The sequence below is a fragment of the Kitasatospora humi genome (genome assembly GCF_020907985.1).
In the GTDB taxonomy this organism is placed as follows: domain Bacteria; phylum Actinomycetota; class Actinomycetes; order Streptomycetales; family Streptomycetaceae; genus Kitasatospora; species Kitasatospora humi.
Genome location: NZ_JAJJPA010000020.1, coordinates 1 through 56,638, shown reverse-complemented (window position 1 = coordinate 56,638; position 56,638 = coordinate 1). Strand labels below are relative to the sequence as shown.

The 56,638-nt window shown below is 69.1% G+C and carries 52 protein-coding genes, 3 tRNA genes and 2 pseudogenes; 26 read left to right on the top strand and 31 right to left on the bottom strand.

Annotated features, from left to right (window positions below; all coding sequences use genetic code 11):
* Positions 1–312 precede the first annotated feature (312 nt).
* The gene (locus LN042_RS19890; protein ID WP_230052625.1) at positions 313–882 is read left to right on the top strand and encodes a hypothetical protein; all 570 of its coding nucleotides are present in this window, start codon (positions 313–315) and stop codon (positions 880–882) included.
* Between the two features lie 238 nt (positions 883–1,120).
* Here the strand turns inward: LN042_RS19890 and LN042_RS37750 are convergent, their stop codons facing one another.
* Positions 1,121–1,249, bottom strand: a complete 129-nt coding sequence (locus tag LN042_RS37750) for a hypothetical protein (RefSeq protein WP_308191832.1) — start codon at positions 1,247–1,249, stop codon at positions 1,121–1,123.
* Positions 1,250–1,720: 471 nt separating this feature from the next.
* Between LN042_RS37750 and LN042_RS19880 the strand changes: the two genes are divergently transcribed.
* Both LN042_RS19880 and LN042_RS19875 read left to right on the top strand, forming a co-directional pair.
* On the top strand, positions 1,721–1,924 hold the full coding sequence (locus tag LN042_RS19880) for a cold-shock protein (RefSeq protein ID WP_230052623.1): 204 nt from the start codon (positions 1,721–1,723) through the stop codon (positions 1,922–1,924).
* A 348-nt stretch (positions 1,925–2,272) separates the two neighbouring features.
* Positions 2,273–2,587: pseudogene (locus tag LN042_RS19875) on the top strand (helix-turn-helix domain-containing protein); the annotation flags it as partial.
* A gap of 260 nt (positions 2,588–2,847) precedes the next feature.
* Here LN042_RS19875 and LN042_RS19870 read toward each other — a convergent pair.
* Positions 2,848–3,330: a DUF4265 domain-containing protein gene (locus tag LN042_RS19870; RefSeq protein WP_230052621.1), complete on the bottom strand. Its 483-nt coding sequence runs from the start codon at positions 3,328–3,330 to the stop codon at positions 2,848–2,850.
* Positions 3,331–3,440: 110 nt separating this feature from the next.
* Here LN042_RS19870 and LN042_RS19865 point away from each other — a divergent pair, with 110 nt between their 5' ends.
* From LN042_RS19865 to LN042_RS19850, 4 genes are all read left to right on the top strand, one after another.
* Positions 3,441–4,976, top strand: a complete 1,536-nt coding sequence (locus LN042_RS19865) for a hypothetical protein (RefSeq protein ID WP_230052620.1) — start codon at positions 3,441–3,443, stop codon at positions 4,974–4,976.
* Between the two features lie 154 nt (positions 4,977–5,130).
* Positions 5,131–7,191: a GNAT family N-acetyltransferase gene (locus LN042_RS19860; protein ID WP_230052619.1), complete on the top strand. Its 2,061-nt coding sequence runs from the start codon at positions 5,131–5,133 to the stop codon at positions 7,189–7,191.
* Positions 7,188–7,664, top strand: coding sequence for an ASCH domain-containing protein (locus LN042_RS19855; protein WP_230052618.1), 477 nt, complete (start codon positions 7,188–7,190; stop codon positions 7,662–7,664). Before LN042_RS19860 ends, LN042_RS19855 begins: the two co-directional genes overlap by 4 nt.
* Before the next feature lie 56 nt (positions 7,665–7,720).
* On the top strand, positions 7,721–8,353 hold the full coding sequence (locus LN042_RS19850; RefSeq protein ID WP_230052617.1) for a hypothetical protein: 633 nt from the start codon (positions 7,721–7,723) through the stop codon (positions 8,351–8,353).
* Positions 8,354–8,426: 73 nt separating this feature from the next.
* Here the strand turns inward: LN042_RS19850 and LN042_RS19845 are convergent, their stop codons facing one another.
* From LN042_RS19845 to LN042_RS19835, 3 genes and pseudogenes are all read right to left on the bottom strand, one after another.
* Positions 8,427–8,630 (bottom strand): hypothetical protein, encoded by a 204-nt coding sequence (locus tag LN042_RS19845; RefSeq protein WP_230052616.1) that lies wholly within the window; start codon positions 8,628–8,630, stop codon positions 8,427–8,429.
* A gap of 218 nt (positions 8,631–8,848) precedes the next feature.
* Positions 8,849–9,265 carry a RelB antitoxin-like protein gene (locus LN042_RS19840; RefSeq protein ID WP_230052615.1) on the bottom strand — a complete coding sequence of 139 codons (417 nt, stop codon included), beginning with the start codon at positions 9,263–9,265 and terminating at the stop codon, positions 8,849–8,851.
* A gap of 334 nt (positions 9,266–9,599) precedes the next feature.
* Positions 9,600–10,453, bottom strand: a pseudogene (locus LN042_RS19835) (plasmid pRiA4b ORF-3 family protein).
* Positions 10,454–10,912: 459 nt separating this feature from the next.
* Here LN042_RS19835 and LN042_RS19830 point away from each other — a divergent pair.
* Positions 10,913–12,046 carry a hypothetical protein gene (locus LN042_RS19830; RefSeq protein ID WP_230052614.1) on the top strand — a complete coding sequence of 378 codons (1,134 nt, stop codon included), beginning with the start codon at positions 10,913–10,915 and terminating at the stop codon, positions 12,044–12,046.
* Between the two features lie 306 nt (positions 12,047–12,352).
* On the opposite strand, the gene LN042_RS19825 is transcribed toward LN042_RS19830, so the two are convergent.
* From LN042_RS19825 to LN042_RS19800, 6 genes are all read right to left on the bottom strand, one after another.
* Complete coding sequence (locus LN042_RS19825) at positions 12,353–12,745, bottom strand: type II toxin-antitoxin system VapC family toxin (RefSeq protein ID WP_230052613.1); 393 nt, start codon at positions 12,743–12,745, stop codon at positions 12,353–12,355.
* Positions 12,742–12,969: a FitA-like ribbon-helix-helix domain-containing protein gene (locus tag LN042_RS19820; RefSeq protein WP_230052612.1), complete on the bottom strand. Its 228-nt coding sequence runs from the start codon at positions 12,967–12,969 to the stop codon at positions 12,742–12,744. Before LN042_RS19820 ends, LN042_RS19825 begins: the two co-directional genes overlap by 4 nt.
* Positions 12,970–13,111: 142 nt before the next feature.
* A tRNA-Phe gene (locus LN042_RS19815) sits at positions 13,112–13,185 on the bottom strand.
* A 19-nt stretch (positions 13,186–13,204) separates the two neighbouring features.
* Positions 13,205–13,278 (bottom strand) — tRNA-Asp (locus LN042_RS19810).
* Between the two features lie 52 nt (positions 13,279–13,330).
* Positions 13,331–13,403 (bottom strand) — tRNA-Glu (locus tag LN042_RS19805).
* A 147-nt stretch (positions 13,404–13,550) separates the two neighbouring features.
* A complete protein-coding gene (locus LN042_RS19800; RefSeq protein WP_230052686.1) occupies positions 13,551–13,892 on the bottom strand; it encodes a metallopeptidase family protein in 342 nt (113 codons plus the stop codon).
* 347 nt (positions 13,893–14,239) lie between these two features.
* Between LN042_RS19800 and LN042_RS19795 the strand changes: the two genes are divergently transcribed.
* The 3 genes from LN042_RS19795 (at position 14,240) to LN042_RS19785 (ending at position 18,410) form a co-directional block, all read left to right on the top strand.
* Positions 14,240–15,061: a hypothetical protein gene (locus LN042_RS19795; protein WP_230052611.1), complete on the top strand. Its 822-nt coding sequence runs from the start codon at positions 14,240–14,242 to the stop codon at positions 15,059–15,061.
* Between the two features lie 196 nt (positions 15,062–15,257).
* On the top strand, positions 15,258–17,375 hold the full coding sequence (locus LN042_RS19790; RefSeq protein WP_230052610.1) for a DEAD/DEAH box helicase: 2,118 nt from the start codon (positions 15,258–15,260) through the stop codon (positions 17,373–17,375).
* 120 nt (positions 17,376–17,495) lie between these two features.
* Positions 17,496–18,410 carry a TIGR02452 family protein gene (locus tag LN042_RS19785; protein ID WP_230052609.1) on the top strand — a complete coding sequence of 305 codons (915 nt, stop codon included), beginning with the start codon at positions 17,496–17,498 and terminating at the stop codon, positions 18,408–18,410.
* 78 nt (positions 18,411–18,488) lie between these two features.
* On the opposite strand, the gene LN042_RS19780 is transcribed toward LN042_RS19785, so the two are convergent.
* The gene (locus LN042_RS19780) at positions 18,489–19,358 is read right to left on the bottom strand and encodes a DUF3592 domain-containing protein (RefSeq protein ID WP_230052608.1); all 870 of its coding nucleotides are present in this window, start codon (positions 19,356–19,358) and stop codon (positions 18,489–18,491) included.
* A gap of 132 nt (positions 19,359–19,490) precedes the next feature.
* On the bottom strand, positions 19,491–19,796 hold the full coding sequence (locus tag LN042_RS19775) for a hypothetical protein (protein WP_230052607.1): 306 nt from the start codon (positions 19,794–19,796) through the stop codon (positions 19,491–19,493).
* Positions 19,797–20,672: 876 nt separating this feature from the next.
* On the opposite strand from LN042_RS19775, the gene LN042_RS19770 reads away from it, so the two are divergent.
* The gene (locus LN042_RS19770) at positions 20,673–23,018 is read left to right on the top strand and encodes an nSTAND3 domain-containing NTPase (RefSeq protein WP_230052606.1); all 2,346 of its coding nucleotides are present in this window, start codon (positions 20,673–20,675) and stop codon (positions 23,016–23,018) included.
* A gap of 161 nt (positions 23,019–23,179) precedes the next feature.
* Here the strand turns inward: LN042_RS19770 and LN042_RS19765 are convergent, their stop codons facing one another.
* On the bottom strand, positions 23,180–25,093 hold the full coding sequence (locus tag LN042_RS19765) for a site-specific integrase (protein ID WP_230052605.1): 1,914 nt from the start codon (positions 25,091–25,093) through the stop codon (positions 23,180–23,182).
* A gap of 545 nt (positions 25,094–25,638) precedes the next feature.
* On the opposite strand from LN042_RS19765, the gene LN042_RS19760 reads away from it, so the two are divergent.
* The 3 genes from LN042_RS19760 (at position 25,639) to LN042_RS19750 (ending at position 28,606) form a co-directional block, all read left to right on the top strand.
* Complete coding sequence (locus LN042_RS19760; protein WP_230052604.1) at positions 25,639–25,869, top strand: helix-turn-helix domain-containing protein; 231 nt, start codon at positions 25,639–25,641, stop codon at positions 25,867–25,869.
* A gap of 71 nt (positions 25,870–25,940) precedes the next feature.
* Positions 25,941–27,053: a hypothetical protein gene (locus tag LN042_RS19755; protein WP_230052603.1), complete on the top strand. Its 1,113-nt coding sequence runs from the start codon at positions 25,941–25,943 to the stop codon at positions 27,051–27,053.
* 383 nt (positions 27,054–27,436) lie between these two features.
* Complete coding sequence (locus LN042_RS19750; protein ID WP_230052602.1) at positions 27,437–28,606, top strand: AAA family ATPase; 1,170 nt, start codon at positions 27,437–27,439, stop codon at positions 28,604–28,606.
* Positions 28,607–28,649: 43 nt separating this feature from the next.
* On the opposite strand, the gene LN042_RS19745 is transcribed toward LN042_RS19750, so the two are convergent.
* Positions 28,650–29,135, bottom strand: coding sequence for a hypothetical protein (locus LN042_RS19745; protein WP_230052601.1), 486 nt, complete (start codon positions 29,133–29,135; stop codon positions 28,650–28,652).
* Positions 29,136–29,311: 176 nt separating this feature from the next.
* On the opposite strand from LN042_RS19745, the gene LN042_RS19740 reads away from it, so the two are divergent.
* Positions 29,312–31,015 (top strand): hypothetical protein, encoded by a 1,704-nt coding sequence (locus LN042_RS19740; RefSeq protein ID WP_230052600.1) that lies wholly within the window; start codon positions 29,312–29,314, stop codon positions 31,013–31,015.
* Between the two features lie 18 nt (positions 31,016–31,033).
* Here the strand turns inward: LN042_RS19740 and LN042_RS19735 are convergent, their stop codons facing one another.
* The 4 genes from LN042_RS19735 to LN042_RS19720 are packed head-to-tail and all read right to left on the bottom strand — an operon-like array spanning position 31,034 to position 33,888.
* Entirely contained in the window at positions 31,034–31,600 is a 567-nt protein-coding gene (locus LN042_RS19735) for a hypothetical protein (RefSeq protein WP_230052599.1), read from the bottom strand.
* Between the two features lie 9 nt (positions 31,601–31,609).
* Positions 31,610–32,821: an MAB_1171c family putative transporter gene (locus LN042_RS19730; protein ID WP_230052598.1), complete on the bottom strand. Its 1,212-nt coding sequence runs from the start codon at positions 32,819–32,821 to the stop codon at positions 31,610–31,612.
* Between the two features lie 2 nt (positions 32,822–32,823).
* Positions 32,824–33,387: a toxin gene (locus LN042_RS19725; protein ID WP_230052597.1), complete on the bottom strand. Its 564-nt coding sequence runs from the start codon at positions 33,385–33,387 to the stop codon at positions 32,824–32,826.
* Between the two features lie 57 nt (positions 33,388–33,444).
* The gene (locus LN042_RS19720) at positions 33,445–33,888 is read right to left on the bottom strand and encodes an XRE family transcriptional regulator (protein WP_230052596.1); all 444 of its coding nucleotides are present in this window, start codon (positions 33,886–33,888) and stop codon (positions 33,445–33,447) included.
* Positions 33,889–34,218: 330 nt separating this feature from the next.
* On the opposite strand from LN042_RS19720, the gene LN042_RS19715 reads away from it, so the two are divergent.
* Genes LN042_RS19715 through LN042_RS19705 form a run of 3 tightly spaced genes read left to right on the top strand, consistent with a single transcriptional unit; the run spans position 34,219 to position 36,913 of the window.
* Positions 34,219–34,587, top strand: coding sequence for a hypothetical protein (locus LN042_RS19715; RefSeq protein WP_230052595.1), 369 nt, complete (start codon positions 34,219–34,221; stop codon positions 34,585–34,587).
* Between the two features lie 26 nt (positions 34,588–34,613).
* On the top strand, positions 34,614–34,835 hold the full coding sequence (locus LN042_RS19710) for a hypothetical protein (RefSeq protein WP_230052594.1): 222 nt from the start codon (positions 34,614–34,616) through the stop codon (positions 34,833–34,835).
* A gap of 11 nt (positions 34,836–34,846) precedes the next feature.
* Complete coding sequence (locus LN042_RS19705) at positions 34,847–36,913, top strand: phage portal protein (RefSeq protein WP_230052593.1); 2,067 nt, start codon at positions 34,847–34,849, stop codon at positions 36,911–36,913.
* Positions 36,914–36,983: 70 nt separating this feature from the next.
* Here the strand turns inward: LN042_RS19705 and LN042_RS19700 are convergent, their stop codons facing one another.
* On the bottom strand, positions 36,984–37,571 hold the full coding sequence (locus LN042_RS19700; RefSeq protein WP_230052592.1) for a hypothetical protein: 588 nt from the start codon (positions 37,569–37,571) through the stop codon (positions 36,984–36,986).
* A gap of 366 nt (positions 37,572–37,937) precedes the next feature.
* On the opposite strand from LN042_RS19700, the gene LN042_RS19695 reads away from it, so the two are divergent.
* Together LN042_RS19695 and LN042_RS19690 are read left to right on the top strand one after the other, a co-directional pair.
* Positions 37,938–39,092, top strand: a complete 1,155-nt coding sequence (locus tag LN042_RS19695) for an HK97 family phage prohead protease (protein WP_230052591.1) — start codon at positions 37,938–37,940, stop codon at positions 39,090–39,092.
* 55 nt (positions 39,093–39,147) lie between these two features.
* Positions 39,148–39,960 carry a peptidoglycan recognition protein family protein gene (locus LN042_RS19690; protein WP_230052590.1) on the top strand — a complete coding sequence of 271 codons (813 nt, stop codon included), beginning with the start codon at positions 39,148–39,150 and terminating at the stop codon, positions 39,958–39,960.
* A 74-nt stretch (positions 39,961–40,034) separates the two neighbouring features.
* Here LN042_RS19690 and LN042_RS19685 read toward each other — a convergent pair whose 3' ends face one another.
* A complete protein-coding gene (locus LN042_RS19685; RefSeq protein ID WP_230052589.1) occupies positions 40,035–40,712 on the bottom strand; it encodes a hypothetical protein in 678 nt (225 codons plus the stop codon).
* Positions 40,713–41,039: 327 nt separating this feature from the next.
* Here LN042_RS19685 and LN042_RS19680 point away from each other — a divergent pair, with 327 nt between their 5' ends.
* The 3 genes from LN042_RS19680 (at position 41,040) to LN042_RS19670 (ending at position 43,979) form a co-directional block, all read left to right on the top strand.
* A complete protein-coding gene (locus tag LN042_RS19680) occupies positions 41,040–42,368 on the top strand; it encodes a phage major capsid protein (RefSeq protein ID WP_230052588.1) in 1,329 nt (442 codons plus the stop codon).
* A complete protein-coding gene (locus tag LN042_RS19675) occupies positions 42,368–42,775 on the top strand; it encodes a hypothetical protein (protein ID WP_230052587.1) in 408 nt (135 codons plus the stop codon). The genes LN042_RS19680 and LN042_RS19675 overlap by 1 nt, the downstream gene beginning before the upstream one ends.
* 304 nt (positions 42,776–43,079) lie before the next feature.
* Positions 43,080–43,979, top strand: a complete 900-nt coding sequence (locus LN042_RS19670) for a hypothetical protein (protein ID WP_230052586.1) — start codon at positions 43,080–43,082, stop codon at positions 43,977–43,979.
* 113 nt (positions 43,980–44,092) lie between these two features.
* Here LN042_RS19670 and LN042_RS19665 read toward each other — a convergent pair whose 3' ends face one another.
* The gene (locus LN042_RS19665; RefSeq protein WP_230052585.1) at positions 44,093–44,788 is read right to left on the bottom strand and encodes an HAD family hydrolase; all 696 of its coding nucleotides are present in this window, start codon (positions 44,786–44,788) and stop codon (positions 44,093–44,095) included.
* A 96-nt stretch (positions 44,789–44,884) separates the two neighbouring features.
* Here LN042_RS19665 and LN042_RS19660 point away from each other — a divergent pair, with 96 nt between their 5' ends.
* Both LN042_RS19660 and LN042_RS19655 read left to right on the top strand, forming a co-directional pair.
* Positions 44,885–45,658 carry a DUF5919 domain-containing protein gene (locus LN042_RS19660; RefSeq protein WP_230052584.1) on the top strand — a complete coding sequence of 258 codons (774 nt, stop codon included), beginning with the start codon at positions 44,885–44,887 and terminating at the stop codon, positions 45,656–45,658.
* Positions 45,642–46,115 (top strand): NUDIX hydrolase, encoded by a 474-nt coding sequence (locus LN042_RS19655; RefSeq protein ID WP_230052583.1) that lies wholly within the window; start codon positions 45,642–45,644, stop codon positions 46,113–46,115. Before LN042_RS19660 ends, LN042_RS19655 begins: the two co-directional genes overlap by 17 nt.
* On the opposite strand, the gene LN042_RS19650 is transcribed toward LN042_RS19655, so the two are convergent.
* The 9 genes from LN042_RS19650 to LN042_RS19610 form a co-directional block, all read right to left on the bottom strand.
* A complete protein-coding gene (locus LN042_RS19650) occupies positions 46,103–46,672 on the bottom strand; it encodes an HD domain-containing protein (protein ID WP_230052685.1) in 570 nt (189 codons plus the stop codon). The genes LN042_RS19655 and LN042_RS19650 overlap by 13 nt on opposite strands.
* 147 nt (positions 46,673–46,819) lie before the next feature.
* A complete protein-coding gene (gene serS, locus LN042_RS19645) occupies positions 46,820–48,106 on the bottom strand; it encodes a serine--tRNA ligase (protein ID WP_230052582.1) in 1,287 nt (428 codons plus the stop codon).
* A 440-nt stretch (positions 48,107–48,546) separates the two neighbouring features.
* Positions 48,547–48,990, bottom strand: coding sequence for an NUDIX hydrolase (locus tag LN042_RS19640; protein ID WP_230052581.1), 444 nt, complete (start codon positions 48,988–48,990; stop codon positions 48,547–48,549).
* 113 nt (positions 48,991–49,103) lie between these two features.
* Positions 49,104–49,910, bottom strand: coding sequence for a hypothetical protein (locus LN042_RS19635; RefSeq protein WP_230052580.1), 807 nt, complete (start codon positions 49,908–49,910; stop codon positions 49,104–49,106).
* A complete protein-coding gene (locus LN042_RS19630; RefSeq protein ID WP_230052579.1) occupies positions 49,907–51,619 on the bottom strand; it encodes a carbamoyltransferase family protein in 1,713 nt (570 codons plus the stop codon). Before LN042_RS19630 ends, LN042_RS19635 begins: the two co-directional genes overlap by 4 nt.
* A 118-nt stretch (positions 51,620–51,737) precedes the next feature.
* Entirely contained in the window at positions 51,738–52,553 is an 816-nt protein-coding gene (locus tag LN042_RS19625; protein WP_230052578.1) for an aldo-keto reductase family protein, read from the bottom strand.
* Positions 52,550–53,680: a radical SAM protein gene (locus LN042_RS19620; protein WP_230052577.1), complete on the bottom strand. Its 1,131-nt coding sequence runs from the start codon at positions 53,678–53,680 to the stop codon at positions 52,550–52,552. The genes LN042_RS19625 and LN042_RS19620 overlap by 4 nt, the downstream gene beginning before the upstream one ends.
* Positions 53,681–54,229: 549 nt before the next feature.
* Positions 54,230–55,357: a hypothetical protein gene (locus LN042_RS19615; protein ID WP_230052576.1), complete on the bottom strand. Its 1,128-nt coding sequence runs from the start codon at positions 55,355–55,357 to the stop codon at positions 54,230–54,232.
* A 149-nt stretch (positions 55,358–55,506) separates the two neighbouring features.
* The coding region (locus LN042_RS19610; RefSeq protein ID WP_230052575.1) for a Gfo/Idh/MocA family oxidoreductase at positions 55,507–56,638 on the bottom strand (1,132 nt) is incomplete at its 5' end.

The following is a 56,638-nucleotide window of genomic DNA, read 5'->3' as shown; positions in this document are numbered from 1 at the left end:
GGCCCGCTGGGTGCCCGGCAGCACCCCGGTCCTGTCGGCGTCGACCGACCGAGCTGGGTCGGGTCGGATCGGCGGACCGTGGAGCCAGTCCACGGACCGATCCCAGCAGCAGAATTGACTGAACGTCACGACCCGGCCGGAAAGCCGCCGGTATCATGTCGCCGATCCCCATGGGCTGTTCGGCGCGGCCCTCCCCGGCCCGCCGCACTGCCGGGTGCATCGGAAGATGCTCTCCCGGGTCCTCTCCGACGACGACGCCCCGCACCCGCACGGGTGCCACGTTGGCAAGGCGAGCGGAAGAAGGAGCACGACGTGATCGTCACCCTGATCATCGCCTGCGAAGTCGGCTTCTGGGTGCTGCTGGCCGCCGGACTGGCCGCCCGCTACCTGCTGAAGCTGCGGCGCACCAGCGTCGCGGTGCTGCTCTGCGAGCCGCTGCTGGAGGTCGTGCTGCTGATCGTGACCGCGGTGGACCTGCGGGACGGGGCCAAACCGAGCTGGGAGCACGGGCTGGCCGCGCTCTACATCGGCTTCACGGTGGCCTACGGGCACTACACGGTCCGCTGGCTGGACGGGCACGCCGCGCACCGGCTGGCTGGTGCTCCGAAGCCGCCGGGGCCTCCCAAGTACGGCATGCCACGGGCCAAGCACGAGGGCAGGCTCTGGCTGCGCTCGCTGCTCGCCGCGGCGGTGGCCTGCGGGCTGCTGCAGTCGGCCGTCCTCTACGTGGGCAGCGGCACCCCGGCGGCGGGCCCGCTGCGGCTGTGGCAACTGGTCGCGCTCCGTACGGTCGGCATCCACGGGGTGATCGCCCTCACCTACCTGCTGTGGCCCAAGAAGGCGCCGGCCGGGTCGGCCCAGGGCTCGCGGGCCGACGACTGACCGTCGTTGCCGGCCGCCATCCACGACCTCCGCCCCGGCCCCGCGCGCAGCACCCGGCTTCCGTGCGGGACAGCCTGAAGGTCCGGGTGAGCCGCCGACGGCCGCTCACCCACGGAGAGTGCGCCGCGTCGCTCCGCCCCTGCAGCGCCGGACCGGGGGCGGACCAGGACCGGGGCCGTGACGGCAGGCGGAGACGCCGGGGCGGCCGGTGCGGCCGGGCCCGGGATCCCCGTTCGGATCAGAGGAGGAAGAGCTTGGTGAAGGGCGCGGAGATCCGGACCCGTTGCGAGCCGAAGTCGACGACCACTGCGGTGCCGTCGCCCTCAACGGTGATGGCCCGGCCGAGGCCGTACTGGTCATGAGACACGCGATCTCCGACGGCGAACTGCTTGAGCGGAGCCGGGGGCGGCGCAGCGCGGAAGGGGCTGGTGGGCAGGTGGCGCCTCGAGGCGGGTGATTTTGGCATCCCCACCAGTATGCGCCCATTGCGACGCGATGGCGCCGGGACCGAGCCACCGAATTTCTCCGATTTTTGGATCTTCGGTATCAGAGGCCGGACGGCAGGTGAACGGCGTGGGACGGCCGCCCCCGCCGCTCCCTACGGCCACCGGGCCCAGGGCGCGCCGGAGCAACGCGCCTTGAGAAGTCCCCCCGTTCGTCTCTCGACCCTGCTACAGTCGAGTCAGTTGCAGTTGTGGTTCCCATGAACTTTGTGTGCGCCTGCTGGTTGTGACCGCAGGCGCATTTTTGTTTACCGGCTATTCCCGGTCGGGTCATCATCGCGGCGATGCAGGCTCGCGACGTGCGAGTTTTGGACATCCTCCTGAGGAGATTTTTTATGGCTAATGGCACTGTGAAGTGGTTCAACTCGGAAAAGGGCTTCGGCTTCATCGAGCAGGAGGGTGGCGGCCCCGACGTGTTCGCCCACTTCTCGAACATCAACGCCAGCGGCTTCCGTGAGCTGCTCGAGGGCCAGAAGGTCGAGTTCGACGTCACGCAGGGCCAGAAGGGCCCGCAGGCGGAGAACATCCGTCCCCTCTAGGACTTTCCCCTGCCCGGCGCCTGCCGGGCCGCAGGGCCCGCACCGTGCAAGCGCACGGTGCGGGCCCTGCCGCGTTTCACGACCGAGCGAACACACCCGCCCGCACGGGCTCCGGCACTTGTTCGCCGCCTACGACCTCGCCGAGAACCAGCTCGCCAACGGCCGGCCACGCTCCGCGACCGGTGCCGGCACCTGCCCGGCCTGCTGCCCCGGCTCGACGACCGGGCGCTGCGCGGCTGACGCCGCCCCGCGCGCTGCGCGGCTGACGCCGCCCCGCGCGCTGCGGGCGCTTTCCACGAACCGCCATGTCCCGCCGGCAAACTCGGGCACAGCGGTCAGCTTCGCCGCTCGCGCCGCCTGAGGAGAGTCATGGACTACGGACGGCAGTTTGTCGGCCGATCTGCGAGCGAAGGCAACTGGGAATTCTCACAGGCCGAACTCTCCCGGCGGGTCGCCATGACACAGCCCGGCATCTCCCGCCTGGAACCAGCAGGCACGACACCGACCCCTCCTCTCCTGGCGCGGCTCGCCGAGGCGCTGGAAGCGGACCTCGACATTCGCCTGGCCCCGCTGGACGGAAGGGACGACGATGCGCTTCGTGCCTCGCCATCATGCCGACGCTGCGTGACGGCAGTGGCGAGTGACGTTGACCAGGAGGTCTGACCGTCCGCCGTCGCGTTGGCGTCAAGCGACACGACAATGCCCCCGAAGGAGCTGCTTCGAGGGATCGTGCCTGGTCAAGGCTGGTGGCCAAGGCTGGGGTCGAACCGGCGACCTTCCGCCTTTCAGGCCAATCCGGGGCGGTGGAGTGCCCTAGTTTGGGTGATTCTGCCGTCCGTGGACGGCTGCCCTTGGACGTCGCCATCCGGGCCGGTTGGCGTCGGCGTTGGCGTCAACCGGCAGGGCTCTGCCTTGGGCGCACGTCATGCCGTGAACGGCTTGACGTGCGCCCACTCCCAGAAGGCCCGCCCTTCGGCTACCTCGCGTTCCATGATCTGGAACAACTGGTCCGCCTGCGCCCGCGGAGGGAAATCCACGGCGACATGGCGATCGCCGCTCCATTCGCTGAGGAGGCCGGCAGCGGTGATCTCGGCCTGGATATCGCTGATCACCCGATGCAGCTCTGCCTGGTCCGAGCGGGGCATCAGGAGCATGCGAAGGACTCGGTGCCCGGACGAAGTGACCACTTCGGAGACACGGTCGTCGCCCGAGAGGCGTACCTGGTCGCCGAGAGCGAGGCCGTAGGCGCGAAAGGGGACGCACGCAACGGCAAAGAGGTCACCATCGAGCGGACGCAGCCAGAGCTGCTCCAGCTGACCATCGAGTCCGAACGGAGCCAGATCAGCGTGGGCTATGTAGTTGCGCTCAGCTCGACCGACCGGTTCGTCGTGGACGATGAACTCCACCGCGTGCTCCTTCGATGTCTCATGAGCCTGGCGAACATGGTCTCGCGAGCGATGTGCAGAGGCATCGCCGGGGGCGGGGAGCCTGCGTCCGTACTGCTACCGTCCCCGTCATGACCGGCCACCGTGCACTTCGGCTCCTTCGCGAGCGTCCGGACCTTGCGCAGCTCGCGGCCTACCCGTTCAACGTGGACATTGACCGGGCAGATCATGTCGAGGAGGTGCGGCTGGCGTCCGGTGCTGCGCTGGAGGCGGTTGCAGGCGATGACACGGGCGGGACGTACTTCGTTTGTGCGGACGGTGCGGTGTTGTACGCGGGCTCCGAAGGCGAGGCGGGGCTGATTGCCGACAGCGTGGACGGGGCCCTGGAGGTGCTGATCGGTCTTCCGTGCTGGCATGACTACACCGATCTCGACCCGCAGGCCGACGACGTCGAGTTGGCGGCGAAGGTCGCCGAGTCGGAGGAGGAGTTCTCTGAGTACTACGGCCCGGATCTCGATGCCGACCGAGACGCGCTGCTGGCAGCTCTGGGCCTGCGCCGCTTCCCGCAGCCGGAGTTGATCCGGCGCCTGCAACGGTCCCTGCTGCGTACCGAGCCCGACCATCTCCTCCTGAACGCGGAGGGGCTCTGCGCCTACACGCTGATGGACCGGCTGCCGCGCCCCCCGCTGTGGCAGACCGTGCTTGCTCCAGGCCGGTCCGACCTTGCTCTTATGCGCGCTGACCCCGTGAACTGGCCGGAGGTGGCAGGAAGTCCAGCGCGCCGGGTGACCGCGCTGCGCGCGGCTCAGTACGACCGGCAGGAGGCGGATCTGCCCTTCTTGCGCGAGTTGCTCCGGTGTGAGGCGCGCCATGGCGCCACGGAGGAACTGCGCCTGGCCGCCGTACTGGTGGGCCTACACGGCCAGGTCGAGGATCACCAATTCCTGCAGTCGCTGCGCGAAGGCAACGTCGACGCCTATGGTCATCTGGGTGGCTTTCCCGACACGCCACGGGATCTGAGCCGTTGGGCTGCCGAGTTCGACCAGTCCAACTACGGCGAGGAGCCAGCGGATGAGTCTGAGCTGACCTGGGCCGAGCTCGCCCGCCGCCAAGGTCGGATCGAACTGGCCCGGTGCGCGCTGATTCGCCTGCTCGACGATGCCGGCCCGCGCGACGAGCAACTCCTCGGCCAACTCGCCCGTGAACTCGCCAAGCTCGGGGACTACGCCCAGGCCGCTCGCGCGAGGCACCTGAACGCGTCACTCCAGGACGATCCCTGGAATCGTGGCTCGGCCCTGGCCGACCTGGCCTCGCTGCAGCGACGCGCGGGAGAGATCGAAGCAGCGTGGAGTTCCCTGCAGAAGGCCGTCAGCGCGTTCGACGGCCCTTCGTCGCCACCCGTCACGGACCAATTGGCGCTCGATCTCGATCTGCCGGAATCGAGGCCCAGGGCGGTCGACTGGCGTGCTCTGGGCCTTGGCCTGAGCCTCGTCGAAGAGCATCTCCTTCTCGCTCGCGCGGCTGTGTCGGGCGGCTTGACCACGGTTGCCAATGCCTCGTTCACCGCCGGGAACGCCCTGCTGCGCGACGTGCCCCGGCCCACCGCAGCACTCCAGCGGATGGCACGAGAGACGGCAGTGACGCTGGTCGACAGCCGTACGAGGTAGGAGTTCGCCACGCTGCGATCGGTCGCACGGATCTGGCGCGCGCGCCAGAGTCGTTCGCACTAGGAGCAGAGAGTCCTTCCAAGGTTTAGGTGCCTCCTGATTCAGACATGGCTGAGGGGGAGGCTGCTCGGTGCGGCCCGGTGGAGGGGGTCCGATGGGGATCAAGGTCGTGTCGGTGTCTGCGGCGCACGAAGAGTTGCTGGCCGCTTCAATCGCGCTCGGTGACCGGTACACCAAGACGCTGGGGCTGATGACACCACCCGCCTACACGAAGATGGCGGACGACGGCGGGCTTCTTGCGGCCGTCGAGGGTGACGCGGTGGTCGGCTACGCGTTGTTCGGCTTGCCGAAGCGAACGCCGCATGTTCGGCTGGCTCACCTGTGCGTGGCCCAGGAACACCGGGGCAAGGGCATCGCTCGACTGCTGGTCGAGACGATCCGGGCCCACCACGGGCAGCGTTTCGGCATCAAGGCGAAGTGCCGACGCGACTACGGGCTCACCGGGATGTGGACCAAGCTCGGGTTCATCCCGCGCGGCGAGGTGAAGGGCCGCAGCAAGCGGGGCCACGTGCTGGACGCCTGGTGGCTGGACTTCCGGCATCCGAGCCTCTTCGCCGAGGTGGACAGCGACGCGCAGCTGACCGTCGCAATCGACCATGGCGTCTTCGCAGATCTTCGCGGGCAGGCACCGTCCTCGGAAGCGGCCGAGTCCCAGGCACTCGAAGCCGGCTGGATGACCGATCTGGTCGAGCTGGTCTTCACCCCGCAGCTCTTCCAGGACATCCGGGATGTCGAGGACACAGCCGAGCGCGGTCACCAGCGCGCGGCTGCCGCCGGCCTGCGCGACATCAATCCCGATCCGGAAACCGTGGCACTGCGAAGCAGCCAACTGCTGGACGCGGCGGTCAAGGCCGCTCTCGACCTTCCCGGGCAGACGGAGCTGGAGCAGCGGCTGCGATACGTCGCCGAGGCCGCAGCCGCCGGAGTACACGTGCTGGCCACTCACGACCCGCTGCTGACGAGGCTGGCCGATGTCGCGTGGAACGTCAGCGGAGTCCACATCGTGGCTCCGGCGGACGTCGCGCTGCACGTCGATGAACTGCGGCAGGCTCAGGTGTACCGGCCGGCAGATCTCCTGGGCACCGAGTTCCGGATCAGCGAGGTCGCACCGGGGGGCGAGGCTGAACTGGTCGCTTTCTTCGATCAGTCGAGCAGCGACTCGGGCTCGGACTTCGCGAGCCGCCTCAAGGGTCTGGAGCAGGACCCACTCAGCTGGCGCCGCGAGCTCATCCGCGACGGCGACGGGCACCCGGTCGCGTTGTACGCCTGGGCAGTTGATGGCCGAGCGCTCCGCATCTCGGTTCTGCGCACCGCTACCCACGCGTTGGAGGAGACGCTTGCCCGACAGGTACTGTTCACACTGAAGCGGGCCGCCCGTTCGTGCGGCGCTCATGTCGTGCACATCACCGACCCGTTCACGTCGACCGCCGCACGGGCTGCGGCACGCGACGACGGCTTTCTCGATCACGGGGCTGGGCAGGCGGCGCTAGTGGTGGATGTCTGTGGAACCGCCGAGGCCGTCACCGAAGCTGCCGATGCTGCAGCGCGAGAGCTGGGCATGAAGGCGTTGGCCCTTCCGGCCGGGCTTCCGGCCGAGGTCGCCGGCGTCGTCGAGCGATCGTGGTGGCCGGCGAAGGTCATGGACTCCGAGCTGCCGTCGTTCATCGTCCCGATCGAACCGGTCTGGTCGACCGAACTGTTCAACGTGCCGGCGTCACTGCTGCCTCGGCGGAACGAGTTGGGGATCAGCAGGGAGCACGCCTACTACCGGTCTCCGGGGCACCGCGGCGAGAGCGTTCCAGCCCGTCTCCTCTGGTACGTCAGCCAGGGGCCCTCCAGCCAGGAAGGGCAGATGGTGATCGGCTGCTCTCGGCTTGAGCAGGTGGTCGTCGACACAGCAGAGGCCTTGTTCGCCCAATTCGAACACTTGGGCGTATATGGTCTGGGGGAGATCCGCAGAGTCGCCAACTCCGCGTCAGGTACGGCCATGGCTCTGCGCTTCTCGGACACCGAGCTCTTCCCCAAACCAGTGACGTACCGACGCTTGCTCTCCCTGAAGGAGGGGCTGGGGCTACCGTTGTCCGTGATGTCGCTGACGAAGATCGACAACAGGCTGTTCGAGGCGGTCTACCAGGAAGGGCACCGGCCGACGTGAACGAGGAACGCGCACTCCTGCTCTCAGTCCACCCGCGATTTGCGACCGCGATCCTCGCGGGCAGCAAGACCGTCGAGGTGCGTCGGCAGCGAGTCGCCGTTCCCCCCGGAACCCCCGTCGTGATCTACGCCACGGCACCCACGATGGCCTTGGTCGGCACCGCTCGCGTCGCTTCCGTTCATGTCGGATCCCCGAGTGAGGTTTGGGCTGCCAGCCGATCCCGCACGGGAATCACCCGACGCGAGTACGACGAGTACATGAGTGGTGCCGCCCAGGCCAGTGGCCTCACGCTGGAGGAACCGGTCACCTTCGAGGAGCCCGTCACACTCAGCGCCTTGAGGTCCGCCGGAACGTTCCACCCTCCGCAGAGCTACCGATACTTGCCAGGCGAAGCCCTCCGGCAGATGGCTGAGGTTTCTCCTGCAGCCGGACCGGCCCTCCTCGGCGTTCTGGATACTCCGGCGCTCGCGTAGCACGCCGCAGCTGGGGTGATCGACCGTTCGGTGCCCGGTAAGACCCGCTGGGGGTCATGCCGGGTACCGGTGTCGCGGTATGGGAAGACAGGCGGCTGGTCCGTTCCTCGACTGCTGCGCTGGCGATCTGTCGGCTCACCGCGCCGCAGCGAGCGCTTGCAGACTTCCTTCGTGTCGACGCCGACCTGCTCGCGGTCGCCGCCAAGAAGGAGTTGGCACCGCTGATCCCAGTGCTTCCCGAGAAGGAGAAGAAGGACCTCCTGCTGCGCCTGGCACTGGGCGATGAGCCTCAATCGGGAGCCGAACTCCTTCGCCGCCTGCGCGGCGAGCCGCCCGTCGCGACGGTGCCGGGGCAACGCTCCGTCGCCGAACTGCTGGACGCTGCCCACACGCTGGCCACCGACCGCCGGCAGCGTGCCGAGCGGGTTCGAGTCGAGGCACGGGCAGAGAAGCTGACCGCTTTGGCCGCCGACGAGGAAGCGATCTGGCGCGAGGCCGAGCACCACGTCGCCCGTAAGCAGACGGCCCGTTACGACACCGCCGTGACCCTCCTGGTCCAGCTCCGTTATGCCTGTGACCACGTCGGACGCGGCCTGGAGTTCCGGCAGCGGCTGGCCGCGCTCCGCGACGATCACCGGCACCTGCCCGGCCTGCTGCGCCGGCTCGACGACCGGGCCCTGCGGGGCTGACGCGCCTGTCCGTCCCGCTTGTGGAGTTCGCTGAGAGATGCCACCAGCCCCAGGCGGCGAGCCGGCAATCGGATCAGTGGCCCTCGGTCCAGAACTGCTGGAGTCGTGCGATCGCCTGGGCCTTGTTCAGCTCGGCGACCTGGCCCTCGGTGAGTCCGACGCGGTTGATCAGCAGGTGGACCAGATCTGCGGGAAGGGCGTCGCGTGGTGGCTCCGGCGCGCCCCGATCGGGGAGCGTGCCGTCCAGGACACACGGCCAGAAGACATCCTCCGTCACGTCCAGCTGATCACGGAGGATATGTGCCCACATACCCGCGCCGTACGCGGTGCGGTCGACGGGGTGTGACACCCGAGTACGCAGGATCCGCCCATCAGGGAGCCCGAACTCGTAGGTGATGTGGTGGGTGCCGGTGCGACCCCGCCCGTCACGTACGCGATCCCAGCCCTCAACCATGCAGAACTGCTCGTGCCGTTCGCGGGTCGGCTGAGGCCAGGTCACTTCGCGACTCCGAGCAGCCAGTCGCGGAGCTGCGCGTCATCGCTGAGACCGATCAGCTGGACCAGGCCCCAGTTGTCGCGGTGGTTCGGAGCGCTCAGGAGTCGGTCCTGCCAGTCCTCCGCGTACTCGCGGAGCGCGTCGATCATCTCGTCGATGGCCTCGTCGAACGTGCCGCCGTCCGCCGCGACCGGCAGACCGGGGAAGAACACCGACCAGCCGCCGCCCTCTGACACTACCTCGGCCTTGGACGGACACAGCAGCGTGAGGGCGTGGCGCAGCCGCCCCGCGTCGACCACCGCCGCGTATCCGGTGTCCCGGCGAACGGTCGCGACCCGGCCTTGCCCGGCTGCGTCGAGCAGATCCTTCAGATGTGCGCGGGCTTCCGTGTAGCTCTCGTAGTGGACCGCTGTCATTGGGGCCTCCTCGTCCGAGAACCAGGGTCGCGCCGATCGTCAAGTACGTCAAGTACGTCAAGTACTTCTCGCAAGGGATGGCGGTGACCGTCCGCCGCGCCGTTGGCGTCAAACAACACGAAAATGCCCCCGAAGCGGGCTGCTTCAGGGGCATCGTGCCTGGTCAGGCGTTGTGGCCAGAGCCGGGGTCGAACCGGCGACCTTCCGCTTTTCAATGTTGACATGCCCTTTTTGAGCGGTCCTGCCGCCCGTGGAAGTGCGGCTTCGGCCGTCATCGTGCATGGCGGTCGGCGTCAGCACTGGCGTCAACCGGAGCCACCGGATCGGACCGTGGTCACCAGTCGAGAGCGCGCAGTCGTCGGTTGGTCTCGCACAGGTGGAAGTGGGTCGGGTCGAAGTCGGCTGCTGTCTTGAGGCCGAGCCAGCGCAGCAGGGCCTCGTGCTCCGGGTGGGCACAGTCGCCGAGTGCCTGCTTGAGGTCGTCGTATTCGGGCGCGCCGCCGCAGTCCTCGGGCGGGCAGGCTCCTGCCCCGCCGCTGCACAGTGGGTAGTGGTGGCCCGCCCCGGCAGCCACTTGGCGCTCGACGAGGATGCGGTGCTCCCATGAGTCGCCGAAGTCGTAGGTGTAGTCGAAAGACTCTCCCTCCTTGACCACGGAGTCCATGGCGGTGGCGTTCTCGTCGACGAAGTCGAGTTCGGAGGAGGGATGGCCGTAGTCGACGCCTCTGACGTCGAACGCGTATGGCAGTTCCGCCAGCCCATGGCGGCCTGGATGGCCAGGTGCAGTCGGTCGAGGCGGAGTCCGGCCGGGACCTGAACCCGGCGCCAGACGGTGGGCTGTTCCACATCGGCGAGTTCGATGCGGAGCTGGTAGACGGGATCGCCGGAGCGCGGTTCCCCGCGCAGCCGGGCCAGGGCTCGACGGCCCGGCGAGGTGAGGGCGACGGCATCGCCGACGCGCTGGACCGCGCCGAGGCCTACGAGCGTCGCGAGCACGCGGTCCACGTCGCGGTCGTCGCTCTGCCGCAGCAGCCGGAGGCGGTCCTCGGGGAGATTGTCGAGGACGAAGAAACCGGAGACCTCGTCCCACACCGCAGCCTGAAGCTCCCGCTCGGGAACCAGGTCGTCGGTGGCATACAGGCTCGTCAGCAGCACCCGGAGCCCGGCCGGGTACTCCTCCGCGAGCATCGAGCCGAGCCACCCGGAGGGGAGCACCGCCTCGCCGATGCGCGGCAGGGCCTGCCTCGAACAACACGTCGAGGATGCGCTCGGTATCTTCCAGTACGCGCGCGTTCTTCTTCACGGACACCAGGCGGCCGCCGGCGACCCGCAGCAGCCGGGCCGCCTTGGCACATTCCACCAGCAGGTTCAGGTAGTACAGCTCCTGGCTGGACTTTGTCTTGAAGGTCCTGTCACCGATGGCCGGGTCGATGGTGTCGCCGGTCTCCAGGAGCGCGACCAGGGCCCGCGCACCGCGAGGGTGACCTTGCCCTTCTGGGTGAGCTTGCGTCCCGGCCGATCCAGCTGACGAGACCTCGGATCTGCTCGACGGTGCGTGGCCGCTCGGGGTCCATCATCGGTTCCCGTCTGCCTCGGGTTTGACGGATTCCACCATCGAGGATCGACAGACCAGCTAGGGTCACGGCGATGAGTGAGTACCAGTACTACGAGTTCCTGGCGATCGACCGGCCGCTGACCCGCGAGGAGCAGGAAGAACTGCGATCACTGTCGACCCGGGCCCGGATCACCGCGACCAGCTTCACCAACGAATACCAGTGGGGCAACTTCCGGGGCGACCCCAGGCGGATGGTGGAGCAGTACTACGACGCTCATCTCTACCTGACCAACTGGGGCACCCACCAGGTGATCCTGCGCGTGCCCAAGGGACAGCTCACACAGCGAGCGGTGGAGCCGTACTGCTTCGACGAGTGTTTCGAGGCATGGACGACCAGGACCCATCTCATCCTCGACCTGCGCAGTGAGGACGAGAGCGGAGACTGGGACGAGGGTGCCGAGGACTCGCTCGGCGCCATCGCCGGGGTTCGTGCCGAGCTGGCCTCCGGGGATCACCGCGCCCTGTACCTCGCATGGCTGTCCGGCATCGGCGCCTGGGCACTCCAGGACGACGACGAGGAGGCTTACCAGGCATCGGTCGAGCCCCCGGTTCCGGCTGGGCTCGACCGACTCACCGCACCGCAGCGAGCGCTTGCGGATTTCCTGCGTGTCGACGCCGACCTGCTGGCGGTTGCTGCCAAGGCCAGCCCGCCCGCCCCCGCACCTCGGAAGAGGCCAGGGAAGGAGGAGCTGACGCCGCTGATCGCGGCGCTTCCCGAGGCGGAGAAGAACGACCTCCTGCTGCGTTTGGCACTGGGCGATGAGCCTCAGCTGGGAGCCTCACTCCTGCGCCGACTGCGCGGCGAACCGCCTGTCGCGACGGTGCCGGGGCAGCGCTCCGTCGCAGAACTGCTGGACGCAGCAAACGCGCGAGCCACCGAACGCCGGCAGGATGCCGAGCGGGTTCGAGCCGAGGCGCAGGCGAAGAAGCTGACCGCTCTGGCGGCCGACGAAGAAGCGGTCTGGCGCGAGGTCGAGGACCACGTCGCCCGTAAGCAGGCGGCCCGCTACGACGTCGCCGTGGGCCTTCTGGTCGAGCTCCGTGACGCCTGTGACCACGTCGGACGCAGCCTGGAATTCCGGCAGCGGCTGGCCGCGCTCCGTGACCGGTACCGGCACCTGCCCGGCCTGCTGCGCCGGCTCGACGACCGGGCTCTGCGGGGCTGACGCCCGTCCTTTCCGCATCCGGGCGCGCCGTGGGACACCGGTGGGCCCGGATGCAACCCGGCGGTTGGAGTCGCCCCCGTCCTGGAGGCGGGGAACGGGACGACGGTCATCGAGAAGGTCCGCAGGAGCGTGGCCCCAAGCGTCTGCCGCCACTGTCCAGGTCGCGACCGTGCCACGGTAGAGGACCGAGCACGGCCCAGGCGCTGGCGAGCGCGTTGCCGGTCGGCCGTTGACCTCCGCACCTGACTCGCCGGCGAAGCAGCTTCCGAAGGCGCGTCGTGATGGACTCGGCGGCCCGACTGGGCGTCAGTTGATCACTTCGATGACGCACTGTGCCCCGGAGCCTCGCTGCAGCTTGGCGTCGCCAGTGACCAGGGGTACGCCTAGATGCTCGGCGAGGGCTACAGACGCGGCGTCATATGCGTTGAAATTGCCTCGGAGTTCCCAGATCCGCGGCAGGAGCTCCGTGTGCTGGGCCCGCTGAATCGGCAGTGAAGGCAGCAGCCGAAGTGCGCGATCCGCGTCGGCGAACTCGATCTTTCGGCTGAGTAGAAGTCCTCGGACGGCGCTCGTGGCCTCGATGTCGATCAGTGCCGGGGCGGCGAGGCGTTCTCCCGAAATCCGGCTCGCGCAGGCCTTCCCGACCGGACCCCGATCAACCAGCGCGGCCACGAGGACCGAGTTGTCGATGACAATCACTCGCCGCGGCCCTCCCGCTGTGCGGCGAGGATGTCGGCCATCGAGACACTGCTCGACAGGTTCTCGCGGGCAGCGGTCAACACCTCCTCGACGGTCGGTTGCGCAGCCTCCTGCTCAAGTCGTAGCCGGAGGTACTCCTGCAGCGATCGTCCCGACTCGTCTGCGCGCCGACGCAGTATCGCGTAGGCCTCGTCGTTCAGGTTCCTGATCTGCACAGTAGCCATGCATGCATAGTAGCGCTGGACGGCCTTGAATTCAGCGCTACAGTCTGGAGGTCTGACCGTCCGCCGTCCCGTTGGCGTCAAACAACACGAAAATGCCCCCGAAGCGAGCTGCTTCGAGGGCATCGTGCCTGTTCAGAGTGGGTGGCCAGGGCCGGGGTCGAACCGGCGACCTTCCGCTTTTCAGGCGGACGCTCGTACCAACTGAGCTACCTGGCCGCGTCCCTTGCGGGACGAGCGATCCTGACGGGACTTGAACCCGCGACCTCCACCTTGACAGGGTGGCGAGCTAACCAACTGCTCCACAGGACCTTGGCGAAACCTTGCGGCTCCGACTGTACTGCATGTACTGCGCTTTACTGCGTGCCCCCAACGGGATTCGAACCCGTGCTACCGCCTTGAAAGGGCGGCGTCCTGGGCCACTAGACGATGAGGGCTTTCGGCCCGCCTACTGTTCTCCAGCGGTCGGGGACGTGAGAAGCATATGGGATGCGGGCGCGAACGCCAAAACGGATTGATCCTGGCCGACGCGACCGGGTGACGACCCGGCCAGGTCGGGTCGGGTCAGGTCAGGTCAGGTCGGGTCAGGACCAGCCGAGCTCGTGCAGTTCGCGGTCGTCGAAGCCGAAGTGGTGGGCCACCTCGTGGATGACGGTGGTGCGGACCTCGTCGACCACGAGTTCCGCGGTGTCGCACAGGCGCAGGGTGGGGCCGCGGTAGATGATGATCCGGTCGGGCAGCACGCCGGCGTACCACTCGCCGCGCTCGGTCAGCGGGGTGCCCTCGTAGAGGCCGAGCAGTTCGGGGGTGGCGGGGTCGGGCTCGTCCTCCACGAAGACCGCGACGTTGTCCATCATGGCCGCCAGCTGCGGGGGGATCTGGTCGAGGGCGTCGCTGACCAGACTCTCGAATTCTTCCCGGCTCATCTCCACGCGCCCATTGTCGACGGGCAAGTGAGGGAGCGCCAGATCATCGGCAACGGGCGGCCGTCCCGCGCGTGTCGCGGAGCCGGTACGGGCCGCCCCGCGCGGGTCGCGGAGCCCCACGGGCCGTCCCGTGCGGTTCGGGTGGGGGCGGCACCGGTCGTCGCACCCCCTCCGGTGGGGAGGGCGTGGGGTCGGCAACGGGTGCTGCGTGGGGATCCGCGTGGCGTCGGCGCGCGCGCCGGGTCGTGCGCACGGTCGCCCGTGTCCCCGCGGCCGCTCGGGCGTTGGGCACCGGAAGGGCCGTCGGTTGCGCGGCCAGGGCGGGGCGGCCAGGAGAGGCGGCGGCAGTGGTTCCGACGAAGACGAAGGCGAACTGGGTCCGGGTGACGGCGACCGGGGCGTCGAAGGCGGGCACCCGGTTCCGGATCCGGCCGGGCAGTCGGTTCGCCGCCGGTGGTGGAGCCGCCGGCCGGCAGCCGTCGGTTGCGGCGGTGGTGCGGCAGGCCCGGGTGGTGCACGAGGTCGGCCGGCCCGAACGGGCGGCCGTCTTCCGGACGATGGCGGTGCGCACCGCGGTGCTGGCGCTGTCCTCGTTGAGCGCGGCGGGGTGCATGGCGGTGGGCTCCGGCACGGACCAGCAGCCGGTCGCGCACGCTTCCGGGGTGGCCAGCCCGAGCGGCCGGGTCTCCGGGGCGCCGGTGGCGAACCATCAGCCCGGGCGTCCTGGGCGGACCGGGCGCGGCGCGGGTGCGTCGGCGGCGAGCAGCGGTGCCACGGTCGGCGCGTCCACGGCGTCCGGGCCCGTGCCGGCCGGCGGCGAGGCGGTGCAGCCGAGCGACCCGGGCCCGGGTGTGTCCCCGGCACCCGCCGTGCCGGGGAGCGTGGTGCCCGTGCCCCCGCAGTCCGGGGCGGGCGGCGGACCGGCGGCGCCGTCCGGGCGCACCGGCGGCGTCGCGGGCGGCGGCGGCAGCCAGGTGCCGAGCTCCGGCGGTCCTGGCGCGACGGGCGGGGGCGGCCCCTCGGCCACGGCGCTCCCGGCGCCCTCGGCGTCCAGCCACCCGAGCCCGTCCACCGCCCCCACCACGGTGCCGGCGCCGACGGCCAGCGGCTCGGGATCGGTCAGCGGCCCGGGATCCGCGACCCGACGCGACGGATCGGTCGCGCATTAGATGGTTGGCCAGCGGGTTTGCCTTTGCTCCGACGGCTCCTCTATGGTGGTAGATCGTTCGTTTGATCCATTTGACTGGCGCCCTGATCCCATTTCGGCGCCCTTGGCGCGTTCCGGCGATCCGTGGCTGACCGCATTGAGGCGGTTGTAACTCAGAACCCCGGACTTTGGCGCGTGCCACTTCCGGAAGGTTTTGTATGTCCCTCGTTGACGACGCCCGCTTCGTCATGCCCGCTGACGCCCAGATGCTCGACGCCGACGCCACCACGGACACCGTCGACCCGGCCGCCGCCGACGACGCGCAGCCCGCCGAGCCCACCCTCACCTTCGGCGACCTCGGTCTGCCGGAGGACGTGGTGCGCACCCTGGCCCGCCGCGGTGTCACCACCCCGTTCCCGATCCAGGCCGCGACCATCCCGGACGCGCTGGCCGGCAAGGACGTGCTGGGCCGTGGCCGCACCGGCTCCGGCAAGACCCTGAGCTTCGGCCTGCCGCTGCTGACCCGCCTCGCGGACGGCGAGCGGACCCGCCCCAAGCACCCCCGCGGTCTGATCATGGTGCCGACCCGTGAGCTGGCCATGCAGGTGGCCGACGCGCTGGAGCCGTTCGGCTCGGTGCTCGGCCTGCGCCTCAAGGTGGTCTGCGGCGGCACCTCGATGTCCAACCAGATCTACGCCCTGGAGCGTGGCGTCGACATCCTGGTCGCCACCCCGGGCCGCCTGCGCGACCTGATCAACCGCAATGCCGCCAAGCTCGACGACGTCCAGGTGGCGGTGCTGGACGAGGCCGACCAGATGGCCGACATGGGCTTCCTGCCCGAGGTCACCGAGATCCTCGACCAGGTCCCGGCCGGCGGTCAGCGGCTGCTCTTCTCCGCGACCCTCGAGAACGAGATCGACACCCTGGTCAAGCGCTACCTGACCGACCCGGTGACCCACGAGGTCGACCCGTCGGCGGGCGCGGTGACCACCATGACCCACCACATCCTCGTGGTGAAGCCCAAGGACAAGGCGCCGATCACCAACGCGATCGCCGCCCGCAAGGGCCGCACCATCATCTTCGTCCGCACCCAGATGGGTGCCGACCGGGTCGCCGAGCAGCTGATCGAGGCCGGCGTGAAGGCCGACGCGCTGCACGGCGGCATGACCCAGGGCGCCCGCACCCGGGTGCTGGGCGACTTCAAGGACGGCCTGGTCAACGTGGTCGTCGCCACCGACGTGGCGGCCCGCGGCATCCACGTGGACGGCATCGACCTGGTGCTCAACGTGGACCCGGCCGGCGACCACAAGGACTACCTGCACCGCTCCGGCCGCACCGCCCGGGCCGGCCGCTCCGGCACCGTCGTCACCCTGGTGCTGCCGCACCAGCGCCGCGGCGTCTTCCGCCTGATGGAGGACGCGGGCGTGGACGCCTCCCGGCACATCCTGGACCGTGCCTTCGACCCCGAGGTGGCCCGGATCACCGGTGCCCGCTCGCTGGTCGAGGTCCAGGCCGAGAGCGCCGCGGGCATCGCCGGTGCCGCCGAGCGCGAGGTGGCCGCGCTGGCCCGCGAGCTGGAGCGGGTCACCCGCCGGGCCGCCGAGCTGCGCGAGGAGGCCGACCGCCTGGCCGCCCGGGCCGCCCGGGAGCGGGCCGAGCTGGGCATCGAGGAGGCCCCGGCGGCCGAGGCCGACGAGCCGACCGCCGACGAGACCGCGCCCGCCGTGGCCGTCGAGGAGCAGCGCGAGGTGCGCGAGGTCCGGGAGATCCGCGAGCCGCGCGAGGAGCGGGCGCCGGCGTACCGGGAGCTGCGCGGCGAGCGGCCGTCCTTCGGTGGTGGCCGGGACCGTGACGACCGCGGTGGCCGTTCCTTCGGTGGCGGCCGTGACCGCGACAGCCGTGACAACCGGGGCTTCGGCGGTCGTGACCGTGACGACCGCGGCGGCCGTTCCTTCGGCGCCGGCCGGGACCGTGACAACCGGGGCTTCGGTGGCCGGGACCGTGACGACCGGGGTGGCCGTTCCTTCGGTGACCGTCCGGCCCGTTCCTTCGGTGACCGTGACAACCGCGGCTTCGGTGACCGTGACAACCGGGGCTTCGGTGGCCGGGACCGTGACGACCGGGGTGGCCGTTCCTTCGGTGACCGTCCGGCCCGTTCCTTCGGTGACCGCGACAACCGCGGCAGCAGCCGTCCGTTCTCCCGCCGCGACGACCACCGCTCCGGCGGCCGTCCGCAGGGCGGTGGCTACGGCGACCGGGCCGGCCGCTCCTACGGCGACCGCGCGTTCGGCGACCGTGACAACGGCGGCGACCGCAAGCCGCGCTGGAAGAACTGACGCCCGGTCGGCTTGCCGCTGACGGGTGTTGAAGGCCCGCTCCACTCCGGTGGGGCGGGCCTTCTCGCGTGCCGCTCCTATCCGTTGGCGGCGGCCGCGGCGGCGGCGTACGGTCGGCGGATGAGCAGCAGACTGAGCGAACTGGCCAAGCGGAACGAGGAGATCGCCGGCCGGGGGAGCTATCGGGTGGCGGACGGCACCGAAGTGGTGATCCGCGACTGGCTGGCGGCCGCCCAGGACGGCACGGTCAGCTATCCGCCGGACTGGACCGGTGCCGACGCCCACGTCGACGTCCACGCCCACGTCCACGCCCGCGTCCACGCCCACGTCCACCGTGAGGCCGACGTTGTCGCCGACGCCGACGCCGACGCCGTCGCGGAGCGCTCCGGTGGGCCGGTCGTCGAGGTCACTGCCGAGGGCAGCATCACGGCCGCCCGGCGGCTGCTGCGGGAGCACGGAGACGGTGCGGCGGTCGGCGTGCTCAACTTCGCCTCGGCGCGCAACCCCGGCGGTGGCTACCTGCGGGGCGCCCGCGCCCAGGAGGAGGACCTGTGCCGCAGCGCGCTGCTCTACTCCTGCCTGCTGGGCGCGCCGGACTACTACGCCGCGCACCGGGCATCCAGCGATCTGCGGTACAGCCATCGGGTGGTCTTCTCCCCCGGGGTGCCGGTGATCCGCGACGAGCGGGGGGAACTGCTGGAACAGCCTTACCGGGTCGACTTCCTGACGTCGCCGGCACCCAACGCCGGTGAGCTGCGGGCGCGTTCGCAGAGTTCGCCGGCCGAGCTGGCGGAGCTGCTGGCCGAGCGCGCCCGCCGGGTGCTGGCGGTCGCCGCCGAGCACGGGGTGCGGCAACTGGTGCTGGGAGCCTGGGGCTGCGGGGTGTTCCGCAACGACCCGGTGCAGGTGGCCGAAGCCTTCGCGGTGGCGCTGGCGAGCCACGGTTCGGCATTCGAGCGGGTGGTGTTCGCGGTCTGGGACCGCTCGCCGCAGTCGGCCAACCGGGCCGCGTTCACGGCCCGCTTCGGCGGCTGATCGACCCGGCCGCACGGGAACGGCCGGATGGGAACGGCCGGATGGGAACGGCCGGATGGGAACGGGCCGGTGGGCCCGTCAGTGGCTGGTGAGCGTTTCGCCGACCGTGATCAGGGCGCCGCAGCAGGCCAGCATCGCCACCAGGCCGACGGTGGCCGTTGTCATGGCGGCCCGCTCCGACGACGGCCGGGACAGGTTGTCGATTCGGAAGAGCAGCGGATCATGAGGATGGTGACGGACCGTCACCAATCGACCGTCGGACGGGTAGCCGTGCCGGTTGTGGGTGGACAGGTCGACGCCGGTGACCCGCTCACCGCCGACCGAGGCGAAGCTGACCACCGGGTGGTAGCGGTGGGCGCCGTCCGCTCCGCCGTCGACCAGGTAGCTGCCGACCAGCCGCCCCGGGCCGACCACGCCCCGGCTGCGGAGCCGGGCCTGCCGCTCCCGGCACCCGGTCCGGCGGTTCAACAGGGCGGCGCTGCCGAGCGCCAGGGCGGAGCCGGCCAGCACGGCGCTGGTGGCGATCGCGTCCGGGTCGGTCCACCTGGTCAGCACCAGCGCGATCGAGCCCACCGTCATCAGCAGCAGGCTGGTCAGCCCGGCGTCCAGCACGCTGGTCTGCGGGCCGACCTGGAACCGTTCGGGATCGTCCGCCAGGTACCGGACGGCCACCACCTGGCCCGGCCAGCCGGCCAGCGGCAACCGCCCGCAGGCCGGTCGGCCGACCACCTCGCGTTCGCTGGCCGGATCGGTGAACCGGACGACCAGGTGGAGCGAGTCCGCGTCGTGCCACCGCGACAGCCGCACCTCGGTGACGGTGCCCTGCACCTCGGTCCCGAGCCGCGCGAACCGGGTGAGCCGCAGCGCCACGGCCGGCACCCCGACCACCAGCGCCAGCAGGCCCGCCCACCAGCAGTACAGCGACACTCCGTGGCTGACATGGCTCATCGTCGTCCCCCCGACTTCGTCGCCGCGCCTCGGCCCTCTCAGTGACTCCTCGTCGTCTGCTCGACCACCTCGGTAGCCGTCTTTGATCCTGCCCAGTTCGCGGGCTCCTGTCACCCGCGACCACGGGGTTGCTCAGCGCGCGAGCCGGCGCTCCGTCAGCACCGAGGCGGCCGCGACCGCGCCCGTCACCGCGAGCACCGACGGCCAGGCGCCGATCTTCTTCGCCAGCGGGTGCGAGCCACCGAACGCCGCCAGGTAGAGACCGGTCAGCGCGGCCGCCGCGCCCGGCCCGGCCGTCCGCCGCCACTGGTACGCGGCACCGGCTCCGGCCGCCGCCAGCACGGCGCCGCCGAGCGGCCGCTTCCCGGTGAAGCGGGCGGTGCTGTAACCGCCGATCAGCCCGGTGGCGGCGATCGCGGCGGTGGGGATGCTGGGCATGCTGCGCTCCTTCGGTGTCGTTCAGTCGAACAGCCGGGCCCCTCACGACCCCGGTACTTCGACCCTAACCCGCCCTCACCGCCCCTCGACGGCCACCGCCTCGCCGACCCCGTCCGGAGCACGATCCCCAAACCACTGGCCAACCGCCGCCCTCCACCCGGTAGGATCGTCCCGGCCGACGCGTACCGTCCCGGTGCCGCGCCCGGCCACCGGGCCGCTAGCTCAATCGGCAGAGCTGCGGACTTTTAATCGTAAGGTCGTCAGTTTTGCGCGCTGGGGCCGTAGTTGGTGCAAGGCCAGGTCAGATAGCGTCTGACCTGGCCTTTTGTTATCCCGTAGCCCACCCTGGCGCTCCTCGGGCCCCCAGGGGGCGCCCGATTTGTCCCAACGCGGGGACGGTACGGGGATAGCGCCCCTGAGAAGCCCCCGCAACACGCCAATCCACCCATGTCCATCAGCGTCCAAGCTAATGGTTGCCACGAAGGCGCCGTTACGGTCGGTGCTGAACGCTGCAAGCCGGTCCGTCCCCGCGTCAGCCCGTAGCTGCCCCAGCTTCACCCCAGCGCTCCCGATAGCGAGATAGTGATGCCGTGCGCATCCAGGCGCCGGCGGGGCTGGTCGACATGCGGTGTTGCTCGGTGCTGCGAATGGTGTCGCTTCGTCGTCGGAGTCCTCTCTTGACCTCTATCGGAGAGCCCCGGCGACTCTGGGGAGCGTGTCGGGGTTGGGTCTCAGCTCGGTAGAGCTGGTCCCAGACGCGAGCTCGTCGGAGACAGATCTCAGTGGCGTTCAGGCCGTGCCTGTCCAGCGCAGTGGCTTCTGGGGCGGTGTTGCCGTTCTCGCAGCTACCCGGACAAGAGCAAGTAGCCTCGAGCTATGACACGGTATCCGGGAGAGGCGACCGCTCGCCCAAGCTATCGGCTACACACGCTTGGGTGGCGAGCGTTCGAGGATCTGGCGTTGACCGTAATGCGGGACATCCTGGGGCCAACCGTAGTGAGCTTCGCCGAGGGGCCCGACGGTGGACGAGATGGCGCCTTCTATGGTGACTGGAATCCTGACCCGAAGGCGCCAGCGCCGTTCGGAGGCGAGGGTGCCGGCCGGCTGGTGGGGCCTTTCGTTATTCAATGCAAGTTCTTGCTGAACGAATCAGACACACTGGCGCCATCGGATATCAAAAATGAAGTAGGGAAAGTTCGCAGGCTCGTAGCAGAAGGTATCTGCTCGACATATGTCCTCATGACTAACGCGCGCGTCACGGCTGAGAGCGAGAAAGTGATGCGTCGAAGACTGCTGGAAGCTGGCGCTAGACATGTTCTAGTGCTGGGTGGAAACTGGATTCAGGAAGTCATCGCCGATAGTGCGAGCCTGCGTAGGAAAATTCCGCGCCTGTACGGATTGGGTGATCTTACTCAGGTTCTCGACGAGAGGCATTATAGCCAGGCGCACGCGTTTCTGGCGCGTTTTGGCGACGAGGGTTTGATTACCTTTGTGCGGACCAGGCAATATATTCGGGCTATGGAACACCTGGAAAGCAACAGGTTTGTCCTCCTGGAGGGTGAGGCGGGCTCTGGAAAATCGGCCTGCGCAGCTGCCCTCGCCATCGGCGCAGTGGATGCTTATGGCTGCGCTGTCAGTTTTATTGACTCGCCCGAGGAGTTTAAGGATGCATGGAATCCTCATGAGCCAAGCCAACTCTTCTGGGTCGACGACGCGTTCGGCGCCTACAGGTTTGATGACCGAGCCGCTGGTGGATGGGCGCGAAGCTATGGTCTGATCCGAACTGCGATTAAGGGCGGCGCTCGCTTCATTTTCACCAGCCGGAGCTACATCCTTAGAGCCGCGCAGGGCGAATTCAAGAGGGAAGCAAGGGAATTTTTTGACTGCCGGGTTAAGCTTTCTGGTGCGGCCCTTACTGTGGGCGAGAAAGAGCAAATTCTATACAACCATCTTAAATGCGGGGATCAGCCGCTAATCTTTCTCAGAGAAATCAAACCTCATCTGCCCGAAGTGGCTCGATCTAGCTCCTTTTCTCCGGAGCAGGCCAGGAGATTGGGCAGTACGTATCTTTCGTCCGGTCTTGGTGGCGGATCTGAGCGGCTGCTGCTGGACTTCTTCGAGAATCCCGTTGAGTATCTGTGTGAGGTGCTGGGCGGGCTGGATCAAGACTCGCTGGCGGCGCTATGTCTGGTGTACATGGCTGACGGAGGGTTGACGTCACCCGTCTCCTTTACGGAGAGGGAAATGGCGGTTGTGGGTCTCTTGGGCGGCACCAAGGCTGGAGTGACTCAGGCGCTTGGCCGTCTGGAGGGATCATTCCTCCTGAGGGTCGATGCTCAAACAAGACCGCGATGGAGGTTTTATCACCGTAGTCTGGAAAGTGCCCTAGCAAAGCATATTGGGCAGAACCCCGAGTTGGTTGAGATCTTTATCTCTGGGCTAACCAGGAAGGATCTGATCACTGTCGTTGACTGTGGAATTATCCGAGATGATGCCAGTGAGACGGTAACTATTCCTGAAGTGTGCTATGGCATCTTGATTGGTCGAATCTCAGAGCTCCAGGACCGTTACAACCTGTGCGATCTCCGCGGGTTTATTGATTTCCTTTCGAGTAGTTGCAGCGACGCCTTCTTGAGAAAGCTAGTGGAGTCAAATGGGAGCATGGCGGGCCAGCTCGTCACTACGCAAATTCTGCGGTTTGGCGCAAGTGGATTGAAGCTCCTGGCACGATTGAATGGGGCCGGAATTCTTCCAGGGAACGTGCGCAGTGCCGCTATTGCCCAAATCTTTGAGGATTCGACCTCGCTTAATTCTGACCTGGAGTTTGACTTCTATTGGGCGGAGACGACCGCCACGGCGAATCTGGCCACAGCTGACGAATACGAAGAACTTCGCAATCGAGTCCTCCGTGAAATCATCCCCGAGCTTGTGGATGTGCTGGATGGTTCGGGTGGGTCCATTGAATGGAGCGAAGCTGGGGAGGGGGTGTGGCAGGAGCTTGCCCAACACTACGAGGCCGCAGTCGAGGCGTACCGCGGCGCTTACAAGGATCACGCAGAGGCATCTGCTGGGCTCGAGTGGACTGAACGAGCAATCCGGGCATACATGTACTCGCCGGGACTATGTGGTAACGATTTCGATGAATCGGTGTCACAGGACGACGACACCGACGGCGATGCTCTGGGGTGTGAGTCGATCTTCGACGACCTGGACTCTGGCTGATAGCCACATAACTGACGGCCAGGCACCGGTATGAGCTGTTGGTATCGATGCCCTGCCGGCAACTACCGGCAGGGCCATTCACAGGTCAGTCCGGCCTGCTTCCTGCGGCATTTCGCTTCTGCCACATCAAGTGCCTGCTGAACCATGCCTATCCACTTTGCTCAGTCGACGGTCCCTGAGTCGCGGTCGGTCCAGCGTTCGGTGCCGTCAGCTTGAGCCTGGGCCTTCGCGTGCGCGATCTTGAACGCCTCCTTCACCGCCTCTGGCTCAGTGCCCCACGCGCTGATCTCGATCCAGCCGCGCGGACCCGGCCGGCGCTCCATCGTCCACTGCGCCTGGCGGTACGTGAAGAACTCGCCGTCGAACTCCCAATAGGGGACCGAGCTCATCGGGTCCTCGTCGTCCACTCGCCCCGTGCGGCTGTTGATGACGGCCCACACCGTGTGGACGACCTGCCGGTGCGGCATGGCCTCCCACACCTTGCCGGTGAACAGTTCGGGCTCGGCCGGCACGGTGAGCGGCTCCGTGGTCGGGTGCCCGGTGATCGCGGTGTCGTCGGTGTTGCACTGCTCCACGAACTGCTGCGCGGTCTCCTGCTGGCTGAAGGCCACTTGGAAGCGGCCGTAGTAGTCCACCACGAACGCCGGCCGCGGGCTGGCCGGGCCGCGCACCATGCTGCTGGCCATCGGCACCAGGGCGACGGCTGCTTCGGCGGAGGAGCGGTCCAGCTCGGGCAGGACGGAGGTGTAAGTGTCGGCGGTGATGGTGATGCTGGAGTGGCCCAGCAGGTCCTGGACCACTTTCAGGTCGGCGCCGCCGGCCAGGGCGAGCACGGCTGCCAGGTGACGGGTGCCGTGCAGGGTGATCGGTGGCAGCCCCAGGCGCTGCTCCAGCAGGTCGAACCGGTCGGTGAGGTAGTCGGGATGGATCTCGGTGCCGTCCTCGCGGACGAACACGAAGTCGTGGTCCGGCCAGGGGGTACCGGCCTCGGCGGCCAGGCGCCGGGCCTCGTCCATGCGGACCTTGTGCTCGCGCAGTTCGGCCAGGGTGTGGCTGTCGAGGGCGATGGTGCGCACCGAGTCCTGCTTGGGCGCCTTGCCCTTCTTCTTGTACTTGACGGTGACGATCTGCCAGGTGACGTGGATGACACCAGAGTCGAGGTCGACGGCGGACCAGCGCAGGCCGCAGCCTTCCCCTCGGCGCAGGCCGCGGAAGATCAGCAGGTGCCAGTAGGCGCGCAGCCAGTCCTCTGCGATGCCGTCGAGGAAGGCGCCGGCCTGGGGCGGGGTCCACACCATCACCTTGGACGGCTTGATGCCAGTGCGCTGCCATTCAGCGACCCGCTCGGGGGTCCACAGCAGGGCCTTGGGCCGCTTGCCGGAGGGCAGTTCGACCAGGCTGGCCCAGTTCTTGGGGATCCGCAGCTCTTCGACGGCCCGGGTCAGCGCTGAGCGCAGGGTCGCCAGGATGCGGTGCATGGTGGCGGCTGCCACGATGCGCATCTGCCGGTGCTTCTTGCGCTTGGGGATCTCCGGGGCCGGCACCGGTGGGGGCGGGGCATCTGCTCGGGGGCGGCCGGGTTTGCGGCCGTACTGGGCTTTCCACTCGGCGTACTCCTGCCTCGCCTTGGCGATCACGCCGAGTTCGTAGGCGATGACCAGATTGCGTTCCCCGATCGCGTCGAACATGTCGCGGATGTGCTGGGGGCGGAGATCCTCCAGCACGATGGCCCCCAGGTAGGGCTCCAGGTAGTTGCGTATGTGCCCCTCGTAGGAGTTGGCCGTGGACTCCTCCAGCTTCTTCTTGCTGGCCAGCCACTGTGTCAGGAACTGGGCGACGGTGGTGCGGTGATCGACCTCCTCGGAGCGGTCGAGGCGGGCGATGACCTTCTTCAGCGCGTCTTCGGCCTTGTCCTTGTTCTCGAAGCCGCCGCGCCGGTCGCGGTTGGGCTTGCCGTCCGGGCCGGGTGGGAGCTTGATGTAGTACCACCACGTGCCGTGGGGCTTCTTGCCGTTCAGCTTCGGGCACTTGGCGCCGAGCTCGCGGGTCTTGGGGCGGCCCTTGGAGTTGAGCACCGGGTTGCCGCTCTCATCGAGGACTGGCCCGCGGCAACCGCAACGGCGGAACACCGTGCCCCGGCTCACGGCGTGCTCGCAAGACTGGTAGTGGCAAGGGTGTGGGTGGGCATGCGTATCCCCTGGGACGGGCCGTCACGGCCGGCGGATTGGTGCGCCCACAGTCACCGGAATGCGCAGGCCAAGGGCACAGGCCGCCGGTGCGGGGCGGGAGTCGGCGTGACGGTACGGCCCGCCGGGGTGTTTGGTCGCGTCGAGCGTGGACGGGCCCGGTCGGCAGGTGGCAGCGGTGGATCGGGGTGGACGGTGCTGGACGGACAGCGTGGTCAGCCTGATGGAAGCGGCCCGAGCCCGGCGGCGGACAGGGTGCTGCTGGGGCGCGGTTGCGGGGCGCCAAGGCCGCCAGGTGCGTCCTGCATATGCCCTGACCTGTGGAAACGCCGGACTCAAAAGGATCTTGATGGCCTTGCTGGCATGAGCTGGGATGCACTTGGTCAAGCGTGGACAAAGAGACGGTAAAGGGCGACGGCGGCCACAGTGCGGGCATGACGAGCAACGACACCCCGCAGCTGCCCGACCCGCGAGTCCAGCCGACCATGACGGTGCCAGAGGCCGGCAGCTACCTGCGACTGAAGAAGGCCGCCGCCTACAACGCGGCTCGCCGAGGGGAGATCCCTGTGATCACCGTCGGCCGGCGCCTGCTAGTTCCCACCGTCAAGTTCCGCGCCCTGCTCGGTCTGGAGGGCGCCCCCGCACGTGACGACGCGGCGGCCTGACCCGCGTCACCTCCGCCACAGCCGGGACCGCGACCCCGGCGCACCACCACCTGATTGGGAGCACTACACCGATGACCTGGTTCGCCGTCAGCGACAGCACCGACGACCATCCCAAGACCCTGTTGGCGGGCAACGCGGCACTGGGTCTGTGGGTGCGCTGCGGCGCCTACGCGAGCGCCCACCTGACCGACGGCCTGATCCCCGGGCCGGTGGCCGCCAAGTGCGGCACCGTCGCGCAGATCCGCAAGCTGGTGGCGGCCGGGCTGTGGCACGAGGCCGGCCACGACTGCCCGCGCTGCCCGCAGGTGTGTTCCGGAGACTTCGTGATGCACGACTACCTGCACGCCAACCCGTCCCGGCGGCAGGTGCTGGAGCGGCGGCACAAGGCGGCGCTGAAGAAGCGCCAGCAGCGCGGTGGCCAAGGAACTGGTGATCCGGAGGGGGACGAGGCCTCCGGTGCGGGCGAAGGTGCAGCTCATGGGTCCGCGTCCCCGGGGGACTCGCCGCGTCCTCGCGCGGGCGCGGCCCCTTCCCTCCCCTCCCGTAGGGAGGGGGCTGGTGTGGGTGTGCATGGTCCTGGAGGCAGAGCACGGATGCGGCGCGCTGTGCTGCCGTACGACTTCGAGCCGGATGTGGACTCCGTGTGCTGGGCGCAGCAGGAAGGCCACCTCGAGCGGCTAGGCGGCCAGGCGGGCCTGGTCGCGACGACTCAGGCGTTCGCGGACTGGCATCGCGGGCAGGCCACCGAGGCGGCCGACTGGCAGGCCCTGTGGCGCAAATGGGTACGCGAGCAGCGGCACAGCCCGCTTGCCGGGACCGCCGACAAACCGGCGCCGGCCGGCGGCAGGCGCCGCAGCCCCAAGCACGTGCCGAATGCGGCAGACGTGTCGGTGACGCAGCGGTTCGCGGACATCGAGCAACTCGTGGCAGCCGATGCGCAGCCCGTGCCGACGGCGGGCCGAGCGCGGCTGACCCTGGTGGTCAGCCAGGGCTCGCAGGAACGGTCGGCGGCGCCGGGCCGCCACCCGGTGATGACCGCGCTGCCCGGCGGCCAGCAGCACGACGCTGATCTCGGGCGGGTGCTGGCGGTGATCGCCGAGCGCGGCCAGGCGGGCGCCGTCGCCGAATTCGGGTGGCGGGCGGTGACCGAGGTACTGGGGCACGCGGCCCCGGGCGGGGCGTAGAGGATGCCGCCGAGGCGCGGACTGGCCAGGTGCCGGCGCTGCGGTGGACCGGTGCACTGGAGCATCACGGCGTCCGGGACGCGGATGGCGCTCGACCCGCAGCCGAATGCGGCAGGCAACGTGGCGGCGTACCGGGACGGCGCTGGGACGATCCGATCGCGCCGGCCCGGCGGCGAGCTGCCGCTGATGGCCTACGAGCGGCTGTACATGCCGCACGTGGCGACCTGCTGTCCGGTACTCGCAGCGTGCTGAGGCGCGGTCACGGCATGGCAGGTTTGTACACACTCTGAATGGCTGTCACCTCCCGGGCAGCAAACGGGATGGGCGTCGGCGGCGGCGCGCGGTGGCGGTGCTGGTGGAGCAGGATCAAGGAGAGAGCCGAGATGGCGGAAGACGCCTACGGGGCGGTGCGCAAGGCGCTGCGCCGGTGGGGCAACCTGAGGTCGACTGAGGGCGGCTGGCTGGCCCGGTGCCCGGTTCACGATGACCGGCAGGGCGCGCTGCTGGTGGTGGCGGCCGGCGGCGGCCGCGTGGAGCTGGACTGCCTGGGAGCCGGCTGTGACCCGCAGGACATCGCCGCAGCCTTGCGCCTGAGTGCGCAGCACCTCGTGGTGCCGGCCCCGGACTTCGAGGATGGGCCGGGGTGGGTGTGGCCGGGCTACGTTCCCGCCGGGGGCCTGACGCTGATCGACGCCGAGGAGGGGATTGATCCGTTCGCCCTGGCGCTCGATGTCGCGGCGCGTGTCTCCAGTGGCACGGCGCTGCCGGACGGTCAGCAGCCGGTGGAGCCGAGGACGGTGGCGGTGCTGACAGGGGGAGCAGGTATGAAGCGGGTCCACGAGGTGGTCGCGGCCTGCGGGGCCGACCCTGGCCGGGTGCGGGTGCTGGACCTGCTCAGCTCCGTTGGGCGGCGAGGCGTGCGCCTGCCGGCCGACCTCGAAGTGCTGAACCGGCAGCTCGCCGCCGAGCAGGCCGCGCTGCTCGTCGTGGACGTGATGCTCGCCTGCCCGCACCGAACCCCGGTCGAGGAGGTGTTGGACGCACTGGCGCGGCTGAGCGAGGAGACGGGGCTTGCCGTGGTGGCGACCCGCGGGGCCTCCAAGCGAGCCGGGTGGCTGGCCTCGCGCCGCGCCCAGGCGGCGGTGGAGGCGGTGGACCCGGCGGCCGTGCACCTGGCGATCACCGGACCCCAGCAAACGGCACTGGTACCGCTCGTCAGTCGGCAGTGGTCGCTGATGGGTGGCCTGCAGTTCCAGCAGGGCGGCCGTGCCCGGCCGGTGGTGTGGGGCGGCCGGTGCGGCGCCGGGGTGGACCAGGTGCTGGAGCAGGCCGACCTGGGCCGTCGGCGACCGGCCAGCGCCGGAGCGCACCGCTTCCTGCGGACGTTGCTCGCGCGGGGCCCGCAGCCGGCCCGGGAGGTGATGGCGGCGGCGGCCTCGGTGGGGCTTGCTCCCCGCACGGTGCAGCGGGCGCGGCGCCAGCTCGGGGTGGTGGCGACCAAGACGGGGGAGGGATGGGTTCTGGCCCTGCCGCCGCAGGACGGGGGCTGGTAGCGCACGTCCGGGCCCGGCTCGTGGGGCCGGGCCCGGTTCCGCGTCAGCCGAGCGGGGCGGGCGGCGTGAGGCTAGGTCCGGCGGGCAGGCCCGGGGTCGGGTTCGCCGACAGGGTGGGTGCCGGGCTGGTGATCGGCAGTGGCTCGGCAGGGGCGGACATAGTGGCGGTCGGCGTGGGAGTGGTGACGACCTCGGTGGCGGTCGCGGTGACCGTGACAGTGACGGTCGGCCCGGGGACCGTCACTGTCACCGCGGGCGTGGCGGCCGTGACGGTTGCTACAGGGGTCGGCTGGATGAGGGCATCCGCCGGAGCGGGGCATGGGCTGAGTACGGGAACCGGCAGGGCCGGCGCCGTCGGCGCGGCCATGGGCGCGGCAGGCTGAGCTGGCGCGGTGCTGGGCGCGACCGACGCGACAGGCGGCGCGGTGGGCGCGGGGTGGGAGGCGAGCGAGTTCCCGGTGGTGAAGGCGGCGACGGCGGCGAAGAACGCTGCCGCATGGCTGGCGCGGAGGCGGCTGGTAATGGCCACAGGTGAACTCCTTGTGTCAGGGCCGGGGTTCGCTGGCCCCGGCTGGCGGTACCAGCCTCGCAACAGAAGTAACCAAAGTCTAGAAAATAGACGCAGGTTATTTTCTTCTCGACGCGACACCGGGCAGCACTGCGGGCACGCTCGACGAGCCCCAGCACCCCAGCGAAGAAGAGCCCGTGAAGCACCTGCCCGCCCCGCCGGCCCCGCGCCCCGGCAAGCAGGCACGCCGCCTCTACCAGGACCTCGCAGCCGAACCTCGCGCCCTCCGCCGCCGCTTCTACGCCGAACTCACCGCCCGGGACTGGGCCCAGGTCCTCGCCGCCGCCAACGCCGAAGCCGGAACCCCATACGCGCTGTGGGCCGACGATCCGGTCGGATTCGTCACCGACGTACTCGGCGAGAGCCACTGGAGCCGCCAGCGCGACATCCTCGAGGCACTCGTCGACCACCGCCGCGTTGCCGTCCCCAGCTGCTTCGGCTCCGGCAAGACCCACATCGCCGCTCGCGCCGCCGTCTGGTCCGCCGCCGTCCACCCGCCCGGCACCGCCCTGACCGTCACCACCGCCACCCGCGCCCGGCAGGTCCAGCGCCAGATGTGGCCCCACATCCGGCAGATCGTCGCCCGAGCCGGGCTGCCCGGCGAAGTCGGCGTCACCCAGTGGAAGATGCCCGACCAGCACGGCTCCGAAGTCGTCGTCGCCTACGGCTTCTCCGCCCCCGACCACGACGAATCCGCCGTCCAGGGCATCCACGCTCCGCGCCTGATGTTCATCGTGGACGAGGCCGGTGGCATCGGCCGGATCATCGGCGCCGCGATGCGCGGCCTCCTCACCGGCGAGCACACCCGCGCCCTGCTGATCGGCAACCCGCCCACCGACGACGAGGGCAGCTGGTTCGAGCAGACCTGCGCCGACCCCGCAGTACGGGTGCTGCCGATCAGCGTCTACGACACCCCGCAGCTGTCCGGCGAACACACCGGGCGCTGCCGCTCCTGCCCGCCCCAGGCGCCGGCCCACTCCCTTGGCTCCCACCTGGTGGATCCCGAATGGGTGCAGGACACCATCCGCGACCACGGCGAGGACGCCCCGTTCGTCACCGCCAAGGTCCACGCCCGCTTCCCCCGCGGCGGCCAGGCCCGGGCGATCCCCTCCTCCTGGGTGGAGGCCGCCACCGACGCCCCCGAGCCGGACGGCGACGGCTACACCGCGTTGCAGGCCCTGGGGCTGGAAACCGAGACCTCCCCGTACCGGGTACGCCACGGCGCCTGGGTACGGCTGGGCGTGGACGTGGCCGCCGACGGCGGCGACGAGCTGGCGATCGCCCGGGCCGTCGGCGACCTGGTCGAGCTGCGCCATACTTCCGCCGGGCAGGACAACGCCGATCCGGTCGCCGTGGCCGGCATCGTGCTGCGCGAGATCCTGGCCGCCCAGCGTCTGGCAGCCGCCCTCGGCACCACCACGCCGGTGCGCGTCAAGGTCGACGGAACCGGCCTGGGGTGGGGTGTGGCCGGGCTGCTGGAGGCGTGGCGTCGGGAAGGCCAGCACCAGGCCGAAATCGTCTCGGCGATCGCCAGCCACGCCCCCAGCCACGACGACGAGGCCGCCACCTTGCGGCCGGCCTCCGCCCGCGACGAAATGTGGCTGGCGACCCGGGCGCTGCTCGCCCCGCGCACCGCGGCGCTGCGCCTGCGCATCGACCGCCGCACCCAAGCCCAGCTGTCGGCACCGAAGATGACCACCAACTCCGGCGGGCGCACCGTCATCGAGTCCAAGCGCACGATGAAGCTGCGCGGGGTCAGCTCACCCGACCGGGCCGAGGCCCTTCTGCTGGCCCTCTACGAGCCCAAGCCGCGCCAGCGCAAGGTCCGCGTCGTCGCGTGAGCGGGCAGCCGTCCCAGGTCACAGCAGCACGGCGAAGGACAAGGCGGCCAGCCCCGCCCCGGTCAACGCGCCGGTGGCGGCCTGCGCGGGGGTGTGCCCGCAGGTGGCGATACGTGACCACACCACCGCCACCACCACGGTGGAAGCGGCCCACCACCAGCCGGAGAGCGCACTACCGAGGGCGGAGGCCATGCTGCCGGCCACCATCGCGTGCACTGAGATCTTCCACAGCGGAGTCACCGCCAGCAGCACCACGGCGACGGCCAGCAGGCAGACCGCGGCGGCGAAGATCTCGCGTGGCGCACCCGCGAACTCCAACACGGCCAGCGACACCGCCACACTGGCGATGATCACCACGAACACGCCCAGACGCTGGTGCCGGTCATCGATGTGCCGGTTGGCCCACGCGCCCCGCCGCACGCCGCGCTGAATGAACCACGCCGGTACCGCTCCGGCGAACACGGCGGCAAACAGACCCCAGGCGGCTCCGCCGGTCCCCGCCACCCCCCAGCCGAGGAGCGCCAGGGAGGCGAAGAGCAGGTTGCGGGGCTGCAGGACGTCGGAGACAGCTTGTGCGAATCGCATGGTCACACCTCACGCGGCCGTAGCGAGCTGCTCGGGCAGCCGCGAGTACGCCGAGGACACCTCGAGCAGCCAGGGCACTTCGTCCGCCGAGGAGTTGTCCGACACCGCCGCGCTGGCCGGCCCAGCCGCAGCACCCGATGCCTTCGCGTCGATCGCTGCACGCAGCCGGTACGCCTCCGCCGCCGCGCTGGCCTGGTAGCCCGTCAGACCGAGCTCCCGCACGTACTGGTCGGCGCGGTCGGCGACTCCCGCGGGGGCGTAGTGGCGCAGGATCAGGCCGGCGTCGCGGATCTCGACCGCGCGGCGCTGGAGCCGAACCTCCAGGGCGTCGAGGGCGAGCAGGTCGCGGGTGCGGCTGGTGGGGACGCCGAGCACCACCTTGGGCGTGCTCTCGGCGAGGTCGTGCCACAGCGGCCATAGGCGGCGCAACTGCCGCCACGCCTGCACACGGGTGGTGAGGGCGGTCCCGGTCGGCACGGTCGCGCCCAGCATGAACAGCAGGAACAGCAGCACCTGGATGGACTCGGTGATGCTTTCCATCCGGTCGGTTCCACCAGGGAACTGGGCGCCCGTCACGCGGACCAGCAGGAACGAGACCCGGATGGTGACGTACAGCACGCCCAGGCACATCGCGGAGCACAGCAGGACCAGCCCGGTGCGCAGCAGCTTGTTGGTGGCGCGACGGGACTGGCTGCCCCACTGGTAGGCGCTGACCGCCGAGGCGGCGCCGAGGAACAGGTAGAAGACGAGCATGTACAGCGTGGCCCCGACTTCGCCCTCATGGTCGTTGACGAAGTGCCGGCTGGCGCTCGGCCGGGGCACGGCGAAGAAGAACAGCGCCGTCATGGCCAGCACCGCCAGCACCGCCGTCTTGGCGGCGACCCGGTTGACGATGTGCGCCACCCGCACGTGCAGCGGCAGTTGCCCGGTGTCCTCGGACGTTCCGGAGCCGTACACCGCGACGATGAAGTTCAGCACGGAGCAGATCGCGCCGATGCTGATGATGTGCTTCAGCAGGACGGACAGGTCCACGATGCCGAGGTGCTCGAGCAGGTACTTCACCGGTGGGAGCTTGAGGGTGAGCGCCACGGCGAAGCAGGAGTAGGTGGCCCAAAGTGATTGGCGCTGGCTGTCGTTGCTCCACAGGGCGGGGAGTCTCCAGGCGGTCATACCCCACATCAGGGCGGTGATGGCGTACTGGAGGACTGCAAGGGTGCTCACACTCAAGGCTTTCTGATCTTGATCGGATGCGACAGGCTGCTGTCGAGACGGCTGATCGCGTCGTCGGGGGCCAGCTGCCGGGTCGCCCGCTGCCGGATGAGGGTTGCCAGCATCTCGGCGTCCCTCTCCTGGCAGTCGTCGTACGAGGTGCGGCCCATCGCGGAGACACCGGCGGTGAACTTCAGGATGAGCGCGAGGTCAAGGTGGGGGCACAGACGCTGAATCTCCTTCAGCGACTTGGTGCCGTGGTGATCGAACAGCATGTGCGACAGCTCGTGCAGGACGATCTGCTCCTGGTGGCCGGGGGTGGTGCCGGCTTCGTGGAACACGACATCGGCAGTGCGCAGGCTCAGCCATAGCCCGCACGCCGACTCCGGGTCGATCACTTCGGCGGGCAGCGGCACCAGGATGATGCGCCGCCCCCGAAGCTCCTCCACCACCTTCACCATCGCCGGGACGGTGAAAGGGACGGGCAGGGGCAGACCCTCCAGGCGCGTCTCGCAGGTCCGGCGCAGGTCGCGGTCCTGCCGCCACGCCGCGAGCTGCTTGGACAGGTAGCTCAGCATGGTGTTCGGCCTGTCTGTGGTGTACGTGCTGGTGGGGCGACGGACTGCTGGATCCGCCTACTCCTCGTCCTCCAGGGCCTGCAGCTCGGTCAGTTCAGCGATCACCTTGTTCAGCTCCGCCAGGTGCTCGGCCGACAGTCCGGCCGCACGCATGGCGACGCCGCGGACGTCTCCGCTGGCCATCGAGTGCAGGAACCGCAGCTGCTGGATGACCTCCTCGGCGACCGTCTGGTCGAAGAAGAAGGCCGGGCTCACGCCGAAGTGCTGGGCGATCAGCTCCAGATGACGCTTGGTCGGGTTGTCCCGCCTGCCGGTGCGCAACTGCCACAGGTAGGGGGTGGAGATCGCTCGCTCTCCGGCGCGGATGTTGATGGCGGTGGCCACCTCTTCGTTCGAAGGGACCTTCTCCCCGGGGGGAGTTGTGTGGGTGAAGAGGTAGTCGATCTTCTCCGCGAGCGTGACCGGGGCCGCCTCGCGAGCCGTGCCGGCGCCATCGGTCATGGCGTCGTCCTCCGTTGCCTGGCTGGGTGTTGGCGGGCTGTCCACTGGTGCGCGAGCGACGGTCCTGCTCGCGTTCTGTGACCGGTGATCTGATGCGGCATCACCGAACCCCCCTTTCCTTCTGTCATAGTCGTATGCTCAGATTAATATCACCTGACGGTGTTCGAAGCGAACCACAGCGTGCCCAGCGGGGGCTCTGGCCTGGGCAGAAGCTGGCGGTGAGCCATGCCCCGCGGTCGACTGCCAGCGGCAGGTCACCACAACACCGCCAACCGAGTACCCACATCGACCAATACGCGCACGCAGCGCCCGCTGCCTGGGGGAGTAGAAATGAGCGACGACAACAACACCTCACACGAGTGGGTCATCGCGGCCTGGGTGCCGGTGGACGCCCAAGGCGCCGCCTACGCGCGCCGCCGCGGCATCTACCGCGTCCCCGCCACCACCAAGGTCACCTCGGCCGAGGTGATGTGCGCCCACTGCAGGAAGCCGTACGACCAGGCGCTCGACACCCCCTGCCCCGCCACCGACCCCACCCTGCACGGCGGCCCGGTCGGCACCCGCAAGCGCCGCACCCCGGAGAACAACGACTCGCCCCAGACCAGTGCCGCCCTCGACTTCCGCAAGCCCGACCCCAACGACCCGGCCAACAGGATGACCACCAGCCTGCGCCGCAGGCCGCCCACAGCAGGACGCTAGCCGCCAGCCCTGCCTAGCCTGCAGCCGTGACCACCACCAACGGCCCGCAGCACCGCACCAAGAACCAGGTCGCGCACCCGACAGCACCCCGGGCGCGCGACCTGGCCGCCGTCGCCCTGCTCACCCTGGCCACGCTCGGCCTCAACGCGGCCGCCTACACGACCGACCCGCGGCTGGGCCTTGCCGCCACCAGCCTCACCGCGCTGGCCGGCGCCGCTGCGCTCGGCTACGCCCACGAGCAGCAGTAGGGGGAGAGTCGATGGCCCGCCGCTGGCTGCCCACCCTGCGCCGCACCCCGCTCGCCACTAAGCTGACCAGCGGCCCCGCCTACGCCTGGGCGCCAGTCAGCCTCGACCGCGCCCAGCCCTGGAGCGTGGAACGCGCCGTCAGAGACGGCATGGAACGCGCCGTATGGGTCTACAAGGCGGTGGACACCATCAGCAACCACGCCGCCGACCGTCTCCTGCGGGTCCGCCCCATCAGCGACCGCTCCGACGAACCAGCACCGCCGTTGCCCGATCACCCGCTGTACAGGGTGATGAACCGCACTGCCAACCCCCTCGAGTGGGCCTGGGTCTTCAAGAAGCGCCTCAGCATGCAGCTCCTGCTGTCCAAGCGCGGTGCCTTCATAGAACCCACCTTCTCCCGCGGGGGCGACCTGCTGCGAGTCGAGCTGCTCCCGCCCGGCCGGACCCGGCCCGTCCCCGGCAACGGCGCCGACCTGATCGACCACTTCGAGACCGTCACCCCCACCGGCGAACTGCGCACCCTCGATCCCGACCAGGTCCGCTGGATCCGCAATCCCCACCCCCTCGACCCCTACAGCGGCATGACTCCCCTCGAAGCCGCCGGCCTGTCCGTCGACCTCGACCACTTCACCCGCCTGTACAACCTCAGCTTCGTCCACAACGACAGCAGGCCCGGCGGCATCATCAGCATCGACGGCGACATGGAGCCCGACGAACTGCGCCTGCTGCGCTCCAAGTTCGCCACCGGGCCGACCGCCGCCGGCACCTGGACCGTGCTGGCCGGCGGCGGCATCACCGTCACCGACACCTCCACCACCCCACGCGACATGGCCTACGAGACCGTGTCCGGCACCGCCAAGATCGAAGTTCTGGCCGCCTTCGGCGTCCCCGAATCCCAGCTCGGCAACGCGTCCGGCCGCACCTACGACAACGCCCAGGCCGAGAAGCTGATGCTGTGGGAGGTCACCATGCCCCCGCATCTGACCCTGCTCGCCTCCGCCTTCCAGCCCGATGTCGATGACGGCCACGAGGCCTACTTCGACACCTCCGACATAGACGTGCTGCGCATGGCCCGCGCCAACCGCCTCAAGGAGGCCCGCGACGAAGTCGACGCCGGAGTTCGCTCACCTCTCTCGTACGCGAAACTCGCCGGCTACGCGGACGAGATGGACGACACCCCCGCCACCCGTGCCCTGTGGCTCACCTCCGGACGCACCCCCGTCCCCGCCCGCGCCACCGACGCCACCGCCCTCGCAGCAGCCGCAGCGCCCCCGGCACCGGCCGCAGCTGCCAAGAGCCACCCCGCCACCAGCGAAGAAGAGCTGCAGCTCGACGGCACTGCGGCTCATGCCCTTCAACAGCGCCTGGAGGACGCACTGCAGGCCCTGACCGTTCGCTGGACCGAGCGGACCGTTGCTCGCCTTAACTCGCCGCGCCACCGCACCGGAACCCGCCACTGGGACCACCGCGGCCAGACAGACCTGCGCACCGGCGGCAAGGAACTGCCAGTCGATGCTGTGCTCGACGCGGCGACCTGGCAGGCCGAGGCCGAGCAGGCGCTGCGGCCGGCCGTCGAGCAGGCCGCGAACGCAGCGGCCGAGGAGATGAACACCGCTCTGGCCGCCACCATCTCGAGCAGCGCCCCTGGCTGGCCGACCATCGCGCCCCTGCTCGCCGACAGCGTCGCCCAGCAGGCCGCCAGCCTCGCCAAGGCCATCCGCGACGACGACCAGGCCGGTACCGACCGAGAAGGCATCATCGCCACCATCCGCGCCTGGGGCCGCAGCGCCGCCACTTGGGCCAGCAGCGCCGCCACCCGGCTGGCCACCACCGTCATCGAAGCCGCCCGCGACCACGCCGCCACTGCCACCGCCCGCACCGGCCTCGTCCGGCGCTGGGTAGCCCATCAGGACACCCACACCCGCTCAGAGCACGCCGATGCCGACGGCCAAACCCAGCCACTCGGCCAGCCGTTCACCGTCGGCACCAATCTGCTGCGCCACCCAGGCGACCCAACCGCACCGCCCGGACAGACCATCAACTGCCGGTGCAGACTTGCCTGGACCCGGCACGGCTGAGAGCCGGCTGCGTGCTGGCCTGCTTCCGTGGCATGCCCGTCAGTTGTAACGGACAGATGATGAAGCGTAGTCAGGTGAGGTCGTAGGCGATCTTCGCAAGCTGAACAGCTTGCTGGAGTGTGTCTTCATCGGCGATGTCGATGCTCACGCGGTACGCACGATGGCCCGTGTGCACCACGAACGCGGCTGGAGCCAACGCTTGTAGGGCTGCGGGCGAGTTGTCATAGTTCAGTCGCAGGTTAACTCGTCCTGTGTCTGCATAGACATAGGCGAAGCCACCCAGATGGCTGCCGACTTTGCGGAGACGCAGGTAGTCGCTGTAGTCCAGCGGGTCGCCTGCTTGGGCGGACTTACGTTTCACGCCAAAGACTGCCGCGTTCTCCCAACCGGTCGCCTCGCTCAGGAACCTGACGAAGTATCCTGCCGCCTCGTTCCGTGATAGCAGCGCAGTAGTCGCCGACTGTCCCTCTTCGGCAACCCCAGGAATGGGATTGCCGAGTGTCCAGCTCCAGGTATCGGTAGTTGAGTCATTGCCAGCTGGGACCGGCTCGCTCTGGGAGTGGTGCGTGATCGCTGCAAGGCGAAGCAGCTCCTGAGCGAGCTTCGACTGGTCCAACTCCTCAGGGGTTCCGTCTAGCTCCACGTAGCGGATCTTCATTGCTTCCATCCCCTCCAGGTAGCTTCTGCCATTTGAGAATAGCAGTGCAGTGCTGGCGCACCTACTGTCTCATGTCTAGAGAGTTGCTCGATTGGCGATGGAAGTAGGCGCGTTCGTTGGGGTTGCGGGGGGAGCGACCGACGCCCTGCCGGCCCGCCGCGCAGCAGCCGGCGCCGAACCGCGCCAAACCAAGCGGTGGCTTCGCGTGCAAGAAGGCCAACTCCGGCGGGCCAACCCGCTCCCAGCTGTGCCGACTGAGCCCGGTCGGGTCGGCTGCCTGGTCGGCCTTGCCGATCGAGTTGGACGCGACCTAACCGGCGTCACTTCCTACTGTCGCCCGTGACACCCCAGGACGGGAGCAGAACGGTGACAAGAAGCGGCACGGCCAGCGTCGCGCTCGAACACAAGCAGGCGGCAGCCCTGGGACTGCTGGAGAGCAACGATGAGACCGGCACCTTCACCAGCCTGGTCTCCGTCACTGGTCTCCTCGACCACGACGGCGATGTGATCGAGCCGGGAGCCTACGCCCGCACCCTCGCCGAGCTCACGCCGAAGGGCGTGTGGTCACACGACTGGAACGTCTGGACCGCCAAGACCGAGCACATCGAGGAACTGCTGCCAGGCGATAGCCGACTCCCGGCCGCACTGCCCAACGGGCAGCCCTGGCCCGCCGGGGCCGGCGCGTTGCTGGTCAAGGGCCGCTGCAACTTGGCAACCCAGGCCGGCCAGGACATGTACGCCAACCTGCAGTTCTTCGCCGACCAGGTGCAGTGGTCCATCGGCTACCGGGTGCGCACCGCCAAGCGCAGCAAGGGTGCCCGGCACATCACCGACCTTGACCTGTACGAGTACAGCCCGGTGCTGTTCGGCGCCAACCCGTACACCTCTACGGTCGCGCTCAAGCAGCTCCCGCAGGGCAAGGCCCGCGGACTGCTCGGCGAGGTGGAGATCTCGCTCGGGCCGTTGGCTGGCACCCTGGAGGAGAGGCTTGCCGCGATCGCTGACGCGGTGCAGGAGCAACTGCAGGCCGAGTCCGGTCCGATGGCCGGCGACTGCAGCGTGCAGATCATCGGCACCTACCCGGACCGGGCGATCGCCTACGTCTGGCAGTTCACCGAGGACAGCTACGGGGCGTCCGCATGGCAGGTCCCGTACACCCTCGACAACGACGGCAACCCCACCACTGGCAGCCCCGCACCGGTCCGCCTGCTCCTGGACGTGGAACAGGCCGACCTATTGGAGCAGCCGCCCCTCGTCCCAGGCCTGGAGCAGATCACCTCCCAGCTCAAGACCCTCGCAGCGGTGGAGGGGAAGGAGGGGCGGGCCCTGTCTGGGGCGAACGCCGAGCGGATCGCCACCGCCGTCCGGCACCTGGTCTCCGTTCTGGAGGCCGCCGGCATCAACTGGCAGCAGACGCCGCCGAGTCCGCAGAAGTCGACCGACGCCACCTCCACGCTGCACGCCAGCGAGATCAGCGCCGCGATGGCCCTGTTCGCCGACGCCCGCACCCCTGCGGGCTGAGCACACCGGCTCGGTGCCGGGGCGGAATGACCTACCGAGAGCAAGGGAGAGAAGGATGCAGTTCGTCACCCGCGAGCAGTGGGGAGCCTCACCGACCAGCCCGGCAGCCGACCTGCCGACGGCACGAGGCGTCAAGGTGCACTGGATCGGCGGTCCCTACCGGACTCCTGACCACTCCGGTTGCGCCGCCGAGGTGCGCGCGATCCTGGCGGAGCACCTGGCGAACAAGAAGGAGGGCTGGATAGACATCGCGTACAACTTGATCGCCTGCCAGCACGCCGTGGTCTTCGAGGGCCGCGGGGCCAGCAAGATGAGCGGGGCGAACGGCAACCGCGAACTCAACACCAATCATTACGCGGTGTGCGCGATCCAGGGCACGGACGAGCAGGCGAGCGACCTGCTCAAGCAGGGCCTCCGCGACGCCATCGAGTACCTGCAGGAGCGCGGTGCCGGCCCCGAGATCCTCGGGCACAAGGACGGATACCCGACCGACTGTCCCGGCGACGAGCTGTACGCGTGGGTGCGGGCTGGTGCACCGCGTCCCGGCGGTACCGGTGCTGGGCAGGAGCACGAGCCGAGCACGCCGCAGACCTCCGGCCTGACGGCGCCGCCGTTCCCGGGCCGGGTCATGCGGCTGACCAGTCCGACGATGCAGGGCCCGGACGTGCAGGCTGCCCAGGAGCGGCTGCTCGACCGAACGTGGAGCCTCGGGCCCGATGGTGCCGACGGCTGGTACGGCGAGCACACCGAGGCCACGGTGCGGGCCTTCCAAGCGGACTCGACCCGCAACGGGTGGCCGCTGGCCGTCGACGGTGAGCTCGGGCCACAGACCTGGCGGGCCCTGTGGGAGCGCCCGGTCTCGCCCTGACCGGCAACGCCGACGGCGGTGGCCCGGTTCCCGGCACGATGTCGGGAACCGGGCCACCGCGCGCCCGAACCCGCTTACCTGCGGCGGCGGCCCCGTTCACCGAGCACCCCGACCTGCCGGTTGATCGGCGGATTCCAGCTGCGGCCGGTGGTCGCTGCTGAGATCGTGGCAGGCGAGACAGCGAGGCGTTCGGCCAGGTCGACCGCCGGGTAGTTACCCCGCGCCAACTCCCGACCCCGGAAGGCGCCACGGACCAGGCTTCCAAGGCTGGCCGTCGCCCAGGTGGCCAGCACCCGGTAGCCCTCCCGCACCCAGAACTGCTCCTCGATCTTGCGGATGGCGTCCGGCAGTTCGCTGGAGAGGTCCGACCAGGAGTCGGGTGCGATCAGGTGCCGGGCCGCATGCTCTTCGGCCGCCCGGATGTCGGGGTGCATCTGAACCAGCGGGGAGAGCGGCTCGAAGCACAACGCGGTCGCCCAGCCTTCCTCGACGTGCGCCAGGCAACCCCACGCTCCTCGCACCCGCGCCCTCGGCCACAGCATCCACGCCGCCACCCGGTGCAGAGCCGTCGCCGCTGCATCCCGGCTCGGCCACGGCCCGTACACCACCACCTTCTCGCCCGAGCCCGCCACGCGCAGCACGAACTGCCGCTCCTGCTTCAGGACATGGAGAACCGACCCGGCCGTCATCAGGTGCTCGAACGGCGCGGCCTTCCCCGCCGGCGGCCCGGCAGGGACCTTGTCGGCCTCCATCGTTGGAAGGTCGGGATGAGGAAACGGGTACACGACGGCTCCGATCAGCACGGCGGATCCCGGGGCACGCCCGGAAGCTGGCACCCGGAGAGGTCCGGGCAGGCTCAGCCTCAGCGGACGAATGCGATCTTGGGAACATCCAATACACAAAGAAACAAGCCCAGTTGACGCCGCTACGGGGCCAGTCAGGCTCGACGCGACGCTAAGGCGGAGCGGCTCCTACGGTGGGGCGATCGCCGTGGCGCACCGGTGCTGACCGGGCGCACGACGTGACACCCCTTCGCCCCGGTCGCCGGGGCGCCACGACCAACCCGAGGAGCGTCACTCGTGACCGCCGCCGACAAGAGCCGGCTCAAGGAACTTAACGCCGCGCTGCGCGCCAAGGCCGCCGAACTCACCACCATCAGCGAGGCATTCACCGTCGAGGACAACGGCGGCGTCACCGTCTCCTCCGAGAAGGCCGCCTCCTTCCGCAAGGCCCTCGCCGATGCCACCGAGATCAAGAACCTGATCAGCGACCTCGAACGTGCCGGTCAGATCCACGACTTCGTCAATGCGCCCGCGACCCAGCCCTACGCGCCCAAGGACGCTGCACTCAACGCCCTGCTGGGAAGCGGCCAGGCCAAGAGCCTTGGCAGGCACGTCATCGACTCCGAAGAGTTCAAGGCCCTGGCCCGCGGCCAGTTCCGCGGCTCCTTCGACGAGATCGTGACCGTCGAAGGCCAGAACATCAACCAGCTCGGCAGCAAGGACGTGTTCTCCCGCACCGCGGGCACCGCCACCGTGCTCGGCCTCGGCACCCCCGAGCAGCTGGACATCGTGCCCAGGCCGCTTCGCCCCGGCCGCGTCCGCGACCTGTTCCCCGCCCAGAACACCAGCGCCAACATCCTCTACGGCGTGCGGATGACCGGCTTCACCAACGCAGCCGACATCGTGCCGGAGCGAGCCACCGAGATTCCGCCGGGCGGCACCACGGCAGTCCCCGTCTACGGTCGTGCCGGCCAGTCCGACATCACCGCCAAGACCGTCACCTACCCGGTCGCGGAGATCGCCCACACCCTGCCGGTCCACAAGAACACCCTCGCGGACGAGCCCCGCCTTCGCGGGCTGATCGACCTCGACCTGATCGACGGCGTCAAGCTGCGCGAGGACAACGAGCTGCTGTACGGCGCCGGCGGCGACGACCGGATCCTCGGCATCGTCAACACCCCCGGCGTCCAGACCTACGCCCAGGTGGCCCCGGACAAGCAGAGCGCTGCCATCCGCCGCGCCGCCACCCGGGCAGTCCTCGCCTACTACCCGCCCACCGGCGTTGTCCTGCACCCCTTCGACTTCGAAGACCTGGAGCTGGAGACGGACAACCAGGGCGCCTACCGCGTCGCGGTCAACGTCGCCGTCGGCGCACAGAAGGTCGTCTGGCGGCTCGGCGTCGTGGACTCCATGGCCATCACACAGGGCAAGTTCCTGCTGGGCGCCTTCGGGCTCGGCGCGCGCCTCTACGACCGTGAGCAGGTCAGCGTCCAGGTCTCCACTGAGAACCGCGACAACTTCGAGCGAGGCGTGGTCACCCTGCGCGGCTCCGAGCGCGTCGCCCTTGAGGTGGCCCGCCCGGAGAGCTTCGTCTACGGCAGCTTCGCCGCCAAGGCGGCCTCCTGATGGCCGGCACCGACGAGCCCACGCCGCCCACGGAACAGCCCCCGGCCGCCGCCGACAGCGTGGAACGCTCCGCCGCAGCCCCGCTGGAGCCGCCCGCCGCCAAGGCCTCCCAGCCGGCCGAGGACTCTGCCCGGTTCACCGTGCTTGGGCTCTCCGACCACCAGGATCTGCACAACGGGCCTGTCGAGCTGGTAGACGAGGACGGCACTCCGCTGCCCAAGGACCTTGCCGAGCTGTTCGACCTGACCCACCCAGAGTGGACCGTCATCTTCCCGCGGGTCCGGATCTACCAGCGCTTCACCTACCCGGGCAGCGACCGCACCGTCACCCAGCTGCTCCACACACCGGGCAACGGGATACCCCGCCCGGAGCTCGAGGCCCTGCGCCAGGCACTCGACGGCGGATAAGGAAGCGCACCTCCCCGGCAAGACGCGGCCCGCTCAGCGATCCCTGTGATCCTCAGGCGGGCCGCAACGCTGCACCGACCAGGAACGACCTGAGCGTGCCCCCACCGCGGACCACCCTGCAGGCGGATCACGCACCAGGGACGGCGCCGGCGCTCAGACAACCGGTGCTCGCGCCCGGCAGCCCGGTGCTGGGTTGGCGGATCTCCGACGGAACGTTAGAGCGAGCCGATACCGTGGAACCAAGTGCCGGGCTGCATCACAAACTGGGGCCAGGCTGAGAGGGAAGACCGCGGAGGATGTCGCTGTGACGCGAGAGACCACGCTCAGTTCGCTGGCCAGCGCCATGGGCCTACTGATGAACACCGACGCCCCGCCGCAGTGGACCGCCGCCGTCACCCGCGCCGCCCAGCTGCTGGCCCCCGACTGGGATCAGCAGCCTTCTCGGCCGGCACTGGGCACACTGGCACTGGCGCTCTACACGCTCGCCAGCGAGCGCCAGGAGACCCCCACGGAGATCCCCCTCGACGTTCTGCGCGGTGCCCTGGACCACCAACCGGTGGACGGGCCAGATGAGTTCAGCCGGGAACCCGCGATGCTGCAGAAGCGCATCGAGACCGTCCTGAAGGCAGAAGGCCACGTTGCCTACGAGGGGTTCCAACCGCGCGAGTCAGCCCTGTGGCGGCTCTTCCGAGACCTGCGGCACCAGTGGGAGCCCGACGAGCCGATGTCGGACATGCCGCCTGGCCCATCGGCCATGCGCGACGCCGTCGCGCGGATCGCTGAATCGCTCGCGGGCCTCGATGACCTGCACGCTGAACTCCTCCCGGAAGCGCCGAAGGCCGTCGGCCCGGTCACGGTAACGGTCACCGGCTACCTGCGGCTCGTCTCTTACTCCGGCGCCTCAGGCTCGTCCGTGCCGCTCCGGTGCTCGCAGTGCGCGGCCGCCGAAGGCAACATCGTGCACGTCGATGGGCCAGACGTGACGCTCATCTGCCCGTCCGGTCACCAGTTCAGTTCGTGGCAACTCTCCGCCGCGCAGGTCCGCAGCGCTCTCCGCCTCTGCCTCCCCCAGGGAAGCGATGCGCCTGTCTCGGCCGACATCGAGGGCACGGTCACGGTGCACGGCGAGTTCAGCGTGGGCAGGTCCGACATGCCAGAAGGCTTCAACCCGGTGCGGGGGGATTGGGTTCGACGGCATCGCTGACGGCGGGCCAGCGGGCAGAGTGGCCTGGCGATGACCGCCTTTCGTCAGTGCGCTCAGGCTGCCGCCCCTGCCGACTACCAAATGGCGGAGCCGGCAAGAAGGCGGAACGTACGTTAGTCGCACCCGGCAAGCCCCTTGAGTCGGGCCAACAGGCTTGCTGTGTCCGCGAGATCGGGCAGCACCACGCTCGCCCCCGCCGCGCGAAGATCAGCAGTGGAGTGGAGCCCGGTAGCGACTGCGACGATCTGGGCCCCGCTGGTCAGTGCGGCCTCGACATCCCGGGGAGTATCGCCGACCAACACCACGGGCGCTCGTGCAGGCACACCGTAGGCAGCGTAAACGCGGTCGCGGGCCACGCCGACGAGCGCGGCCCGGTCTCGGTGGTCGGAACCGTACGCACCAACCTCTAGGTCCACCAGGCCATCGAGTCCGAAGGCCGCCAGCTTCAATCGGGCGTTCGCCTCGATGTTGCCGGTCAGCACGGACGAGATGACCGCGGGCTCCTTCCCGAGCGCGATCAGGGCGTCCCGGGCACCGGGAAGCGCGCGGCCACGTTGTCGCAACGCCTCGAAGCGCTCGCAGCCGGCGGTTTCGAGAGCCGCCTGGACGGTGTGCCACTTCGGCTGGACCAGCCTGTTCCGGTCGAACATCTCCTGCATGATCAGGCGATCGGTGCGGCCTTCCGTCACCGCGGGGGCCGATGGCTGGCATCCTGCCACGGCCTCGAAGGCTGCACCGTAGATTTCCTTGCTCACCCCCGCGTTCTCGATGAGCGTGTGGTCGATGTCCCACAGGACGATGAGCGCCATCGGGCCAGCGTAGGCAGCCCGTCGGGCGGACGTCGGCCGCGTCGCGTCCCAAGACGTCCTTGCGGGTACCGGCGGAGTTCGGGTTGGATATCCGCTGTGAACGAGCGATTGCGCTCCGCACTCGCCCAGCGCGGCGTGCCCCCTGCGGCACTCGCGACGGTCTGCGAGGTGGACCCCAAGACTGTGAACCGTTGGTTAGGCGGTCGTGTACCCCATGCCCGTCACCGGTGGGCTGTTGCGCACCATCTCCAGGTGGACGAGACCTTCCTCTGGCCGGAGTCCCATCCCCGGGCCGGACAAGTTACGGGGCCCGGCGCCGGCCTCGTGGCCACCTACCCCGACCGCGCCAGCGTGCCGCGGGAGATGTGGCTCTCCCTGCTGCTGGAGGCAGAGCAGAGCATCGACGTGTTGGTGTTCTCGGGGACCTTCTTTGCCCAGAGCAACCCGCGCATTGCGATTATGTTGACGCAGCGCGCCGCGGCTGGGGTGAAGGTCCGGCTGTGCTTCGGTGATCCTCAGGGTCGCGCGGTGGCGATTCGCGGACGGGAGGAGGGCATTGGTGATGCCTTGGCGGCGAAAATCGGCGCCTCGCTGACCTACTACCGGTCGCTGCTGGGCACGCCCGGCTGCGAGATCCGCCTGCACGACACCACTCTGTACAACTCGCTGTTCCGCTACGACGACGACCTGCTGGTCAACCCGCACGTCTGGGGGCAGCCGGCGTCCGCCAACCCGCTGCTGCACCTTCAGAAGGACAGTGAGTTGGGCTGGTTCGACGGCTACGCTTCGAGTTTCGACGCGGTCTGGGCCAACGCCCGGCCGTGGACCGACGATGCAGAGGGGACTCACGCCCATGGCCGGCAGGACTGAGTACTACGGCGATCCGGCGGCACCGGCCGCGAACTCGCTGGTGCCCGCGAGCAACCTGCTCGTGCAGAACGAGGCCGGCGAGATCCTGTTGCAGCGTCGGCGCGACACCGGGCAGTGGGCATTGCCCGGTGGAAAGCAGGACATCGGCGAGTCCGCCGCTGACTGCGCCGTGCGGGAGTGCGAGGAGGAGACCGGGATCAAGGCGGAGATCACCGGGCTCCTCGGGGTCTACTCGAATCCGGAGCACATCGTCGTCTACAGCAGCAACGGTGAAGCGCGCCAGCAGTTCGAAGTCGCCTACATCGGCCGCCCGGTCGGCGGCATACCCACCATCAACGATGAGGCCGACGATGTCCGCTGGGTGCGGCCCGGTGACCTGGACGAATACGACATCCACCCGAGCATGCGCCAGCAGATCGGCCACTATCTCAGCGAGCAGTACCCCTACCTCGGCTGACCTGCGGCGCGCAGCCGGTACTTGGTGCGGGCCACTGCCGCCTCGATCTCCGGCTGCGCGCGCTGGATGAACCGTCCCACCAGCGTGCCGGGGCCGTACCGGGCGACGATCTCCGCGATCCGGTCCCGGGCAATGGTCGGCGTGCCGTCGGGGGTAGTCGTCATGTCGCAGAAGATCAGGGCATCCACCAGCACCTGGTCATCGAGCAATGGGAATTCCTGCTCCAGGACCTCGCGCAACCCGCGCTCCTCAGCCTCCAGCAGAGCAAGCGAGTGGTTGGCCACCAGCCGCACGAGCCGCCTGTCCGCACCGTGTTGGTCCCGCAGGAACCGAGCGCCATCCAGGGGATGAAAGCCCGTCAGGGCCAGGCGGGGCACGTAGCCGACATCATGGAGCACCGCGGCTGCGACCAGCAGGCCATCGTCCGGCCCGGCGACCGCAGCCAGTCGCTCGGCCTGGCGCGCCACCCCTTGGGAGTGCGACCACCGCCTCGGCAGGGTGTCCGCCAGCTCCTGCTCGGCGATCCGCCGCGCCCACTGGGGCAAGCTCTCCGTCATGCCGTCAGCCTCCCCGCCGGGCGCCTGGTCCATGCGCGGCGGCATGAGGGCCACGCGCTGCCCGGGCCGCCGCAGCGGCGGCCCGGGCGGAGGTCTTTCCTGCGCCGTAGACCCGGATGTGGATCTCCGGGCCTGCCGCCTGTACGACTACCTGGTTGCTGCTGAGGTCAAGGACTTGCAGCCGAGCCAGCGTTGCAGCACTGCCGGCACCGTGACGGTGCCGTCCGGCTGCTGGTGCTGTTCCAGCAGGGCCGGCACCAGGCGGCTGGTGGCCAGCCCGGATCCGTTGAGGGTGTGCACGTAGGCGGCCTTTCCTGCGGCGGGGCGGTAGCGGATGTTGCCTCGGCGGGCCTGGTAGTCCCGGGCGTTCGATACCGAGCTCACCTCGACGTATCCGTCGATGCTGGGCAGCCAGACCTCGACGTCGAAGGTCTTGGCCATCGAGGCGCTGGTGTCCTCGGCGGCCAGCCGGGTGATTCGGTGGTGCAGGCCGAGTGCCTCGACCAAGTTGGCTGCCTTGGTCAGGAGTTCCTCGTGGGCGACATCGGAGGCGTCGGGGTGCGCGAACTGGAACATCTCGACCTTGTTGAACTGGTGGCCGCGAAGGGTTCCACGGTCGGCGGCGCGGTAGCTGCCAGCTTCACGCCGGTAGCAGGGCGAGTAGGCGACGTACTTGCGCGGCAGTTCGGCCTCCGTCAGAACCTCGTCGCGGTGGAGGTTGACCAGGGCGGTCTCCGAGGTCGGAAGCAGGAAGCGCTGCGGCCCGGCCGGGCCCTGTTCGAGCGCGAAGACGTCATCGGCAAACTTGGGGAACTGGCCTGCGGTGTAGCCAGCCTGATAGGTCAGCAGATGGGGTGGCAGGATCAGCTCGTAGCCATCCTGAACGTGGGTCTCGATGAAGAAGTTGAGTAGCGCCCATTCGAGGAGCGCGCCGTTGCCGCGGTAGACCCAGTTGCCGGTACCGCCGAGCTTGACACCGCGTTCGTAGTCGATCAGCCCGAGCTGGCGGGCCAGGTCGACGTGGTTACGCGGCTTGAACTCGAAGGCCGGCCGGGTGCCGTGCTCGCGGACGACCTGGTTCTGCTCCTTGCCGCCGGTCGGCACGTCCTCGTCCGGAAGGTTGGGCAATTGGTCGAGGAACGCCTGGCGTTCGCTGGCCAGATTGGTGAGCTGCTCCTCGAGTGCGGCGAGGCGGGTGCCGAGTTCGGCTGCCTCGGTGCGCTTGGCGACGGCGGCCGGGTCCGCCGAGTCCAGCCGTGCGATCTCGCGAGAGATCTTCTTGCGCTCGGCGCGTAGCGTCTCGACCTCGGTTGTGCCATGCCGGTATTTCTCGTCCAGGGCGAGGAAGGCGGTGAGGTCGACGTGAACGGCCCGCTTCGCCAGCGCGCGCTCGATGCGCTGGGGATGCTCGCGGATCACGGTGATGTCCAGCATTTTGGGTCCCATCGATCAGTCGGAGTCCGACGTGATCCCTTGGGGGCGTGGGCGAGAAGGGAACTCGCGGTGCCACCACGCCTTCGCCATCACCCGAAGGTGACGGCCTCGACAGCTCGGTAACGGGAGCGAACCGGCGGGGCATTGGGCCGCAGCCGGCCGTTCCTCCCCGCACTCGGGAGGGGATTCACCACAGGACGCGAGGCTGCCTTTCCAGCTGCCAGCAGCTCTCTCGGCTCGCGTGCCCTGCGGCTACTTGTCTCCGTCAGCGCGTTGCCCAAGAGGATAGAACGCCCAGGCGCCGCGAGCAACGCAGAATCGCCGTCAAGATTCGGCCAATCACCCTGAGTGACACTACGGTGCTGGGGCGGATCGATGACTTGCCAGTTCAGTAGCCTCCCGCGCCGCCGGTTCTCCTGAGGGCCGGCTGCCAAAGCTGATCACCGCCGCTCGGCCAGCGCGATCAGCCCACGCACGCCGTCCGAGACGTTTGGCAGGGCGCTCGGCCTGGCCCAGACGAAGTCGTCGTGCTCGCTCAGGACGATGGGCTCGGTCCTTGGCGCGGTGGCGGTGAAGGCGTACTGCCGACCCCGCTGCCCCCTGCGGTTGGTGTAATCGACGGAGCCGAGGTAGCCAGTGATCGTCACCGCCAGGCCGCACTCCTCCAGGGTTTCCCGCAGAGCGGCCTCCTCCACGCTCTCACCGGGTTCGACGCCTCCGGACGGCAGCTCATACAGGCCCGCCATGCAGTCGCCCTGCTTCCGCCTCAGCAGCAGGACCCGGCCACGGTTGCGGATCAGGCACCCGGCACCGAATCTCTCGATGCCGTCACGGGCGGCATCCTCTACGGGCGCAAGGACGGATGGCGGGATGCTGTGGCACATGCGCTGCTCCTCAGGTCCGCCCAGCTCAAGGCGAGCTGGGCCGATGCGGACTGAGGATCATTCTCGTGCCGTGGGTGGCCTGCGGCAGGCAGCGCCACAGGCCAGGATTCCGGCTACGGCGTCGTGCAGTGATCCGCCCAGCGGCGGGCAGCGTGGGCGGCACGAACGCGATAGTCATACAGAGCACCGGGCGGGTAGTGGTCAATGCGGCTGCCCCAGTAGGTAGCCAAGATTCGGGCGACGATCGTGACGACCTCGCGCGGCGCCGCCTTGAAGGCCGGGACCGTCTGGACGAGTGCTTCGGCGCTGCGGGGGCTGTGTCCGGCCACGATGAAGTGCGGCACCATGAACGCGGTCACCAACCAGCCCGCACCCAAGCGACTGGAGCCCCAGTCGATCACGTGGACCTCGCTGTTGATGATCAGGTTGTCCGGCCGCGGGGAGCAGTGGAGCAGCGTGTCACCGGAAAGGAGTTCCGTTGGCACTGCCCGGTAGGCACGGTGGTCGCTGATCGCAGCGGCACCGGCGAACGGGCTCGGCGTGAGGAGGTCGATCAGCATGGTGACCTTCTCCAGGACCATGGGGATGTCCGGTGAGCGCGGGCTCAGATCCGGGTGGCGCCCGTCGACGTGCTCGAAGACTAGGGCGAGCCAGCCGTCCACGGTGTCGGTCCACAGCAACCGAGGCCCGAGGCCGGATGGCAGGACGGAGTTGATCCCGACTTCCAACTGGTGGTCCTTCGAGCGTGGGTGGCCGACAGCTATCGCCTTGAGGAAGACGCGTCGGTGAATCAGGGTGAGGGCGGCGCTGATGCCGGGGGTGTGGCCGCCAGGGCGCTCCTCGACGTGGAGGATGGGGCCGAACTCTCGTTCCACCGCTATGCGTAAGGGGGTGGGGATGATGCCGCCGGGGTGGTTCAACGGGTGGTCTCCTCGATGACGTACGGGCCGGCCACGAGTGCGTCCAGGCCGCAGCGCAGGAAGGTGCGGACCGCATCGCTCGGGGTGCAGACGATCGGCTCATCCGCCCCGTTGAAGCTGGTGTTCAGCACTACGGGCAGTCCCGAGAGCTGGTGGTATGCGTCGATGACGTTCCACAGCAGGGGGTTTGTGTGGTGGTGCACCATCTGGACGCGGGCGGAGCCGTCCACGTGGACGACTGCGGGAAGCAGTGCCCGCTGCCGCTGGCGCACCGTGCTGGTTGCCAGCATGTACGGGTAGACGAGCGCGCCAGCCGACGGCAGGTCGAAGAAGTCGTCGGCGTGCTCGGCTAGGACGGCCGGCGCGAACGGTCGAAATGCTTCCCGCTGCTTGATCATGGCGTTGATCCGGGCAGCGGTCGTGGCGTGCTGGGGAGAGGCCAGGATGCTGCGGGCTCCCAGCGCCCGTGGTCCGAACTCCATGCGGCCCTGGAACCAGCCGATCACCTTTTCCGCCCTCAGCAGCCGTGCGGCTTCCCGGTGCGGCTCGGCCGTGCGCCGCACCCGGTACCGGTCGGCGGGGATGCCGTCCAGGGCCAAGCGGATCGTCTGCTCGTCGTAGGAAGGGCCGAGGAAGGCATGCCGAAGCGGGCGCCGGACCGGGCTGGCGTCGGTCGCCAGCGCCGCGCCGACAGAGGTACCAGCGTCGCCTGCTGCGGGCTGGACGAAGATCCGGTCGAACTGGCCCGAGGCGATCACCGTGGCGTTAGCGACGCAGTTGAGCGCGACGCCGCCGGCCAGGCAGAGCGATCGTCGCGGCACGAGGCGCTGGGCGAAGGCGAGGTAGGAGCCGACCAACTGCTCCAAGAAATGCTGGAGGGCGTGGGCGACATCGCGGTGCCGGTCGGTGATCGGCTCCTCGGGGTGCCGGGGCGGGCCGAGGAGCTCGACCAGGGCGGGGCTGAACAGGTTGCGGCGAGCGCTCGGCCGGCGGTGATGGTCGAAGTAGCGCAGGTTCAAGTGGAGCCGACCGGTGCGTGGGTCAAGCCAGGCGAGGCGCTCGATCTGCTCGAGGTACCGGGCGCCTCCGTAGGCGGCCAGGCCCATCACCTTGTACTCGTCGCTCTGCGGCCGGAAGCCCAGGTACCGGGTCAGGGCGCTGTACAGGTATCCGAATGAGTGTGGATAGACGATGTGATGACGTCTCGTCATTCGACCGTTGGTGCCGTCGTAGATCGCGGCGGTCTCGTACTCGCCGCGGCCGTCGAGGGTGATGACCAGGGCGTCATCGAAAGGAGAGGTCAGGTAGGCGCTGGCGGCATGCGCCCGGTGGTGCGGCACGCATATGAGCGGCAGGTGTCCCGGTAAGAGGCCGCTGCGGCGAGCGAGTTGGGGTAGTCGGCGCCGCGTGCGGTACTTGTCCAGGTCCGACAGCAGCGAGCCGATCGACGCCGGGGTGCCGTAGCGCAGGTTCGACGGTGCCAGGAGAAGGTGGAGCTTCGGGTCCACGAACAGCGCGGCCTGGTCGAGGTCCTGCGGTTGGGCACCGGCCAGGTCCAGGCAGGCCCGGATTGCCTGCTCGGGGAACACCTTCGTGTTCTTGATCCGATTCAGGCGCTCCTCTTCGACAGCGGCGACCACCTTCCCGTTGTGGACGATGGCCGCCGCCGCGTCGTGGGTGCCGAAGTTCAGCCCCAGGGTCAGAGTCAACAGCGCCTGCCGATCCGCTCCCGGCTGCTGACGTACCGGCGCGGGGTTCTGGAGATGCAAGGCATGCTGTCGGCCTGGAACCGAGTGTCGGGGGACGTTCGCAGCAGGGCGAGATCGATCACAGGATGGTCTCCTTGAGTCCGGTGAGGCCGGCATGGGGGCTGGAGGGTCTTGGGTGCTGCGAGTGCCGGACGGTGTCGATCACCTCGTTGACGTGATCCGGCGAGGACATGGTGATGGCGATGGTCCCCACGCGCGGATCTCGCAGCGCCCAGGTGAGAGGGCGGAGTCTGCTGCTGGCGGTGCGGGCGAGCGGGTCGATCAGGGCACCGCGGTTGAGTGGCGACATCCCGACGAAACGGCGACCGGCCTGTGAGATCTGGGCAAGGTGGGAGATTGGCCAGGGTGAGGCGAGGTGGTACTGGGCGGCGATGGCCGTGATCGGCTCCTCCCGCAGGGCAGCGCGGACGGCCGCCGGTCCGTGGCAGTAGGCGTAGACCGCGCGGATCCGGCCGGAGGCGAACGCCACCCGGGCGCCGTGCCGGTAGAACTCCCTCAACGCAACCTGATCATTGAGCAGTTCAGTCCGCTCTGTGCGTTTGAGATCAACTTGCAGCACCAGCGCGTCGATCCGGCCGATGCCCAACTGCCCGGTGGACATCTCGATAGCCGTGTTGACGCGCGCTTCGAGATCCCCTCGCAGCGGGCACTCCGCCTTGACCAGGTGACGAAGCCCAGCGATCGGGCCGACCTCGTCCAGCACCTCGCGCACGGCCCACTGCGTGCCGAGGTGCGGGTTGGAGTGGATCGTGCGCACTCCGGCGTTCAGCGCGGTGCGCAGCGCGTCCAGGCCGGGCCGTGAGTCCTTGCCGGGCAGTAGACGGCCAGCGACGAACGTCGAGGTGCCGAAGCACAGGCGTTCAAGGTCTGTCACATCTCTCCCCGTGCTTCCAGCGCCTCACGGGTCAGGATGGTTCGGAAGTGCGCGATCGTCTTCTGCTCGCCGACGACCTTGTCGAACCTCAACTCGCCGAGCTGGTCGCGGTAGTGCTTGCGGTTCGGGTTGTCGATGTCGAACTGTTCGCTGTCGCGGTATCCGGTCAGCCGCTTGAACGTCTCCCGCTTCTCGTCCAGCGTCATCCCCCACAGGATCGGCGGGTTCTTCTGGCTGATGCAGATCGTCGTCATCCCGTTCGGGCTGATCCGCAGCTTCCAGCAACCGCCGCACGGGTAGTCCCAGGAGAACATCGCGAGCACCGCGACCTTCACGCCGGTGTCGCCGATCTCGTAGTAGTTGTAGCTCGGGTTGTCGCCCTCGATCGACTCCCGCCGCACCGGTCGCAGTTCACCCGCCCTGGCGAGCGCTTCGAGGATCGCCGGCTCCTCCGCGAACTGATCCTTCCAGAACGCCTCGCCCTCAGCGCCGAGCTGCGCGGGGTTCGACGGGAAGAACTGGTTCAGCTTGATCGCCAGCTGGCCCGCCCCTCCGCTGTTGTTCAATCCACGGGCGTAGTCGATGAAGGCAGGCAGCTCGTGAAGCGTGTCGCGCATCGTCACGCACGAGATCTTGGTAAGGGTCGGAAGCAGCTCGACCGACCGCTCGATGCTGCGCAGGGTGTCACTGTGAAAGCCCCGGCGGGTGATCAGCAGATTGCGCTGCTCATCCAGGGTGTCGATGCTGATGATCGCCCGGGTCAGGCCGGCGTCGACCGCCTCCTCGATGAAGTGGTGCAGGCGGTAGCCGTTGGTCGTGACGATCTGCTGGTCGTAACCGATCTCCTTGCCGGCACGCAGCAGATCCACGAAGTCCCTACGCACCGTCGGCTCTCCGCCGGTGTAGTGGACCCGCCGGAAGCCGATGTCGTAGCCGGCCTGGAGGACCTCGATCGCCTCCTTCAGCGACGGCTGAACGATGACCCCCTGCTTTCCCTCCGGCAGGCAGTACTGGCAGCGGATATTGCAGCGGGACGTAATGCCGAACCGGAGGTTCCATTTACGCATACCGGGCGAGTACCGGTTGTCCATCACCTTTAGGGACATCTGCTTCGGCTCGTGGCTCATGGCCAGCTGTCCTTTCAGACGGAATGACTTGCCCAGACGAGAGCTGCACGAATCGGGCTCGCGGTCACGAATAGACACTGCTGCTGTCGTTCGGGTTGCGGGCTACTGGGGCCGTCAGCGCGGTGTGGCGGCCCTCGATCTTGGCGGCCTTGCTTAGCACGTTCCAACCACGTTCTGGGACGTTCTGGAGACGTCCCGAGACGGCTGTCAGGCCGACCATGCGATGCTGGCATGACTGGCGCCAACTGCTCTATTCCTGGCGGAATATGGCCGATGACACGAGTGCGCCATAGCGGGATACTTCGGCCCTTCGTCCGCGGCCGCGTTACGTTTTGCCCATAAATCGGATCAAAATGCTCAAGGGAGCCATGTATGGCCGCGCCTCGTTCTGGCTCCTCCGGATACGCGTCCTTGCTCGGCCATGATCTTCGCTATCAGGACACCGCTTTCAGGCTTCGTCCGCGAAAATATGTGGTGACACCCGTCGATACCAGCACCTCGCGGCCTATGCTCGTGATCGTTCGCGAAAGAGCGGTCATAGCGGTTTCATCATTCGAGGGCAGGTATCCGCCCACCCGGGCGCTGAGCAAAGCGGGAAGCCAGAGCCCTGAGGATGTCAGTGTTCGCCGCGTGGTCGTGGCCGAGGTCGACGGCGTACCTGGGCAGGGTATTGAGGTGTGCGATCACAGCGGCGCGAGCTGTGGAGTGCTCTCTGGTGCTTCCGTCGGTGAGCCCGAACAGGTCTGGGTAGCGCTCGGCCCCGTCGGAGGTGACGAAGACGGATGGGGTGATCTCGGTGCAGCGCTCCGTGTTGATGCGCGGCACGGGATCGGCGGTCGGATCGATGCGTGGTAGGAGGACGGCGGTCGCGGTCGCGGTGGTGGCCTGCGTCAGGTGGAACCAGCGGGAGAGCTGTTCGGGCCAGATGTGGGCCTTGAGTTCACGCCCTGTCTGCGTCCGCATCGGTGCGGTGCGTTCGGTGATCAGGGCGTCGGTGACCTGTGGGTGCTGGGTGGGGTGGGGTGATTCGCCGTCGGCGAGATGAGCACCGGCGATGCTGCTCCAGCCGAGTGCTTCGAGGAGGCCAAGGCCGATGGCGGCCGCCGACGGCCATGGTAGGAGGTCGAGTTCGCCTGCGGTGTTGAGCCGGGCGAAGCAGCAGTCGTTGGCCAGGAGCGCACAGCCGTTGGCGGCGAGCGTGAGTGCGGTGGTGGTCTTGCCGGCGCCGGAGTCTCCGACGGCCAGGAGGGCGGTGCCGTTGGCCAGGACGGTAGCGGAGGCATGGAGCAGGACCCAACCGTCGGCAATGAGCTGGGCGCGCATCAGTTCGCGGGTAAAGCGGGTGACGGCGGTCGCCAGTCGGGTAGGCCTGTCAGGTATGGCGGTGAGTGCGAGGCGACTGCTCGAAGTGACAGCGAGGTGGTGGTTGGCCGGGGTGTAGCGGTACTGCAGGACAGGGGCAGTCTGGGTCCGGGCGGTGACCGTGCCGTCGGGGTGCCGGCTGTAGTGGATGCGCTCGCGAGCGAAGACGGCCTCGTCGGTCAGCTCGGCCGACTCCGGAGCCTCGATTGCGTTTCCGATGGGGTTGTCCGTGGCGGTGATCAGTGGGCCGGTGTCGTCCGCGCCAGGCGTGGCGGTCCAAGAGAGGCCGAAGTAGCGCTTGGCCCAGTCGGTCACGGTCCTGGTGTCGGACCGGATCGCCACTGTCCGGTGGCTGGCGGCGACGGTGAGCGTGTGGAGCATGGGAACTCCTTCCGATCGGTTCCGTGCGGTGGCATGGCCGACGGGAGGACCAGGGTCGTGCGTCGGCCAGCGTTGCGGCACGGCTACGCGGTGGCCGGGTGCGGCGCCTGGAGGTTCTGCGGAGCCCGGTCGCGCAGGGTGTCCGCGAGCTCGGCGATGCGCCGCAGCGGGGCGAGATCAGGTGCGGGTGCGAGGCCGTCGGTCAGCAGAGAGGCGACCGCGTGCTCGACGGACGTCTTCAGGGGTGAATCGTGCAGGACTTCGTCATGGATGATCTGGCCGTCGCGGACGGCGGTGAGGCGGTGGTGGTTGCGTTCGAGCTGCCAGCCGCCAGGGGCGGTGACTGGGTCGAGGTGGAGGGTGAACCGGGTTGCTCCGGCGTGGACGGTGACGTGCCGGTAGCGGTCGTCGGCGGTGCGCAGTCCCTGGCGCCAGGGTGGCCGGGGTGAGGGTGCGGTGTCGTGGGCGGGGCTGGGGCCGAGGATGGAGGAGGTCAGCGTGAGCTGGATGGGTTTGCCGTGTTCGGGGTGGAGGGTGGTGTGCTCGGTCAGGGCGGGGACGAACAGCTGTGCGTCCCAGGTCGGTTCGGTGTCGGTGGTGGCTGGGTCGGTGGCGAGGTACGCGTCCCAGGCGGGCGGGGGCAGGATTGCGCGCAGGACGGCGAGCATGTGCAGCCACTCGTAGCCGAGGACGCCGTAGGCGCGGTCGACGAAGCGTCCTGCGGCGCTGTCGGGGCGGCGGTCCTTGGTGAAGGTGATCTGGACGTGGTCGATCGGTGCGCCGGGTTCGAGGTGGGCGACGAGGTCGGTGACGGCGCGGACCGCGGTGGAGTGCCGGTACTGGTCGTTGACGATCACGCGAGCATCGGGGTGATGGGCCAGTAGGTCGGTGAAGGCGTCGATCTCGTGGCCCTGGCATGCCGGCTTCTCCAGCAGGACCCGGGCCGCAGGGTTGTGGGCCAGGATGGCGCGAAGCACCGGGAGGTGGTCGGCGGTGGGGCAGCAGATCGACCACACGTCGATGGCGGCTGCCGTGGCGGCGGGTAGCTCGCCGACTTCGTGGCGGAAGGTGTGTGGTGAGGCGGGCAGGTCCTGGTGCTTGGGGTCGATGATCGCCATGGTGGCGCCGAGGTCGGTGAGGAACTGGGCGTGCAGGCGTCCGGCGACGCCGTAGCCGACGACGGCGGCCCGGGTCAGGGCTGGCCTGCGGGCCTGA

What these genes read in the sequence shown, in the direction of transcription:
- LN042_RS19880 (WP_230052623.1), top strand. Translation starts at nt 1,721, where the DNA reads ATGGCTAATGGCACTGTGAAGTGGTTCAACTCGGAAAAGGGCTTCGGC.
- LN042_RS19865 (WP_230052620.1), top strand. Translation starts at nt 3,441, where the DNA reads ATGACCGGCCACCGTGCACTTCGGCTCCTTCGCGAGCGTCCGGACCTT.
- LN042_RS19860 (WP_230052619.1), top strand. Translation starts at nt 5,131, where the DNA reads ATGGGGATCAAGGTCGTGTCGGTGTCTGCGGCGCACGAAGAGTTGCTG.
- LN042_RS19850 (WP_230052617.1), top strand. Translation starts at nt 7,721, where the DNA reads ATGCCGGGTACCGGTGTCGCGGTATGGGAAGACAGGCGGCTGGTCCGT.
- LN042_RS19840 (WP_230052615.1), bottom strand. Translation starts at nt 9,265, where the DNA reads ATGACAGCGGTCCACTACGAGAGCTACACGGAAGCCCGCGCACATCTG.
- LN042_RS19830 (WP_230052614.1), top strand. Translation starts at nt 10,913, where the DNA reads ATGAGTGAGTACCAGTACTACGAGTTCCTGGCGATCGACCGGCCGCTG.
- LN042_RS19820 (WP_230052612.1), bottom strand. Translation starts at nt 12,969, where the DNA reads ATGGCTACTGTGCAGATCAGGAACCTGAACGACGAGGCCTACGCGATA.
- LN042_RS19800 (WP_230052686.1), bottom strand. Translation starts at nt 13,892, where the DNA reads ATGAGCCGGGAAGAATTCGAGAGTCTGGTCAGCGACGCCCTCGACCAG.
- LN042_RS19790 (WP_230052610.1), top strand. Translation starts at nt 15,258, where the DNA reads ATGTCCCTCGTTGACGACGCCCGCTTCGTCATGCCCGCTGACGCCCAG.
- LN042_RS19785 (WP_230052609.1), top strand. Translation starts at nt 17,496, where the DNA reads ATGAGCAGCAGACTGAGCGAACTGGCCAAGCGGAACGAGGAGATCGCC.
- LN042_RS19780 (WP_230052608.1), bottom strand. Translation starts at nt 19,358, where the DNA reads ATGAGCCATGTCAGCCACGGAGTGTCGCTGTACTGCTGGTGGGCGGGC.
- LN042_RS19775 (WP_230052607.1), bottom strand. Translation starts at nt 19,796, where the DNA reads ATGCCCAGCATCCCCACCGCCGCGATCGCCGCCACCGGGCTGATCGGC.
- LN042_RS19770 (WP_230052606.1), top strand. Translation starts at nt 20,673, where the DNA reads ATGACACGGTATCCGGGAGAGGCGACCGCTCGCCCAAGCTATCGGCTA.
- LN042_RS19760 (WP_230052604.1), top strand. Translation starts at nt 25,639, where the DNA reads ATGACGAGCAACGACACCCCGCAGCTGCCCGACCCGCGAGTCCAGCCG.
- LN042_RS19755 (WP_230052603.1), top strand. Translation starts at nt 25,941, where the DNA reads ATGACCTGGTTCGCCGTCAGCGACAGCACCGACGACCATCCCAAGACC.
- LN042_RS19750 (WP_230052602.1), top strand. Translation starts at nt 27,437, where the DNA reads ATGGCGGAAGACGCCTACGGGGCGGTGCGCAAGGCGCTGCGCCGGTGG.
- LN042_RS19735 (WP_230052599.1), bottom strand. Translation starts at nt 31,600, where the DNA reads ATGCGATTCGCACAAGCTGTCTCCGACGTCCTGCAGCCCCGCAACCTG.
- LN042_RS19725 (WP_230052597.1), bottom strand. Translation starts at nt 33,387, where the DNA reads ATGCTGAGCTACCTGTCCAAGCAGCTCGCGGCGTGGCGGCAGGACCGC.
- LN042_RS19720 (WP_230052596.1), bottom strand. Translation starts at nt 33,888, where the DNA reads ATGACCGATGGCGCCGGCACGGCTCGCGAGGCGGCCCCGGTCACGCTC.
- LN042_RS19715 (WP_230052595.1), top strand. Translation starts at nt 34,219, where the DNA reads ATGAGCGACGACAACAACACCTCACACGAGTGGGTCATCGCGGCCTGG.
- LN042_RS19705 (WP_230052593.1), top strand. Translation starts at nt 34,847, where the DNA reads ATGGCCCGCCGCTGGCTGCCCACCCTGCGCCGCACCCCGCTCGCCACT.
- LN042_RS19700 (WP_230052592.1), bottom strand. Translation starts at nt 37,571, where the DNA reads ATGAAGATCCGCTACGTGGAGCTAGACGGAACCCCTGAGGAGTTGGAC.
- LN042_RS19690 (WP_230052590.1), top strand. Translation starts at nt 39,148, where the DNA reads ATGCAGTTCGTCACCCGCGAGCAGTGGGGAGCCTCACCGACCAGCCCG.
- LN042_RS19685 (WP_230052589.1), bottom strand. Translation starts at nt 40,712, where the DNA reads ATGGAGGCCGACAAGGTCCCTGCCGGGCCGCCGGCGGGGAAGGCCGCG.
- LN042_RS19675 (WP_230052587.1), top strand. Translation starts at nt 42,368, where the DNA reads ATGGCCGGCACCGACGAGCCCACGCCGCCCACGGAACAGCCCCCGGCC.
- LN042_RS19665 (WP_230052585.1), bottom strand. Translation starts at nt 44,788, where the DNA reads ATGGCGCTCATCGTCCTGTGGGACATCGACCACACGCTCATCGAGAAC.
- LN042_RS19655 (WP_230052583.1), top strand. Translation starts at nt 45,642, where the DNA reads ATGGCCGGCAGGACTGAGTACTACGGCGATCCGGCGGCACCGGCCGCG.
- LN042_RS19650 (WP_230052685.1), bottom strand. Translation starts at nt 46,672, where the DNA reads ATGACGGAGAGCTTGCCCCAGTGGGCGCGGCGGATCGCCGAGCAGGAG.
- serS (WP_230052582.1), bottom strand. Translation starts at nt 48,106, where the DNA reads ATGCTGGACATCACCGTGATCCGCGAGCATCCCCAGCGCATCGAGCGC.
- LN042_RS19640 (WP_230052581.1), bottom strand. Translation starts at nt 48,990, where the DNA reads ATGTGCCACAGCATCCCGCCATCCGTCCTTGCGCCCGTAGAGGATGCC.
- LN042_RS19620 (WP_230052577.1), bottom strand. Translation starts at nt 53,680, where the DNA reads ATGAGCCACGAGCCGAAGCAGATGTCCCTAAAGGTGATGGACAACCGG.